Source organism: Mycolicibacterium wolinskyi (assembly GCF_002101965.1).
In the GTDB taxonomy this organism is placed as follows: domain Bacteria; phylum Actinomycetota; class Actinomycetes; order Mycobacteriales; family Mycobacteriaceae; genus Mycobacterium; species Mycobacterium wolinskyi.
Genome location: NZ_LQQA01000033.1, coordinates 575,385 through 632,283, shown reverse-complemented (window position 1 = coordinate 632,283; position 56,899 = coordinate 575,385). Strand labels below are relative to the sequence as shown.

Genomic DNA, 56,899 nt, shown 5'->3' with positions numbered 1-56,899 from the left:
GACGCCGCGCCGTCGCCCACCCTGAACGCTCTTGCGCGGTCGGCAATCTTGTCTACCAGCGCGTCTGCCGCCGAACCGACGGCGACCGCGACCGTCACGGCCATGCATCGCTGACCCGCGGCACCGTACGCCGCCGACACCAGCGCATCGGCGGCAGCGTCGAGGTCCGCGTCGGGCATCACCACAAGGTGGTTCTTGGCGCCCCCGAGGGCCTGCACCTTCTTGCCGGCCTCAGCCGAGCGCCGGTAGATCGCACGCGCTACCGGAGTGGACCCGACGAACGACACTGCCGCGACATCGGGGTGGTCGATGAGCGCCTCGGCTGCTTCGACACCGCCGTGCACCACGTTGAGCACGCCGTCCGGCAGTCCTGCCTCGCTCATGATCTGCGCCAACCGCACCGATGCCGAGGGCACCTGCTCACTTGGCTTGAGCACGAACGTATTCCCGCACGCGATCGCGGCCGCAAACATCGACACCGGCACCATGACCGGAAAGTTGAACGGCGTGATTCCAGCGCACACTCCGAGAGGTTGCCGGAAGGAGTATGTGTCAACCCCGTTGGCGACCTGCTCGGCGTACTCGCCCTTGAGTTGCTGGACAACCGAAAGCGACACGTCGACGGCTTCGATCGAACGCGCCAACTCTCCCCTGGCGTCCGCAAGGGTCTTGCCCTGTTCTGCGGTGATGATCGCCGCCAAGTCGTCGATCAGCTCATGCAGCAGCACCCGGAAGCGGTGCAGCACCGATGCACGGACGGGGCCGGGGGTATCGGCCCAAGCCGCCGCGGCATCTCGCGCACTGACGACGGCTTCGTCGACCGCATCGGCGCCGCCCAGCACGACAGTGCCGATCACGCGCCCCGTAGCGGGATCATGGATCTCGGCGCGTGGCCCCTCCGTCGAGGACACGGCCGCGCCGCCGATCCAATGCGGCACGGTGTCAAGAGATACATCGATGGTCACAGCAACTCCAATGCTCGGTAAGGCGAAATGTCCGAAGCGACAACCAGGCTCAGTCCTGCAGGTCGCGCGGATGCGGCAGGTCGGGGAACATCTCCAGGCCGTAGTTGACCTTCAGGTTCTCGACCTCCGCCTGCAGTTGCTCGGGCGTCCGAAGCTCACGGTTGCGGGCTTCGTAGAAGTACTTGTCAATGCCGCCGTTGGGTTCGAAACCCGCACTGTCGGGGCCTGGCACGAACACCACAAGAATCCGGGCTTCCTCACCGACCACCTCATAGGTGTGCCGCTGATCCTTACGCCCCCAAACGAACTGGCCCTTCTTCGCGTTGTACGAACCGGCCTCGGTGTGGATCTTGATCTCGCCATCCATCACGAAGAAACCCTCCTCTTCGCGGTGGTGGATGTGCCAGACCGGCTCAGTTCCGCGTACCCAGTTGGTCTCGATGACGATCAGCTGGCCGTTCGTGGACTCACCGGTCGCATGAATCCAGAAATCCACACCCGTCATGAAGTCACCGGTCATGTTGAAGTGGATGTCCTCACGGTGGGACACGTAGCTCTCGCCATCCCGTGAAGTTGTCGGTTGGATCTGGTCGACGTCAGATCTGGTGGCCATGTCAATCCCTCTTCTGTCGGTGTGACGCCATGCGCCGGTGTTCGGCATCACGGCCTACCGAGGTTGAGATTAGACTCACAGTTGATTGTAGTCAACACAGTGTCTACTTTGCGATAACCATGCCGCCTTGTCGCCGTCAATCCGAAAATCGACAATATGTTGACTATCACCGACGTATGGTGCACGCTCAGATCCGCTGCGGAGCCGAAGGCAGACGCACTCGAAAATGGAGGTAGATCAATGAAATTGGAGCCGGAGTTCAGCTACACCGCAGAGCTTGCCGAACCCCAGATCGTCGGCCCGGGACCCTACGGACTACGCCAAGTCCTCGCCGTCACTGGAGGCAAAGTCACCGGCAACCGATTCAGCGGAACCGCCGCCCCCGGCGGCGGAGACTGGCTACTGGCCGGCGAGGACGGCTACGGCCGACTCGACGTACGCGCCCAGTTCTACACCGACGACGGCGCCGTCATCTACATGAGCTACCAAGGCCTCGTCGAAGTCACCGAGGCCGCCGCAGACGCCCTCGGCGGCGCCACCACCGGCACCGACTTCGGAGACCACTACTTCGTCACCACCCCACGCCTGGAATCCGGCCACCCCAAATACAAATGGGTCAACCAAACCATCTTCGTCGGCCAAGGACGCATCCAACCCGGACCCATCGTCGAATTCCAAGTCTTCCGAGTCACCGCATGAGTGTGCTGCATCCGCAGGTCCAGCAGCTGTTGCAGACCCTGTCCGCACGCCCCGCCGCACAGCCGTGGGAGATGTCGATCGCGGCATACAGGGAGGCGGGCGAGAAATTGATCGCGCTGGCGGGTAGCGTCGATACTCGTTGCACCGTAAAAGATTTCACCATCCCCGTCTGCCAAGGGGTGGTCGCGGCGCGGTGCTACCGCCCACCCGTAGCCGGACCGGCGCTGCCGGGCGTCGTTTATCTGCATGGCGGGGCATTCGTCCGGGGAAGCCTGGACACCCACGATCGGCTCTGCCGAAAACTCTGCGTGCGGGGCGATCTCATCGTGATTTCCGTTGCATACCGCCTCGCGCCAGAAAACCGGTTTCCCTGTGCTCACCATGACGCCGCCGATGCCACCTCTTGGGTGAGTGAGCATGCCGACGAACTCGGCATCGACGTCGAAGCGCTCGCGATCGCCGGTGATTCGTCGGGAGGCGCACTGGCGGCAAGCGTTGCGCTCGCCTCGCGAGAACAAGGCCCTTCGATCCAGGCCCAGGGCCTGCTGTGTCCGGCGCTCGATGCCACCATGAGCAGTGACTCCGTCCAGCGCTACAAGGACGGCCCATTCCTCACCCGGGCCACGCTCGAATGGGCGTACGACATGTACGTGCCCGAGGCCGACGACCGTCGCTTGACCGTCGCTTCACCGTTGCTGACGCAGAACCTCACAAGCGCCCCACCTGCCGTGATCATCTCTGCTCAGGTGGATCCTGTCGCCGACGACGCCCACCGCTACGGTGAAAACCTCGGAGCGGCGGGGATCAACGTCAAAGCACATGAGTACGAAGGCATGCCACATAGCTTCCCGTTGTTGGCAGGTGTACTCGACGACGGCGATCACGCCATCACGGTATTCGCGAGAGAACTCTCCGAGCTGCTCAAATAGGCACTCTGGTGCGGCGAGCGGTGAGTTCTCGCCGGATTCTGGTTGCGCCTGAACCGCAGCCGACCGTGCACGGTGCGAAATCCGCGTACCGGCACCAACTTTGACCTTGCGTCCGGGGTCGCCGAGGCGACTCCTCGCGCCCACCAGGTCCCACAATCATCCATCGTCCAGACCGTCCAACCAAAGGAAACCAACGATGATTCCCTTTCCAGGTGACGAATATGCGCCCTTCCCGCGACGCCGCCGCGGCACCTCACGTCATAGCAGTCCCCGGTCGTCGGGGATCTGGGTCAGGGCGGTGGTCGTTGCCCTCTGCATCGTTGTGTCAGCGCCGTTTTCGGCGAACATGCCGGATGCCCGGGCCGACGAATCACGGTACCTGACATTCTATACGCCACCGAATCCACTGCCCGCGGGCGCGCCGGGCGACCTCATCCGCACGGAGCCATCCAGACTGGTTCTGGAGCCGTCCGGACAACTGGGTTCGTTCGTGGGGACCGGAACTCGAATCATGTATCGCAGCACCGATGCTCAGGGCCATCCCGTAGCGGTGACCGGCACCTACATCGAACCTCACGTCCCGTGGCCCGGCAACGGACCCCGCCCGCTGCTCGCCTACGCGACCGCCCCATACGGAATGGGAGAGCAGTGCGCTCCGTCTCGCCTGTTCAACCAAGGAATCCACGCCTCTTTGGACACGGGTTTCGACCTGATGTTCAATCTTGAGGAGGGATTCATCGCGACCCTGCTGGCGCGGGGCTTCGCGATAGTGGTCACTGACGGTGTCGGTTTAGGAGTTCACGGTCAGATGGCGCCACAGTTCCTGAACCGGGTGGCAGGCGGGACGGCACTCAACGACGCTGCGCGTGCGGCGATGAAACTGCCCGACACCTCGTTGCGTCCGGACGGGCCCGTCGCCTTCTGGGGCTGGCTGGCCGGCGGCGGACATTCAGCGTTGGCAGCGGCCGAGCTGGCCGGCGCGTACGCACCCGAACTCGATGTTGTCGGAACCTACGCCAACGGTGCGACAACCGACCTGCCCAGCATGCTGCCGCCCCTTGACGGGAACCAACTCGCCGGGTCACTCGGGTGGGTGCTGCGAGGCATTCAAGAGGCGTATCCTGATATGACACAACCGATTGCGGATTCCCTCACACCGCGCGGTGCGGAAATGCTGGCCAACACCAGTAGGCAGTGCATGATTCAAACCGGCATCGACTACGCGTTCCGGCATCTGCAGCCATGGTTCAAAAAGGATCTCTATCAATCGGTGCGGGAGGAGCCGCTCGCCTCGATCCTGGCGATGCAGCGGATCGGGAACGTGAAACCCACTGGTCCAGTGTATCTCTCACACAATCGGTGGGATTCCTTCGCGCCGTACGAGTCGGTGGTGGCCACCGCGCGAGATTGGTGCGCGCTGGGAGCCGACGTCACGTTATGGACCAACGAACAACCACCGTTCTTCAACAAGATGAACACCAATGCACTGTTGACCGCCTTCGTCGACGGCGAGCGGAGTATGGCTTGGATCTCCGATCGCTTCAACGGGGTGCCTACCACACCCACCTGCGCATGACGCGCCGCTAGAGCAGCAGAGAACCGGAATACCCTTGAGTACGCGGCAGGTTGGTGGAGAAATGACGCATCCGAACTTCGGCTCCTTCGGCGTTTTCGGCCTTTTCGAGCAGTGGAAACAACTGACCGGCGCGCAACTCAGGGACATCGAGGCGCTCGGCTATGGCGCCATCTGGGGAGGCGGCTCGCCGCCGGCTGACCTCGACTGGGTTGAGCCGCTCCTGGAACAGACCGAGAAGCTGCAGGTCGCAACGGGTATCGTCAACATCTGGTCGGCCGAAGCCGGGTTGGTTGCCGAGTCCTTTCACCGCATCGAGGCGACCCATCCGGGTCGGTTCCTGCTCGGCATCGGAGTCGGGCACCCCGAGCTGATCGCCGAGTACAAGAAGCCCTATGACGCGCTCACCGAATATCTGGACAAGCTCGACGAGTACGGAGTGCCCAAGGACCGGCGCGTCGTCGCCGCTCTCGGCCCACAGGTGCTCAAACTGTCCGCACGCCGCAGCGCCGGAGCCCACCCCTACCTGACCACCCCGGAGCACACTGCGAAGGCGCGTCAATTGGTCGGCGCTGATGCGTTCATCGCCCCTGTGCAGAAGGTGGCGCTGATCGCCGACGCTACACAGGCACGGGCCGTCGGGCGGAAGTCCCTCGACATCTACCTGAACGGGACCAACTACGTGAACAACTTGAAGCGGTTGGGGTTCACCGACACCGACGTCGCGACACCCGGCAGCGATGCGCTGATCGACGCCCTCGTCGCGTACGGCAGCGCCGATGCCGTCGCGGCCAGGCTCAAAGAGCATCTGGCCGTCGGCGCGAATCACGTGCCCGTGCAGGCCCTGACCGGGTTCGACACGCTGATTCCCACGCTCGCCGCACTGGCCGGACCGCTTGGCCTCCACTGAACCCACAATGGACGGTGATGCGCCGGCGTGCCGCCAAGGCAACTGTGAATGCCGTAACCGGAAGCCAGATCGACGGCTGTAGGTTCCCAGTTTCGGTGACACTTCGCCCCATATCTGCGTGTCACGCCTTCTTCCAGGCCGCGCTGCCGCCGCTGGGACGGGCCGGCCCGGCTGACGACACTGACGTTGAACGCAGCGCCACGCTGGTTGCCGTCAAAGCGACCGGCGTGGCCGTCGCATTCGCGCGCTATGTGGACATATCGCAGGCGTATCCAAAACCACATACGTGCTGACAACAGCGCACCGCATTGACTGACGGCATGACTGTGAACAGCTACCGCTCAGTGCAATTGGTCCTTCTTGCAGTATCTGTCCTGCTCTGCACCGCACTTCTCGGCGTCCTCGTGCACGAGTCTGTGGTGTCCCCGTCCTCCGCGGCAGGGGCAGCTATCCTCGTCAAACACCACGACCTGCTTGGCCCGCCCGGTGCGGCGCCTTCACGCTCCCGAGTCGGCGTCGCCGACGGTGTCATTGACGACGGAGTGACGGTCTTCGACGAAACTTCGCCGGCCGTCGTCAATCTCGACCCCGACCTGCTCGGCGCTCTGCGCATGGCGGCAACGCAGGCAGCAGACGAAGGTGTCGTATTCGTTGTCAACAGCGGTTGGCGTTCGGCCGCATACCAGGAACAGCTTCTGCGTGAGGCGATCGCGCAGTACGGCTCGGCCGACGAAGCCGCTCGATGGGTGGCCACCCCGACCACGTCTGCTCACGTGTCGGGCGACGCGGTAGACATCGGGCCCGCCGAGGCCGCGTCGTGGTTGTCCACGCACGGCGCCGAACACGGGTTGTGCCAGATCTACACCAACGAACAGTGGCATTTCGAACTGCGTCCGGACGCGAACAATCACGGCTGCCCGCCGCTGTATGCCGACCCGACGGAGGATCCAAGGATGCAGAAGTAAACGTCCGTCATCACGCTGCGCGAATGGGGCGCGCCATTGCCATTTCGCGCGGCGATCGGTCAACGAGGTCGTGGTCGCCATCAGCTGCTTCGACGAATCCGTGCCGTCGGTAGAAACCAATGGCGCGCGTGTTGTTCGCGATGACACGCAGACTCAATGCGATCGCACCTGCTGACGGGCCCACTCGACGATTGATTCCACCAGCAGGCCGGCCGCCCCGGACCCGCGCGCAATGGGGTTGACCCACAGCGATCTCAACTGACACTCATCTGCTGACACGATGAGTCCGCTCACCAAGCCGATCGGCTGGTTAGCCCTCTCTGCCACCAGGTTGTAAGCGGTTCTCGTCTCGAAGCGCTCACGCCATCGCGGCAGGCCGATGCTCGACCACTCGGAAAGTCGCGCCGTGAACGCGTCAGGTGCGTCCGTCAGCGCCGCGATGCGAAGCTGGCACCACAAATCCCACTCGTCGGCGCCGATCGGCCGAACCGTCACGTCCCGATCAGTCGACTCGGACAATCTGCCCCGGCCTATTGTTCACGAATCAATCTTCCCTCCGCTTCTCGATCGCCGCTCGAACGGGCGGTCCGCAGGGTGAGGTGACGACACAGCACGACGGCGAACTTGGCGGGTGGGCGCCGAGATCGACCTCGTACCTCGCGCCGCCCGGGGCCATAAATATTCTCTTGCATCTATATAGACAAGTTGCGATACTCAATACATGGACGTCTTCGAGGCCGTAGCCGAGCCGAACCGGCGGGCGTTGTTGGATGCGCTCATCGACGGTGAGCGCACCGCCGGTGAGTTGGTGGCGACGCTCCCCGAACTGACACAGCCGACCGTGTCGCGCCATCTCAAGGTGCTGCGGGAAGTCGGCCTGGTCGAGATGCGACCCGATGCCCAGCGGCGCATCTACGCGCTGCGTGCCGACGGCCTGGTGCAGATCGACGAATGGATCGAACGCTATCGCCGCTACTGGACCAACCATCTCGACGCCCTCGAACGCCACCTCACAAAGACACACAAGGAGACGAAATGATCGGCCGCGAAGGAAAACTCACGATCGAGGGAGATCTGGCGGTGCTCACATTCGAACGCCGGCTCCCCTTTCCGGTGGACGCGGTGTGGTCGGCGATCACCGATCCGGCAGAGCGCAAACAGTGGATGGGCGAGACGACAATCGATGCCCGCGAAGGCGGCACGATCGAGACCGTCGCCGACGGCCCGCCGGTACCACCCGAGGTCAAGAAGATGACCGGGCGGATCCGGGTCTGGGATCCGCCGAACGTGTTCGAGCACGAGTGGAGCCAGCCGATACTCACCGACACCGGTTGCGGTGTGGTGCGTTACGAGCTCACACCGGATGGCGACGGAACCCTGTTGAGGTTCAGCCATCGTGGCCTGACGGTCCGGGACGGACAGGGATTCTTCCCCGGAACGCACGCCTTCCTCGACCGGATGGAAGCCCACCTCGCCGGCGAACCGCTGCCGGAGTGGGGCCAGCGTTATCAAGAAGTCGCACAATCACTAGGAGAGAATTAGCCATGTACCACAACGGAATTGACGTCGCAGCACCCACCGTCGCAGTCGCGTACCACTCCGGCTTCGGCCACACCGCGACCCTCGCACAAGCGGTAGCCGCAGGCGCCCACGAAGGCGGCGCGGCCGTCAATGTCATCGCCGTCGACACCATGACCGAGGCCGACTGGGATGTCCTGGACAACGTGGACGCGATGATCTTCGGCAGCGCGACGTACATGGGCAACGTATCCGCCGGATTCCAGGCGTTCGCCGAGCAGACCGGGCGGCGTTGCCTCAACGGCACTTGGCGCGACAAGATCGCGGCTGGATTCACCAACTCCGGCGCCAAGGCCGGTGACAAGCTCAACACGCTGAGCTCGTTGGCGATATTCGCCGCGCAGCACCACATGCATTGGGTGAACCTCGGTTTGGGTGCGGGCTGGAACAGCTCTGCCGGCAGTGAGAACGATCTCAACCGGCTGGGCTTCTGGCTCGGCGCGGCCGCGTCGACCGATGTCGACGCCAACCCCGACCAGGTTCATCCCTCCGATGTGCAGACCTGCCGTCACCTCGGCCGGCGGATCGCCGAGGTGACGCGGCAACTCAACATCGGCCGCACCGTCAGTTCAGCGGCTTCAGGTCCTGCAGCATCGTCGGCACCAGTTCGCTGACCGTCGGGTGGATGTGCATGGTGCGTGAAATCGCGGTGTAGGGCTTTTTCGCGGTCATGATGTCGAGAATCGAGTGAATCACCTCGTCGCCACCGACGCCGAGGATGGCCGCACCGAGTATCTCCTCGGTCTCGGCATCCACCACGACTTTCATGAAGCCCTGCGTCTCGCCCTTCTCGACCGCACGGCCGACTCGTGTCATGGGACGCTTGCCCACCAAGGCTTTTCGGCCCGACGCGCGGACCTGGTCGACGGTCATCCCGGCCCGGCCCAACGGTGGGTCGATATACAGGGCATAGGTCGTGACGCGGTCGCTGACGCGGCGTGGATCATCGTCGAGCAGATTGGCCGCCACGATCTCGAAGTCGTTGTAGGACGTGTGGGTGAACGCACCCTTGCCGTTGCAGTCCCCCATGGCCCAGATGTGCTCGACGTTCGTGCGCAACTGATCGTCGACGACGACGTAGCCCCGCTTGTCGGTCTCCACACCGGCGTTCTCGAGCCCGAGATCGTCGGTATTGGGCACCCGGCCGACCGCCATCAGCAGATGAGTGCCGGCGATGGGTTCCGCCCCGTCTGCCGGCACGACCTCAAAGCCGTTGTCGCGCTTGGTGAACCGGATGCCGGTCGCGTCGAGCACCACCGCGATGCCCTCGGCCTCCAGGATCTCTTTGATCGTGGCCGAAACGTCCTCGTCCTCGCGCGAGGTCAGGCGCGGCCCTTTCTCGATCACGGTGACCTGAGCGCCGAAACGCCGGTACATCTGCGCGAACTCCAGGGCGATGTAGCTTCCGCCGATGATGACGAGATGCTCGGGCAGTGAATCAAGTTCCAGGATACCGACATTCGTCAGGTAGTCGATACCGTCGAGACCTGGGAAGTCGGGCGCGACCGCGCGGCCGCCGACATTGAGGAAAATCTTGTCCGCGGTGAGAAGCTGCCCGTCGACGTCGACCGTGTGCGGGTCGACGAACCTGGCATGACCGCGAATCAGCGTGGCGCCGTCCATACCTTCGAGCCACGATTCGACCCCGTGGCGATCGTCGAGCATGATTTTGTCTTTGCGCGCCTTGACTTTCGCCATGTCCACCGCGATGTCGCCGGTGCCGACACCGTATTCGGCGCCGCGACGGGCGAGGTGGGCGGCGTGGGCACTTGCCACGAGCGTCTTGGTGGGGATGCAACCGTAGTTGACGCAGGTACCGCCGACGAGTTTGCGTTCGATGACCGCCACCGTCTGGCCGTCAGCGGTCAAGCGCCCGGCCAGCGGCGGTCCGGCCTGGCCCGCGCCGATGACGATGGCGTCGTACTTCTGCGCCGGGGCCATCGGTTAGACGACCGCAGTCAACGCCGCGACGGCGAATCCACCGAGCACCGCGACGGCGTCTTCGACGAGGGCGATCGGCAGATCGCGGCCATCGTTGGCCGCCACCAACCGTTTACGCGCCTCATACCCGCCGAGCGTTCCCAGTACCGCGCCCACGATTCCCGCGCCCAGACCGCCGATGGTGTAACCCCACGCCGTGCCGATGACCGCACCCGCGAAGCCACCGGTGATCAGGCGGGCCCCGAACTGGATCGGGGTCTTGCGACTGGGCGTGCTCGGCAGCTGGTCGGTAACCAGTTCTCCCACAGCAAGAATCGTCAGAATCGTGACCGTCACGGGATGTGCCAACCACTCGACCCACGTGCCGTCGAGGTTGATCCAGCTCAGTGCCGCCGCCCATGCCACCGCCGCCGGGGCGGAGAATGCGCGTAGCCCTGCCACCACACCGATCAGCAGAGCCAGCAACAGAACCAGAAAGTGCGTCATGGCAACCTCCGAGGCGGGAATGTCACCCGGACGCTAGCACGCACGACGCCGCAGCGCCGGACTATCAGAAGCGGCAGAACCGGATGTCGGAGGCCAGTATCGCTTTCGCGCCGATCGCGGCGATCTCGTCCATGATGGAGTTCACGTCACGGCGCGGCACGAGCGCCCGCACCGCCACCCAGTCCGGATCGGCGAGCGGCGCGATTGTCGGCGACTCCAGGCCCGGCGTGACCGCGGTGGCCTGCTCCAAAACCGCACGCGGACAGTCGTAGTCCAGCATCAGGTACTGCTGGCCGAACACCACGCCCTGGACCCGTGCAGTCAGCTGATCGCGCGCCGCCGCGGCCGCGTCGCCGTCGGCCCCGTCACGTTCGATCAGCACGGCCTCCGATTCGCACAGCGGTGCGCCGAACGCCACGAGATTGTGCAAGCCGAGCGTGCGCCCGGAGCCCACCACGTCAGCGATCACGTCGGCGACGCCGAGCTGAATCGAGATCTCGACCGCACCGTCGAGCCGGATCACCGTGGCGTCGATCCCCTGTGCCGCCAGGTCTTTTCGGACCAGGTTGGGAAACGACGTCGCAATCCGCTTTCCGGCCAGATCCTGCGGGGTCCAGTCCCGCCCGGCAGGCGCTGCGTAGCGGAACGTCGAGGCGCCGAAGCCGAGCGAGAGCCGCTCACGCACCGGCGCGTCGGAGTCGGCGGCGAGGTCACGTCCGGTGATGCCCAGGTCGAGCTGACCGGAGCCGACGTAGATCGCGATGTCCTTGGGCCGCAGGAAGAAGAACTCGACGTTGTTGGCCGGATCGACGACCGTCAGGTCTTTGGGATCACGGCGGCGCCGGTAGCCGGCCTCGGCGAGAATCTCGGCGGCCGATTCACTGAGCGCGCCCTTGTTGGGGACCGCGACGCGCAACATCTGGTCAGCCACGCTCACAGCTTCCGGTAGACGTCGTCGAGGGTCAGACCGCGCGAGATCATCAGCACCTGGGTCCAGTACAGCAACTGGCTGACCTCCTCGGCCAGTGCCTCGTCACTCTCGTGCTCGGCGGCCAGCCACACTTCGCCGGCTTCCTCAAGGATCTTCTTGCCGAGCCCGTGTACACCGGCATCAAGCGCCGCGACCGTGCCGCTGCCGGCGGGCCTGGTCTGCGCTTTGTCGCTGAGCTCGGCGAACAGGGCGTCGAAGGTCTTCACAGGCATGAATTGTTTCATGCGTGCCGCCGGTCATTGTGCGGGGTGGGGACGCTGTCAGGTTCGCAGCGCCTCGGCGTGCATGTCCTCGAGATGCTTGCCCTTGGTTTCCTCGACCCACCGCCAGACGAAGATGAACGACAGCACCGCACACAGCGCGTAGAAGCCGTACGCCACGCCGAGCACGTTGCGAAGCTCCGGGAAGGACACGGTGATGAGCCAGTTCGCCACCCACTGGCCGGCGGCGGCCAGGCCGAGCGCCGCGGCGCGGATGCGGTTGGGGAACATCTCGCCGAGCAGCACCCACACGACCGGCCCCCAGGACATACCGAAGGCCACCACGAAGAGGTTGGCCGCGATCAGCGCGATGGGCCCGGCCGCGCCGCTCAACTGAGGCTGGCCGTCGACCTGCGGAGCGGTTCCGAAGATCACCGCCATGGTGCCGAGGGTGACCGCCATTCCGGTGGACCCGATCAGCAGCAGTGGCTTGCGGCCGATCTTGTCGATCAACGCGATCGCGATGAGCGTCGTGACGATGTTGGTCACCGAGGTGATCACCGTGATGGTGAAGGCCTGGCTCTCGTCGAATCCGACGGCCTCCCACAACACATTCGAGTAGTAGAAGATCACGTTGATGCCGACGAACTGCTGAAAGATCGACAGACCCAACCCGACCCAGACGATGCCGTAGAGCCCGCCGATCGCCGCGACCCCGACACCGAGTGCCCCGAACACCAGCGCCAGCAGCCACCATCCGAAGAAGACCGCCACCACGGCCAGCACGATGAAAAGCAGCATCAGCCACCACAGATACCGCCGCACCCAGGCGGTGAAAGAGCTCGCGGACATCCCCGGCAGCCGCGGCTTGAGCAGGTCCTGCCACGACGGCGGTTTCTCCGATTTCAGCGAGTCTTCGATCCGGTGGATCGTGATCTCCAGGTTCTTCTCGCCGAGAAGCATGGTCAGGACTCTGCGGGCCTCCGGGATCCGGAACTGGGCCACCAGATACCGCGGTGACTCCGGGATGGTGTAGGCCAACACGCCATAAACGATGGCAGGCACAGCCATCACCAAGAACATCCACCGCCAGGCCGCCATCCCCAGCCACAGTTCTTCGCGCGACCCGCCGGCCAGGTGCGCGAGCAGGTAGTCAATCGACAGGGACAGGAAAATGCCCGTCACGATCGCGAGCTGCTGCAGGGAGCCGAGCCGACCGCGGATACGCGGCGGTGCGGTTTCGGCAATATAGGTCGGTGCGATGACCGATGCCACGCCAACACCGAGACCGCCCACGATGCGAAAGACGACGACGAGCCAGATGTGTGTGGCAAACGCGGTGCCGATCGCGCTGACGAAGAACAACACCGCGGCGAGCTTCATGACGGAGCGCCTGCCGATCTTGTCGGCCAGCCGCCCCGCGGTCAGCGCCCCGACGGCAGCACCCAACAGTGCCGAGGCCACCGCGAAGCCCAGTGTCACGTCGTTGATGGCGAATTCGTCCTGCAAGGCGGCAACCGCCCCGTTGATCACCGCGCTGTCGTAGCCGAAGAGCAAACCACCGAGCGCCGCCACCGAGGCGATGCGGACCACTTTGCCGCTGTGCTCGGATTCCTCGTAATCGATGCCTGATTCAGAATCGCCGACCGGCCCATGAGTCATGTGACACCCCTCCGCGCGATGCGTGATCAGGATCACATTCAATCACAGCGCGGGATCAGGCGGTGCGTTCTCCGGCTTGCGAATTCAAGCTGTGATAGACGGCGCGAAGCTCTGCCACGTCGAGTTGGGTCAGCGATGAAACGTGCCGGCGGTGCGGACCGTAGGGCACCTCGACGTCGTTGGGCACGACGAGAACCGGGCACCCCGCGGCCTCGGCCGACGTCGTGCCCGTCACCGAGTCCTCAACCGCCAGGCAGTGCGCTGTCGACACACCGAGCAGTTCGGCGGCACGGAGGTACGGATCTGGTGCCGGCTTGCCGTTTTCGACCTCGTCGCCGCACACGGTGATCGAAAAGTAATGGCGGCCAATGCTATTGAGGGCCCGCTCGGCGAGTTCACGGCGCGTGTTCGTCACGAGGGCCATCGGTATGCCTGCCGCGGTCAGACTGTCGAGCATCTCTTGCGCACCGGGCCGCCAGGGCAGGCCCTGCTCGAAAAGCTCACCGGTGTAGTCATGCAACCAATCTGCGGATTCGGCCATCGCAACCGGATCAGGGTCGAGGCCGATGTCGTCGTAGACGATCCGCATGACGGTCTCGGCAGAACCGCCGACCGTGGATTCCCGTACCTCGGGCGTGAGCACCGCACCCATGCGCGCATACAGCGCATGCATCGAGATGTCCCAGAGCTTTTCGGAATCGACCAGGGTGCCGTCCATGTCCCAGAGCACCGCCAGCATGTACTCGATTGTGTCATGACGACGACAGCCGAGTCACATCAGCAAAGTTGTCGGACCGCTCACTTACCGTGGAACTCATGACAATTCTTGTGACCGGCGCCACGGGAAACATCGGCCGACGCATCGTGGACGAGTTGATCACCTTGGGGGCCACCGACATCCGGGCACTCACCAAAAACCCGGCCAAGGCGAACCTGCCTGCAGGTGTGAGCGTTCTCACCGGCTTCCTCGGCGACCTCGACTCCCTTGACGGGGTCTTCGACGGGGTCGAGCGCATGTATCTGGCTCCGTACCCGCCGACGCTGGACGCCACGCTCGAGCGCATCAAGCAGGCCGGGGTCGGCTACGTCGTCGCGCTGTCGGGCGGCGCGCACTGGACCGAACACGCCGACGCCGTGCGCGCGTCCGGTCTCCCCCACACCCAGCTCGGGCCGGGAGAATTCATCGACAACTTCACGATCTGGGCCGAGCAGATCAAGCAGACGGGAACCGTTCGCGAACCCTATCCGTCGGTGGTCGAGGCGCCGATCAGCATGGACGACATCGCCCGTGTCGCCGCGCGGCTGCTGGTCGAACCCGCGCACCACGGCGAGATGCTGGATCTCACCGGACCCGAGGCGCTGAGCCGCGCCGAGATCGCCCGCCAGATCGGCGTGGGCATCGGCCGGTCCGTCGCGTTCGAGCAGTGCGACCGCGCCGAAGCCGAAGCCGCGCTTCGGCCGATCATGGGTGACGCCGCGGCGTGGTATCTCGACGCGGTCAGCGCCGGCGAGGAGCCGCAGCGGGCCAACCAATTGGTGGCCGAACTGACCGGAACCCCGGCGATGTCCGTGGCGCAGTGGGCCGCGCGCAACGCCGAACAGTTCCGTTAGACGTCAGTCCTCGGGGTTGTAGCCGAGGTTGGGCGCGAGCCAGCGCTCGGCCTCGGCCAGCGTCCAGCCCTTGCGCTTGGCGTAGTCGGCGACCTGGTCTTGGGCGAGCCTGCCGACCACGAAGTACTGCGACTGCGGGTGGGAGAAGTACCAGCCGCTGACGGCGGCACCGGGCCACATCGCCATCGACTCGGTCAGCTCGATGCCGGTCCGCTTGGTGACGTCCAGCAACGAGAACAACGTCACCTTCTCGGTGTGCTCCGGGCAGGCCGGATAACCGGGCGCGGGGCGGATGCCCACGTACTTCTCGGCGATGAGTGCCTCGTTGTCCAGCTGCTCGTCGGGCTGATAGCCCCAGAACTCCTCGCGGACCCGTTGGTGCATCCGTTCGGCGAACGCCTCTGCCAGCCGGTCGGCGAGCGACTCCAGCAGGATCGCGCTGTAGTCGTCGTGATCGGCCTTGAACTCGGCGATCTTGTCCTGGCTGCCGAGCCCCGCGGTGACGGCGAACGCGCCGACGTAGTCGGCCAGACCGGTCGCCTTCGGCGCGACGAAATCACCCAGCGACCGGTTCGGGATACCGTCGCGGTGCTCGCCCTGCTGGCGCAGGTTGTGCAGCGTCGTCAGCACCTCGGAGCGGGTCTCGTCGGTGTACACCTCGATGTCGTCACCGACCGCGTTGGCCGGGAAGAACCCGATCACCCCGTTGGCGGTCAGCCACTTCTCCTTGATCAGGGTGTCGAGCATCTCCTGGGCGTCGTCGTACAGCTTGCGCGCCGCCTCACCCGATGCGGGGTTGTTGAGGATGTCGGGGAATCTGCCCTTCATCTCCCAGGCGTTGAAGAACGGCTGCCAGTCGATGTATTCGCGCAGCTCCGAGAGGTCGTAGTTGGTGAACTCTCGCACGCCGAGCCCCTGGGCCGGCACCGGCGGCCTGTAGCCGTCCCACTCGATCGGCGTCCGGTTGGCACGCGCCTTCTCCAGCGTCACCATCGGCCGCTCGTTCTTCTGGGCGTGCCGTTCTCGAAGCGACGCGTAGTCCTTCTCGGTGGCTTCCAGCAGCGCCGGCCGCTGCCTGTCGTCGAGCAGCGCGGCGGCGACCGGCACCGAGCGGGACGCGTCCTTGACCCAGACCACGGGACCGCTACGACGTGGCGCCACCTTGACGGCCGTGTGGGCCCGTGAGGTGGTCGCGCCACCGATCAGCAGGGGGATCTCAAGCCCTTCGCGTTCCATCTCGACGGCGAAGTTGACCATCTCATCCAGGGACGGGGTGATCAGGCCGGACAGCCCGATGATGTCGGCGTCGTGCTCCTTGGCCGCGTCCAGGATCTTCTGCGCGGGCACCATCACACCCAGATCGATCACTTCAAAGTTGTTGCACTGCAGGACGACTCCGACGATGTTCTTGCCGATGTCGTGGACGTCGCCCTTCACGGTGGCCATGATGATGGTGCCGTTGGTGTCCTTCGCTGCCGCGGTGCCGTTCTGCTCCTTCTCCGCTTCGATGAACGGCAGCAGGTAGGCGACGGCCTTCTTCATCACCCGGGCCGACTTCACGACCTGGGGCAGGAACATCTTGCCCGAGCCGAAGAGGTCACCGACGACGTTCATGCCGTCCATCAGCGGGCCCTCGATCACCTCGATCGGGCGACCACCTGCGGCGGCGATCTCGGCCCGCAACTCCTCGGTGTCGTCGTCGACGTGCGCGTCGATGCCCTTCACCAGGGCGTGCGTGATGCGCTCGCGGACGGGCAGGCTGCGCCACTCGGCCGCCTGCGTGTCGTCGGACTTATCCGTCTTGTTGAACCGCTCGGCGATCTCCAGGAGCCGCTCGGCCGCGTCGTCGCGCCGGTTGAGAACGACGTCCTCGATACGGTCGCGCAGTTCGGGGTCGATCGAGTCGTAGGGCACCAGCGCGCCCGCGTTGACGATGCCCATGTCGAGGCCCGCCTTGATGGCGTGGAACAGGAACACGGCGTGGATCGCCTCGCGCACCGGGTTGTTGCCCCGGAACGAGAACGAGACATTGGAGATACCGCCGGAGATGTGCACCCCGGGCAGGTTCTCCTTGATCCAGGCGCACGCGTTGATGAAGTCGATGCCGTAGGTCGCGTGCTCCTCGATACCGGTCGCCAGCGCGAAGCAGTTCGGGTCGAAGATGATGTCCTCGGCCGGGAAGCCGACCTCTTCGGTCAGGATCCGGTAGGCACGCCCGCAGATCTGCTCGCGGCGCTCCAGGTTGTCGGCCTGCCCCTGCTCGTCGAACGCCATCACGACGACGGCGGCGCCGAACTTCCGGCACAACCGCGCCTCACGGACGAACTTCTCCTCGCCCTCCTTCAGCGAGATCGAGTTGACGATCGGCTTGCCCTGCACGTTCTTCAGACCGGCCTCGATGACCTCCCACTTCGAGGAGTCGATCATCACCGGAACGCGGCTGATGTCCGGCTCGGCCGCGATCAGCTTGGTGAACCGGTCCATCGCGGCGACACCGTCGATCATGCCCTCGTCCATGTTGATGTCGATGACCTGCGCACCGACCTCGACCTGTTGCAGGGCGACCGACAGCGCGGTGTCGTAGTCCTCGGCCTTGATCAGGTTGCGGAACCGGGCGGAGCCGGTGATGTTGGTGCGCTCACCGATGTTGACGAACAGCGAGTCTTCGGTGATGTTGAGCGGCTCCAGGCCCGACAGCCGGGTGGCCACCTCGATCTCAGGCACCTGACGCGGCGGCTTGCCCTCGACGGCCTTGGCGATCTCGGCGATGTGCGCCGGTGTGGTTCCGCAGCATCCACCGACGAGGTTGACGAAACCGGCTTCGGCGAACTCGGCGACATAACCCGCCTGACGCTTCGGGGACTCGTCGTACTCGCCGAACGCGTTGGGCAGGCCGGCATTCGGGTAGCAGGAGACGAAAGTGTCGGCGATGCGCGACATCTCGGCGATGTAGGGCCTCATCTCGGGGGCACCCAGGGCACAGTTGAGTCCCACCGCGAGCGGCTTAGCGTGCCGGATCGAGTTCCAGAACGCTTCGGTGACCTGACCGGACAACGTCCGCCCGGACGCATCTGTGATGGTGCCCGAGATGATCACCGGCCAGCGGCGGCCACGCTCCTCGAACAGCGTCTCGATGGCGAACACCGCGGCCTTCGCGTTCAGCGTGTCGAAGATCGTCTCGACGATGATGAGGTCGGCGCCACCGTCGACCAGGCCGTTGGCGGCTTCGAGGTAGGCGGCGACCAGCTGGTCGTAGGAGACGTTGCGGGCACCGGGGTCGTTGACGTCGGGCGAGATCGACGCGGTCCGCGTCGTCGGCCCGAGCGCGCCGGCGACGTAGCGGGGCTTGTCGGCCGTGCTGAACTCGTCGCAGGCCTTGCGGGCCAGGGCGGCGCCTGCGTAGTTCAGCTCGTAGCTCAGCTCGGCCATGTCGTAATCGGAGAGCGAAACCGCGTTCGCGTTGAACGTATTGGTCTCCAGGATGTCGGCGCCCGCCTCGAGGTACTCGCGGTGGATTCCCTCGATGATGTGCGGCTGCGTCAGGTTGAGCAGATCGTTGTTGCCCTGAACCGGGCTCGGCCAGTCCTTGAACCGCTCGCCGCGGTAACCGGCCTCATCCGGGCGGTCGCGCTGGATCGCCGTGCCCATCGCACCGTCGATCACCACGATCCGTTCGCGCATGGCAGCCGTCAGTTCGTCGCTGCAGTCGGGGCGGATGTTGGGCGCGAAATCTGGCCGTGAGGCGGTTACGGGGGTGGTCACAGTGCACTCCTTCCGTAGCGGAAGGCGTCCTTGACTCTGTCGAGCGTGGCGGATACCGGCGTAACCGGAATCCGTTGCAACGCCTCTCGACCAGAAAAGTCTACGTCGTCACCTGATCGACGTCTGGACGCCCAACCCGTCGCTGCGATCGACCCGACCCGGTCAGTGCTACCAGATTGCGGCCGAACGTATTTCATCGCGACCGCGTCGGCGCACACCGTTGGGCACCCGCGACGCGATCGTCAGCAGCAGTCACATGAACAGGGTAGTCCGTCTATGCAAGTTGCTCTTCCCGCAAGCGGCTCATCGGGGCAAAGTTGCCTCGTCGCGCGACGGACTCATCGGGGCGAAGCCGACCCGCCCGCTCAAGCGGCTCATTGGCACCACCCAGGGCTTACGCTGGCAGTGTGACATCGTCGTATCCGAACGCCGGCCGGCCCGCCGACCTGCCCGAATTGGAAGACGCCATCGTGGTGGCAGCTTTCGAGGGCTGGAACGATGCCGGCGATGCGGCCAGTGACGCACTGGACCACCTGGATGCGATCTGGGAAGCCGAACCGATCGTCGAGATCGACGACGAGTCGTACTACGACTATCAGGTGAACCGGCCGGTCATCCGCCAGGTCGACGGCGTGACCAGGGAACTGGTGTGGCCGTCGATGCGGATATCGCACTGCCGCCCACCGGGCAGCAACCGCGATGTCGTGCTGATGCACGGTGTCGAGCCGAACATGCGCTGGCGCACCTTCTGCGCCGAGTTGCTCGCGATCGCCGACAAGCTGAACGTCCAGACCGTCGTGATTCTCGGCGCGCTGCTCGCCGACACGCCGCACACCCGCCCGGTTCCGGTGTCGGGCGCGGCGTACTCCTCGGATTCGGCGAAGTTCTTCGGTCTGGAGGAGACCCGGTACGAGGGGCCCACCGGCATCGCCGGCGTCTTCCAGGACGCGTGCGTGCAGGCCGGGATCCCCGCGGTGACGTTCTGGGCGGCGGTCCCCCACTACGTGTCCCAGCCGCCCAACCCGAAGGCGACCGTGGCCCTGCTGCGCCGGGTCGAGGACGTGCTCGACGTCGAGGTGCCACTCGCCGATCTGCCCGCGGCGGCCGAGGAATGGGAGGCGGCGGTCACCGAGATGACCGCCGACGACGAGGAGATCGCCGAGTACGTCGCCTCACTGGAGCAGCGCGGCGACGCCGAAGTCGACATGCACGAGGTGCTGGGCAAGATCGACGGCGACGCGCTGGCGGCGGAGTTCGAACGCTACCTGCGCCGGCGCGGCCGTTAGACCCGCTCGGGCTTGGGCGCCTTCCAGGTTCCGTTGAGCGCGTCCGGCTTGGGCCAGTAGAGCCGCAGGACGAGCATGAACGGACCCTTCGGGGCAGGCAGCCAGTTCGCCGCCTGCGCGGGGTTCCCGACGCCCGGTGACTCGTTCTGGATCGTGAGTGTGTAGCCCCCGTCCGGATCGGGCACGAGGGTGTCCAGCATCTCCGAGTTGATCAGGTAGCGGTCGATCGGGTTGGCCACGAGCTGGCTGGCCGGTAGTTCGTACATGGTCAACGACCAGAACGCGTTGACCGGCGGAAGCTGGTCCTTCGCGAACCGATAGGTGTACCTGTTCGCCCCGGTCAGCGGTTCACCCTTGGAATCCGCCGTCGCACCGGGATAGAGCGCCTCGGCCGCGGTGTTGCCGTAGATACCGAGCACCGCGCCGGCCATCCGGTACAGGTAATTGCCTTTGAGGTCGGCCGGGGTCCCGAAGAACTGTGCCGAACCGACCTGGTCGGTGTCGACCTTCTCCTTCTTGAACGTGTTGAACTCGGCCCAGGCATCGGCCATTCCGTCCTCGATGGCCTTGCGCGTCTCCGGCGTCAGTTTGTCGGCGTCGAAATCGCCGTCGGGACCGATACCGATGGTCGCGAACCGCGCCCGCATCTCCTGTTCCTCCGGCTTGACCGGGGCGAACCGCAGCGCGGTGTTGAGGATCTCGAAAAACTGCGGCGAGGTCTTCTGGGCCTCTGGCGTCAACGGCGGGGTGAAATCGATCGGCGGAGCCGCGGGCGGCGACGGCTGTTTGAGGTACACCGACAGCGGGGCCACCTGGTACCCGGCCTGAATCTTCTTGACGGCGTCGAGGTCGGATTCCCCGAAGAGCTGGGTGCGGTACAGGACGAACGCCAGGTCGGTGTCGGACCGGATGACCTCTTTGATGCCCTCGGGCTTGTTCCCCTGCCAACCGGGCCCGGCCAGCAGGTAGCTGCCGCCGCCGTTGCCGGTGGTGCGGCTGCCGACGTAGGCGAAGTTGTAGGTGTAGCCGTCGATGAACTGCAACGAGTAGTAGCGGTCCTGCTCGATCGGCGGAACCGTCAGCACGAGAGGTTCGGTGCGCAGGTCGGCGCCGACGAACGAGTACGGCGTGTCGGAGTTCGGCGTCTGGATCGCCTTGTCCTCGGGCGTGTACACCCGCGCGGTGTTGTGGATGTCGTTCCAGCCGCCCTTGTACTCGGGATCGTCCTTGTTGACGAAGTAGGCGTACTGGACCCGGTAGGAGTCGACCATCGGGAAGCCGTAGATGTAGGCCTCCTTGGCGATGGCGCGCACCTGGTCGAGCGGCATGGCCTGCTGCGACGGTGCCGGCTGGTCGGGCTGTTCGGGCTCGGTCGCGCACGCCACCAGGCTGGCTGCAAGGATCATGACCAGAGCCAGAATCCGCACGGTCAGCTCTCCAGGGCTTCGGTGCGGGCACTTGTCGAGCGCCCGAGCGCGGCGGCCTCGGCATCGAGCCTGGGCAGCAGCTCCGGGGTGAACTTGCGGATGTCGCGCTCGGCCAGCGGCGTCGCCACCACCGGCCGGATCCAGCGGAACAGGCCGACCCAGTCCGGGCAGTAGATGCGCTTCTTGCGGCCCTCGATGCCCTTGACGAAGGCCTCGCCGCACTTGGCGACGGTGGTGGTCTGCTTGAGCGGGCCCGGCATCTTGGCGAGCATCTCGCGGAACGTCGACAGGTCCGCTTTGGCGTCCTGTACGAGCGGGGTGTCGATCCAGCTCATGTGCGCCGAGCCGACATCCACGCCCAGGTGGGCGACCTCGAGTCGCAACGTGTTCGCGAAGTACTCGGCGCCGGCCTTCGACGCGTGATACGCGGCGAGCCCGGGGGCAGACGTGAAGGCCGCGAGCGACGACACCACCAGGACGTAGCCGCGCCGGTCGATCACCGCGGGCAGCGTCGCCCGGACGGTGTTGAACACGCCGACCACGTTGACGTCGATGACGCGCTTGAACGCCTCGGGATCCACCTGCATGACCGAGCCGAAGCTCGCGATGCCCGCGTTGGCCAGCACGATGTCGATGCCGCCGAACCGTTCGACGGCGGCGTCGGCGGCTTTCTGCATCGCGGGCAGATCGCGCACGTCGGCCAGTGCGGTCATCACGTGTTCGTCGCCGAGCTCGGCGGCCAGCGCCGTCAACGGTGCCTCGTCCAGATCGGTGAGAACGAGTTTGGCGCCCTTCTTCCGCAGCCGTCGGGCGACTTCCTCCCCGACGCCGCGGGCGCCACCGGTGATGAAGACGACCTTGCCGTTGACTGAGCTCATGGCGGACATAGTCGCCTAAGGTACCCGCCGGTCGAGTTAGAGGTCCACACCCAACAACGCGTCGACGGTGGCGGCGACCAGCCGGCCGGATTCGGTGTCGTGCCCGCCGTACGACAACGCGTCGGTACACCAACCATCAACTGCTGCAAGTGCTTTCGGCGTGTCCAGATCATCGGCGAGGTATTGCCGCACGCGCGCCACCACGTCGGTCGCGTCCGGCGCGGCGGGCAGGGCCGTCGCGCTGCGCCAGCGCGCCAGCCGGGTGTTGGCCTCGTCGAGCACCTGCCGGCTCCACGACCGGTCGGCGCGATAGTGCCCCGACAGCAGCCCGAGCCGGATCGCGCCGGGATCGACGCCGTCGGCGCGCAGCCGCGACACCAACACGAGGTTGCCCCGGCTCTTGCTCATCTTGTGGCCGTCCCAGCCGATCATGCCGGCGTGCACGTAGTGGCGGGCGAATCGTCGCTCCCCCGTTACCGATTCGGCGTGCGCGGCCGAGAACTCGTGGTGCGGGAAGATCAGGTCGCTACCGCCGCCCTGGATGTCGAGCCCGGTGCCGATGCGGGTGAGCGCGATCGCCGAACACTCGACGTGCCAGCCGGGGCGGCCCGGACCGAACGGTGACGGCCAGCTCGGCTCGCCCGGCCGGTGCGCGCGCCACAACAGCGCGTCGAGCTCGTCGCTCTTGCCGGCCCGGTCGGGATCGCCGCCGCGTTCGCCGAACAGCCGCAGCATCGTCTCGCGGTCGTAACCCGACTCGTAGCCGAACTGCGTGGTGGCGTCGGCCCGGTAGTAGACATCGGGATATCCGGGTTCGTTGGGATCGTCGACGACGTAGGCCGCGCCGGACGCCAACAGCTTTTCGACCACCTCGATGACCTCGGCGATCGCGTCGGTCGCGGCCACATAGTCGTGCGGCGGCAGCACCCGCAGCGCCGTCATGTCCTCGCGGAACAACTGCGTCTCGCGGTCGCCGAGTGCGCGCCAGTCGATGCCGTCGCGCTCGGCGCGCTCGAACAGCGGGTCGTCGACGTCGGTGACGTTCTGCACGTAATGCACGGTGTGCCCGGCGTCCAACCACAGCCGGTGCACGAGGTCGAACGTGAGATAGGTGGCGGCATGGCCGAGGTGGGTCGCGTCGTACGGCGTGATGCCGCACACGTACATGGTCGCCTTCGGGCCCGGCGACACCGGGCGCACCTGGCGGTCGGCGCTGTCGTAGAGCCGCAACTGCGGACCGCGCCCCGGCACCACGGGGATCTGGGGAGCCGACCACGATTGCATGGCATCGACTTTAAGGTGCTCGCTCAGAACGGCCTCCCGCCGGTCGGTTCCGCACAGTTCAGGTAGACAGACAACCGCGCGCGCCGATCCATTCCCGGCCCGGCCGTCACCGTGCCCTCACCGGGCCGAACCGATCGCGTCCAGCAGCACCGACGCGAGCTCGGGCCGGCACATGACGAAATCGGGCAGGTACGGGTCGGGACGGTTGTACCGCAGCTCCGAACCGTCCAGACGCGACGCGTGCAGGCCCGCGGCGAGCACCACGCCGGCGGGCGCCGCCGAATCCCACTCCCACTGGCCGCCCGCGTGGATGTAGGCGTCGACGTCGCCGCGCACCACGGCCATCGCCTTCGCCCCCGCCGAACCGATACGCACCATCCGGAAGTCGAGATGTTCGCGCATGCGCCACAGCACCGGCGGCGGCCGATTGGAGCTCGCGGTGATCAGGATCGGGCCGTCTTGGCGAGGCGGCGGCGGGGTGACGGTGTCGCTGCGGTACACCTCGCCGCGCGCCGGAAGCGCCACCACCGCGTCGGACAAGCCGCCGTGCGGCCCGAGCGAGCGCTGCCACAACGCGATGTGCACCGCCCAGTCTTCGCGTCCCGGCAGGGAGAACTCCCGGGTGCCGTCGACGGGGTCGACGATCCACACCCGATCGGCCTCGACACGGGCGAGATCGTCCACGGCTTCCTCGCTCAGCACCGAATCGCCCGGCCGGGCTTGCGCCAACCGGTCCAGGATCAGCGCGTTCGACCGGCGGTCGCCTTCGTCGCCGAGGTAGTACGGGTCGTAGAAACCGACCTCGTCGCGGACGGCCAGCAACAACTCCCCGGCCTCCTTGGCCACTGCTGCGGCCACGTCGGCATCGGAAAGTGTCACCGAGCCAGTATCGGTGCCGTGAACTTTCGGTGTCGGGCCGGGGCAGCCCAATCGATCCCGGCTAGAACGCCGGCCACGGGATCGGCCTGCGCCTGTCGGGCATCGGCATCACCGGATTGTCCAGCAGGGCAAGGATTCTCGCGTGCAACGCGGCGATCTCGCGTTCGGTGACCAGACCACACAACTGTTCTCCGAGACCAGCGCCGAACCCGTCGCGCAGGGCCGCGATGTCGGCCAGGGTGTCGTCGTCGACGGGTTTACCCGCCCAGCCCCACAGCACCGTGCGCAACTTGTCCTCGGTGTGCAGGCTCACCCCGTGGTCCACGCCGTACACCTGCCCGTCGACGCCGGACAGGATGTGCCCGCCCTTACGGTCGGCGTTGTTGATCAGCACGTCGAACACCGCGAGCCGGAACAGCCGCGGGTCGTCGGCGTGCACGAGCGTCACCTCGTCGCCGGCGTAGTCGTAGGCCTGCAGGATCGGCAGGAAGCCGGGCGGGATGCGCCCCGCGGGGAGCAGATCCACCAGGTCGGGTCCCGACTCCGGCTCGTCGCCCACCTCGTCGCCGGGCTGGTCGACCCACAGCTGCAGCATGCCCGGCCCGGCGGGCCCGTCGCGAATGATGGTGTAGGGCACGACATTCCAGCCGAGCGCGGCGGACACGAGGTAGGCGCCCAGCTCGCGGCCCGCCAAGGTGCCGTCCGGAAAGTCCCACAGCGGCGCCTCGCCGGCCACGGGCTTGTACACGCAGTGCACCTCGCGGTCCCGCAGATGCGCCTCGCACAGGAAGGTGGCGTTGCTGGCCGACCGGATCCGGCCGATCACCGTCAACTCACCGTTGTCCAGCACCTCGCCGTCGGATCTGGATGGGCCCGGCCCGCCGTCAGCCGTCGACGTCATCTTCAGGTTCGGCCGTGACGCCGCGCCGGTAGCCGTTGGTGCGCACGCAGATATGACCGTCCGGATCGAGCGGCTCGTCACACAGCGGGCACGGCGGGCGCCCGGCCGAGATGACCCGGTTGGACCGCGTCGCGAACTCCCGCGCCGATTCCGGCGTCAGGAACACCCGCACCGCGTCGGGGCCCTCCTCGGCGTCGTCGAGCACCACCGAGGCATCGAACTCGCCGTCGGACACCGCGAGCAGTTCGACGACGATCGTCTGCGCTTCCGAGTCCCAGCCCAGCCCCATGGTGCCGACCCGGAATTCGGCATCCACCGGGGTGATGAGCGGCCGCAGATCGGCGACCTCCCCGGTGTCCGGCGGGATGGGCGTGCCGAACCGGCGGTTGACCTCGAGCAGCAGTGCGGCGATGCGCTCCGCCAAGACGGCGACCTGCTGCTTTTCGAGCACGACGGAGATCACCCGCTTGTCGTGAACGGCCTGCAGGTAGAAGGTCCGATTACCGGGTTGGCCAACCGTCCCGGCCACGAAGCGGTCGGGCATGCGGAAGACGTGAATTGCGCGGGCCATGGCACCTTCCAAAATACCGTCATCGGTATCGCCGGTCAGTCGGTGGACCCGCCGACCACCGCATCGGTGGTCGGCTTGGCGGCCAACCCGGCGCTGAGTTGGGCGCCGGTGTGGTTGATGTGCATCACGAATGGGCGCAGATCGGTGTAACGGATCACGCTCATCGACGCCGGGTCGGCGGTGATCCGCTGAAAGCCGTCGAGATGTACACCCAGCGCGTCGGCCAGCACGGCCTTGATGACGTCACCGTGTGTGCACGCCACCCACAGCACGTCCGCGCCGTGTTCCTCGGCGAGTTCGCGGTCGCGCCGGCGCACCGCTGCGACGGCACGGGCCTGCACCTGGGCCAGCCCCTCGCCATCCGGGAACACCGCGGCGCTCGGCTGCGCCTGCACCACGCTCCACAGCGGCTCTTTGACCAAGTCGGCGATCTTGCGGCCGGTCCAGGCGCCGTAGTCGACCTCGGTGAGCCCCTCGTCGACGATGGGCTCCAGACCCAGCGCCGCGGCCAGCGGTTCGACCGTGCGCCGGCACCGCAACAACGGCGACCGCACGATCGCACGCACCGGTAGGTCGCCGATGCGCGACACCACGCCTGCCGCCTGCTCGACACCGCGGTCGTCGAGATCGACACCCTCCGACCGGCCCGCGAGCGTGTGCGCGGTGTTCGACGTCGAGCGCCCGTGCCGCAACAGGATCAAAGTCATTGTGCCGCCTTCACTGTGCCGCCACCACGCCGGTGCCGAGCAGGACGAGCACCACCGTACCGAGCAGGATCCGGTACCCGACGAACCAATACATGCTGTGCGACACGAGGAATCGCAGGAACCAGGCGATCGCGGCGAATCCGACGACGAAGGCGATCAGCGTCGCGATCAGCAGTTGCGGCCCGCTGGCGCTCATACCTTCCCCGACCGGATGGAACGCGTCGGGCAGCGAGAACAGGCCCGAGGCGAAGACCGCGGGAATGGCGAGCAGAAAACCGAAGCGCGCGGCCAACTCCCGGTCCAGGCCCAGGAAGAGCCCGGCGCTGATGGTGGCGCCGGACCGCGAGACACCCGGCACGAGCGCCAGACATTGCGCGAGGCCGACGATGACGCTGTCGCGCAACGTCAGCTGTTCGACGTGGCGGGTCTGCCTGCCGAAGTACTCGGCCGCCGCGATTACCGCCGAGAACACGATGAGCGCGGACGCCACGAGCCAGAGATTGCGTGCGCCCGTGCGGATTTCGTCCTTGAAGAGCAGTCCGAACACCGCGATCGGGATGGTGCCGACGATCACGAACCAGCCGAGGCGGTAGTCGGCGTTGCGGCGCGCGGCGTCGAACAGGCCTGTGCACCAGGCCTTCGCGATGCGGCCGATGTCCTTGGCGAAGTACACCAGCACCGCGGCCTCGGTGCCGAGCTGGGTGACCGCGGTGAACGAGGCGCCGGCATCGTCGTCGAAGAACACGCGCGACGTGATGGCGAGGTGGCCCGACGACGACACCGGCAGAAACTCGGTGAGCCCCTGCACAATCGACAACACGATCACTTGGAGCCACGACATCGCAGGCACGTCAGTCACGACGACGACCGTACCGCGGCACCCCGCGAAGGGTCGGCTCAGCGAGCGGTGCGCGCCACCGGCTGCGCCTCGGCAACGGCGTCGCGAACCGTCGCAGAAAGGCTGCGCTCGTCGGTGAGGTCGATGTCGGTGAGTTTGCGGGCAGCGACGGCCACCACATCTTCCTCGGCGGGAACCGGACCGGAAAGCCTCGGCCGATACACCTCGATCATCAGCTGCTGGCGCTCGATGTGGAAAGAAAATGTCCGCCCGTCACCAACTTGGCCAAATCCGCTGGCGTGGACACCAGTGGAAATGTCCTCGATAGCAAACTTCTGGTCTCCCAGGTGTCGGTCTGCGGCGAGGGTCATGTCCCGACCATACCTCCACTTATGGCGAGATGCTTGCATACGGGAACAAAGGCAGGCCGCAACCGTGCCTAAACTGGACTCTTGCCCGTTTACAGTTCGATCACCTCGACCGAGAGCCGTCCGTTGCGCCTAATCACTGCAGGTCAGCCGGTTTATGCTGGCGTGGCCGCGTTGGTACTGCTGTTCACGGCAGGCTGTTCGTCCAATCCGGCCGACACGCCGCCGCCCACCATCGAGCCGGCCCAGGCCGCAGTTTCACCGCCGGTGACCGCCACCCCGGACGGCCAGGTCCGACCCGTGACCGGCCACTCGCAGGCTGCCGTCTTCGACGCAGCAACCAGCACATTGGCGGTTCTCGGGCCCGGACCCGACGGTCAGTCGTCGCTGACGCTGCTGGCCGGCGTGGCCCCGCCGCGCACAGTTTTGCTGGAATCGAAAGCGACCGCATTGTCCGGCGACGGGCGCGGCGGGCTGCTGCTGCCCACGCGCGGCGGCTATTTCCGGGTGGACCTCGCGCGCGCCGCAGCCAAGCCCGAAAGGGTTGGCATCGACGGGCAACAGGATGTCGACTTCACCGCCATCGCGGTGCGCGCGGACGGCAACGTGGTCCTCGGCAGCGCCGACGGCGCGGTGTACACCCTCGACGGCCCGACCACCGTCGGGGCTCGGCTGAAGATCTTCGCCCGCGTGGATTCGCTGGTGACACAAGGCAATACCGCGGTGGTTCTCGACCGTGGGCAGACGTCGGTGACGACAGTGGACGCCGACGGGACCGAGGCCGACCACGCGCTGCGGGCCGGCGAGGGGGCCACCACGATGACCACCGATCCGCAGGGCCGGATTCTCGTGGCCGACACCCGCGGCGACGGGCTTCTGGTGTTCGGCACCGACCCGCTGATCCTGCGCCAGCGCTATCCGGTGCGCGGCGCGCCCTACGGACTGGCCGGCTCCCCTGGCCTGGCCTGGGTGTCGGAGACCGCGACCAACACGGTCATTGGTTACGATCTTGACACCGGCATACCCGTCGAAAAGGTGCGTTATCGAACCGTGCAGCAACCCAACTCCCTGGCATACGACGACAAAGCCGACACGCTCTATGTGGTGTCGGGCTCGGGAGCGGGCGTGCAGGTGATCGCGAACGCGGCGGTGAAACCATGACGGCCGTGCAGCGCGGCCGGATGCCACCGGGCTGGGACAAGGTGGTCGCCGAAGACCTCTCCGACGAATACGACTGGGTGCCGTTGCGGCTACCCCCCGATGTCACGCGCGTCAGCGCGTCCATCCGGCTGTCGATCGAGGCGGAATACCGCGGCTGGGAGCTGACCCGGGTGCGGGCCTACACAGACGGGAGCCGACGGGTGCTGCTGCGCCGCAAGAAGACGGCCGCCACCATGCCGGGAACACCGGACCAACCGGCGCTGTGATGTACGGCGCGCTGCGGCGGGCAATGTTCCTCATGCCCGCGGAACGGATACACACCTGGGTTTTCGCGCTGCTGCGCATCGCGACCGGCCCGGCCGCCCTGCGCCGCGCCCTGTCGCGACGGCTGGCCCCCACCGATCCGATCCTGGCCAGCACGGTGTTCGGCGTGCGGTTTCCCGGGCCGCTCGGTCTGGCGGCGGGGTTCGACAAGGACGGCCGCGGCCTGAACGCCTGGGGCGCATTGGGTTTCGGTTATGCCGAGGTGGGCACCGTCACCGCGCAGCCGCAGCCGGGCAATCCCGAGCCCAGGCTGTTCCGGCTGCCGGACGACCATGCGCTGCTCAACCGGATGGGCTTCAACAACGCGGGTGCCGCCGCGCTGGCCGCCCGCCTGGCCAGTCACACCCCGGACGTGCCGATCGGGGTGAACATCGGCAAGACCAAGGTCACCCCCGCCGAAGCCGCGGTGTCCGACTACGTGACGAGCACCCGGTTGCTGAGCGCACATGCGTCGTTCGTGGTGGTCAACGTGAGCTCGCCCAACACTCCCGGCCTGCGCGACCTGCAGGCGGTGGCGTCGCTGCGGCCGATCCTCGCCGCGGTCAAGGCTGAGACCGACAAACCCGTTCTGGTCAAGATCGCGCCGGATCTGTCGGACGCAGACATCGACGAGATCGCCGATCTGGCAGTCGAATTGGGCCTGGCGGGCATCGTCGCGACCAACACCACGGTGTCGCGCGACGGCCTGCGCACCCCCGGCGCCGCCGACCTCGGCCCCGGCGGGATATCGGGGCGCCCGGTCGCCCGGCGGTCCGCCGAGGTGCTGCGACAGCTGTACCGCCGTGTCGGCGACAAGTTGGTGTTGATCAGCGTGGGCGGTATCGAGACCGCCGACGACGCGTGGGACCGCATCATCTCGGGCGCCTCGCTGCTGCAGGGCTACACCGGGTTCATCTACGGTGGCGGCTTGTGGGCCAAGGACATTCACGACGGCATCGCCGAGCGGCTGCGCCGGGGCGGGTTCGCGTCACTGGCCGATGCGGTGGGCTCGGCCGCGCGCTGAGCGGACACTGACCCAGCGCGAGCGACCGCGAATTGCCGACACAGACCGGCGTGTCGGCGTACAAACACGGTCGCTCGCGGTGTGGGGTGAGGTTACTTCTGGTCAGTTCTGTTCATAGGTGCCGTGGATGACGGCGCGGGCGATCGCGTGGCCGAACAGGTTGAAGCCGAGGTAGGCCGGGGTGGCGCCGTCGGGCAGATCGAGCTTGTCCACGTCGAGCGCGTGCACGGCGATGTAGTAGCGGTGCGGGCCGTGCCCGGCCGGCGGCGCGGCGCCGATGAAGCGCTTCTGGCCCGCGTCATTGGCCAGGGTGACCGCACCGCCGGGCAGCGGGCTGCCGTCGCCCGCGCCTGCGGGGAGCTCGGTGACCGTGGCAGGCAGATCGGCGACCGCCCAGTGCCAGAAGCCCGACGCGGTCGGCGCGTCCGGGTCGTAGACCGTCACCGCGAAGCTCTTGGTCTCGGCCGGGAAACCCGACCAGCTGAGCTGCGGCGAGATGTCCGACCCGCCGGCGCCCATGATGCCGCTGACCTGGTCGTTGCCGAGCGGCTGCCCGTCGGTGACCGATTCGGATGTGAGGGTGAAGCTCGGGAGTTGCGGCAGATTCGCGTAGGGGTCAGGACGGCTCATGTGCTTCCCTTCGTGTCGTCAGTCGTGTCGTCAGCAGTTCTTGAGAAAGTGTTCCAGAACGTTCGCCCCGAATTGCAGGGCATCGACCGGCACGCGCTCGTCCACACCGTGGAACAGCGCGGCGAAGTCGAGGTCCGGCGGCAGGCGCAGCGGCGCGAACCCGAAGCATCGAATCCCCAACCGCTGGAACGACTTGGCGTCGGTCCCACCGGACAGCATGTACGGCACGATGCGGGCGTCGGGGTCGAGCGCCAGCACGGCCTCGTTCATCGCGTCGACGAGGTCGCCGTCGAATGTCGTCTCATACGACGGCAGGTCCCGCTCCCAACTGCGCGTGACGTCCGGCCCGATCAGCTCGTCGACCTCGCGCTCGAAGGCCTCCTTGCGACCGGGCAACACGCGGCAGTCCACGACCGCCTCGGCCGACGCCGGTATGACGTTGGCCTTGTACCCGGCTTTGAGCATGGTCGGGTTGGCGGTGTCGCGCAGTGTCGCCGACACGATCCGGGCCACCCCGCCGAGTTTGGCGATCGTGCCCTCCAGATCCGGGGAGTCCACGTCGAACGTATACCCGGTTTCCTCGGCCACCGCGGTCAGGAACTGCTCGACCGCCGGATTGAGCACGAGCGGGAACTGGTGGCGGCCGAGCCGGTCGACCGCACCCGCGATCGCCGTGACGGCGTTGTCGTCGTGCACCATCGACCCGTGGCCTGCGCGCCCGCGGGCCGACAGCCGCATCCAGGACAGGCCCTTCTCGGCCGTCTCGATGAGGTAGAGCCGCCGTTCGCCGCCGTCCTTGCGCGGCACCGTGAGCGAGAAGCCGCCGACCTCACCGATCGCCTCGGTGACACCCTCGAACAGATCGGGCCGGTTGTCGACCAGCCAGTTGGCCCCGTACGTGCCGCCGTGCTCCTCGTCGGCGATGAACGCGAACACCAGGTCACGCGGCGGCACGATGCCCGCCCGTTTGAAATGCCGGGCCACCGCGATCGACATGCCGACCATGTCCTTCATGTCGACCGCGCCGCGGCCCCACACGTAACCGTCCTTGACCGCGCCCGAGAACGGGTGCACGCTCCAGTCCGCCGGCTCGGCAGGCACGACGTCGAGATGCCCGTGCACCATGAGCGCACCGCGCGACGGGTCGGACCCGGGCAATCGGGCAAACACGTTACCGCGGCCCGGCGCGCCGGATTCGATGTATTCGGTCTGGTAGCCGACCTCCTGCAGCTTTTCGGCCACCCACTGGGCACACTCCGCCTCACCCTTGGTGGTCGCCGGATCACCGGTGTTGGACGTATCGAACCTGATGAGTGCGCTGACGAGATCGACGACCTCGTCCGCACTAGCCGCCGGGACAGTCACAGTCACCATTCGTACCACTGGCGTGCGCTTCGGGGCGGAGTCGACGGCGAGAGCTGGGCTGGTTTGGGTTCCGGGCCCTCCATCCGATAGCCTTAGGCGCCCAACCCGCAAGGTTGGTTCGCAGGTCCGAGTGGCGGAATGGCAGACGCGCTAGCTTGAGGTGCTAGTGCCCTATTAACGGGCGTGGGGGTTCAAGTCCCCCCTCGGACACATCCGGCGACACGACTCAGATCGGCCGTCGCCTTGACTTGTCGCAGATGCGGATCGTAATCAAGGCGGAGCCCCAGGCTCGCGTACACCTCGGCGCGTTCGGCCCCGGTAGCCTCGCCAAGCACAGCCGATAACCCACCCAGCTGTTCGACCAGCTCGCTGATCTGTGTTGCCGACATAACACTCGGCCGCTCTGCTCGCTCAAGACTGGCCCTCAACTCGTCACGTTCAGCGGTGCGCCGTTGCAACGCCGCACTCAAATCCTCAACCGCCACACCAGATTCCACCGCGCTGACCAAGGCGGCGATCTTGCGATTCACCTCGCCTAGTTGGCGCTGCAGAGCCGCGTAGCCGGCCCCTGCAGTCGGATGCATGTCCTGCCCCCGCGCCAGGTCATCGGGATTTGCAAGACTGGCAATCCAGCTGTCGAGCCGAGGCGTCAACGCGTCCTCACGAAGGTAGACAGTGCGCGGGTGATCGCTCAGATCGACAGGTACCGAACGCGACTTACCGAACTCGCAGCGATAGAGAATGCGCGTTGTTTGCTTCCCTGGACGGGCTGCGCCCTGCATACGCCTTCCGCACGCGGCGCAGTAGAGCAGCCCACGCAGCGCGTACGGCACAGTCGATTCCCTGCTGCATACAAGTCCCGGACCCCGCCGGCTCTGCATCCGAAGTCGAACCGCCTCCGCCAGTTCATCGGAAACCAAGGCCTCGTGCGTCCGCCGGTCCGGGGTGATCCAGTCCCCCTCGTTCCGCCATCGCATTCGCGTGTCATACCCCGCGGCGACGTCATCGGGGTCGACCAGGACCTCGTACTTCTCCTGCTTGCCCCACACGCGGACACCACGATAGGCAGGGTTGTCGAGAATCGCGCGGATCGCCGAATGGGACCATCCGCGCGGATCGCGGTGACTATTCCGGGCCGGGTCATACTGGCTCGGCGACGGTACGCAATCGTCGGTGAGCTGCTGCGCGATGTACCGCAGGCCAGCGCCATCGGCATATGTGCGGTAGATCCGCTCGACGATCGGAGCGGTCACCGGATCGGGTTCGAGGCGGTGAAGGCGCTGGCCAAGATTCGCTTTTGCAGGGTTCGGGTGCGGGCCAGCGTCGACGAGCCGGTAACCATACGGTGGTCGACCACCGAGATATCGGGACGTGTCCTGCGCGAGAGCGGACATCGCCGTACGGACGCGCACCTGGATTCGTGCACGCTCGCCCTTGCTCATCCCGCCGAAAAGCGTCATCACCAAGTCGTGCGCTTCGGAGCCGGGATCAACCGCGCCGCCGACCTCCGGCACCCATAGGCCCACGCCGTAGTGCGTGAGCACCGGGAAAGTGAGCGCGAACTGCGGCCCATAGAAGGCACGGGCCGGTTCCCCGATCACCACGGCATCGAAGCCACGGTCTCTGGTCGTGACATCAGCGAGGAGTCGCGAGGCCTCAGGCCTGCGCTTCCACGGGAGAGAACGGCTCTGGCCCACATCGAAGTAATCAGCAACGACAACTCCCCCGTGCGGAGCGATCAGATCGACTGCCCGTCGCTTTTGCCAACTACGGCTCGCCTCCGGATCTTGAGCGTCCTCGGTGCTTACTCGGCCATAAAAGGCGAACCTGATGGTCACGCGACTCCCCTGTCTCCTCCGAGCGTCCGGTCCCGTACGGCCAGTATTACGCGGATCAGGGCGCGGTTGGCTTCGCACGGGAGGGCATAGTCTTCGGGCACCACAATTTCAGCACCTCCCTCTGACAAAATCCGAGCACTGACTTGGTCGCCGCCTTCAGAATGAGGGTGCCCGGTGGTGGAGCTGTCAATCATCACGGCGCCTCCGTCGATCCGATTGCTGGTCGCGGACCTCCACCAATCCGGTGCGTCTGCTCTCGATATGTCGCAGGCTCGCTGAAACAGCCAGGACTCGGTCGCCCGTCGTAGCATGACCAGCACGATCGAATTCCCATCCAATCTGGTCTGCGATGTCCGTCTGATCATGTTGCGCTGCTGCGGGTTTGGCGTTTTGGGCGCGGGTCCATTCGGCACGGTGGATACGTAGTGCTGTCATGGTGGTCGAGTAGTGGCGGGATTTGGTGGTGATGTGGCCGCGGTAGCCCAGGGTGTGTAGCCAGCGGCCTATCCCGGTCCACGGCGACTCGCGCGTGGTATTGGTGGCGGCGTGGTGATCGAGAGCGGCGATCGCGAACAGTATGGACCGGATGTGCTCGGTAACATCAAGGGCGGCAATGGCTTCGGTAGACAGGCGGCGGGCGGCGATCCCGAAGTCCTGCAGGCTTTTGGTGACGTATTTGGCGAGGTAGCGGGCCACGCGGCGCGCAGACAACCCGCTGGCCGGGCCGGCATCTGAATCATCATGGATGACGGATGATTCGGCGGCCAGCGATTGAGTGTCGATCTGACTGCCGAACCGCACGGCGACCCCGGCGGTGTCCTCATCGCAGGAAGTGTGAATGATGTGACCAGCAACCGCGCGGTGCGGGTCTGGGACGGTGATCGCGATGCCGCCGGCGGCGCGATGAATGATGCCCGCCAATGCCGTGGCCGTGATCGGTGACTGCCATCGGGGTCCGGTCAGATGACGGGGCTCCGCACCACCGGAGGCGGCGCGGCCGTAACTCTTCGGCTCACCCGATGACGTCGTGTCGTCGTCGGAGGGGTCGAGGCGAATGAGGGCGTGGATGTGCGGGACAGCGCGGGCTTGCATTTCGACGACTTTGACGAAACTGACTCGCACCGAATCCGGATCAAGACCTCGGGCATTTAGTTCCTGCCGAACCGCGCGGCGCAGGGAGATGGTGAAGCGTCGCCACAGTTCGGGCAGGTGCCAGCTGAACAGCACGTGGGACAGGTAATCGTAGCAGGGTCCGCACAGGGGCTGCCCGACAAGTGAATCAGTGCGGTCGTGAATGTGATTGCACCACAACAGGTTCCCATGCGCGCACCGTTCGGATTGGCCGGCGTTGCGGTACTCGCGGCAGACGGTGCCGGTAGCGCCATGCACCGGCCCGAAGCTCGGCGCGGTCAAGGTCAGGAACACCTGCGGACGGGCACTGACACTGGCGGGGACGTGGTGGTGGCCACCGGCGGCGCCGGCATGCACCAGCTGCCAGGTGTCCCGGGCATAGAGGTCCGAACACGATGGGCAGATGTGGGCGCGGCGGTTGTTGCAGCGGGTCCACACCACCTGCGCACGCCCGAAGCGGTCAACGCCGGCCAGTTGGATGGGGTGGGCGCAGAACCCGACCGATTCGGCGCGCCGCCACCACTGATCGAACCCTGCCGTGGAAGCGCGCCGCACCATCTGACTGATCACCGCATCGACGTCGATGGCGATGCCGGGCGTTGTCGGGATACCCGGCAGCGTGATGGCCGGGTACCAATCCTGTCCATTCGATAGAGCATCTGGGGTGGCCATCGTTTACCCCTGGTCCTCGGTGCCGGTGCTGTCGTTGCCCGTCGCGTTGCGTCGACGCGGCCGGGGTGCATGAAAGGTGCGGACCAGAGCGGCGATGTCAGGATCAGTGACGTAGAAGGCCCGCACCCGTGTGGGTTGTGCGGTGCCGTCGATCATCACGTAGCCCACGCCGGGTGTGCGGTCGTCGATGTCCTCGCATACCGCCCCGCCGTCACGCGCGCCCTGGCCCAAGACCATGGTTGTTTGGGTGGCCTCGGTCAGCCGCAAGCCGACCCGGACAGTGAAGAGCTGGCGTACCGGCAGGGTGTCTTTGGCGGGGTCTTGGATCGCCGCGATCACCGAGATGCCGACGGCCCGGCCCTGTGACAGCAGCAGTCCGAGGAGGTGCTCGATCTCGATCCGGATTTTTCGGTCAGTGACGTAGGCGGTGAGAGCGGCCAGTTCGTCAATCACCACCGCGAACAACGGCTCCGCCACAGTCGGTGTGTGCAGGCGGGTGCGACCGCGGAGGCGGTGCGCTCGTTCGTTCATCACGTCGACCAGGGTGCGCAGCAGCTCCACGGTGGTGCCGGTGGCATCGTGGGTGAAGGCGGTGAACATGGGTGCCCCCGCACTTAGTTCCATGCCCCCTTTGGGGTCGATCACGCACAGCCGCACTTTGCCGGTCCGCACGTCGGGGGCCAGGCCGGCGATCAGCGACCACAGCACCGACCCTTTGCCGGCTCCGGAGGCTCCCGCGATCAGGACGTGATGACCGAGTACAGGCACCTGCCACAGGTCGCCGCTTTCGGTGGCACCTGCACCGATTGCCGCCAATTCCACGGGTGTGGTCGGTGTGGGCAGCGGCAGTGCGATCGGCTCGGCCAGCACATCGGCACGCATCACTGTGACCCGAATCTGACCGGGTGTGGTAGCGGTGATTGTTACCCGTTGTGCGCGCCAGGCTGCAGCGAGGGCTTCGGTTTGCTTGTGCCAGTGGGTGATTGACTGGCCGGTCACGATCGTGACATCGAGAACGTCGACGTCGTGGCCGATGCCGATGGTCCGCAGCGCCGGGACATGCTCGCGGTCACCATGTTTCGCGGTAAGTCCGTGCATGGCGCAGACCCGCGACCAGGACCGTTCGTAGCGAGACCAGCGCTGGAAATAGTGATACGGCGGGTTGATCACGTACTGCTCAAACGTCGTCTCATCCAGGACCGCCCAGACCATGTTGGCGGCGATGAATCCGGCCAAGGTGAACATCGCGATGTTCAGGCCCTGCCAGATGCCAACACCACACGTGATCACGACCGGTACGCCGAGCAATGGGAAACGCAGTCCCCAGCCCAGCAGATGCGCGATACCGGTGACGATGTCGACCAGCAGTTCGCCGATCCAGTCGTCTGATCCATCATTTTTGTTGCTGTTCTTACTATTTGAAGTGTTCGACATCGTGTCCTGACTCTCACGAAAAGTAATACGGGGAGCGGGAAACCCGACCGGCCATCTCATTCCGAGAGCGGTTCAACCAATCGGCACGGATGGCCGGGCGGGCACGGCGGAGATTTACTGGCGCGGTCCAGCGGACTTGCCCTCAGAGACGGTGATCGCATCAGCCCGATACGCGACACCCGCCCGACCGTTCTGATTCCACGGTGTCGCCACAAGGTTGACGACCGTGACCTGCTGTCCCACAGTGACTTTCGGTTCACCCGGGACGGTCACCGTCAACACCTCTGCACCGTCCGAATCCAGGGCCATCAACTGGACCTGCCAGAGCACCAACCCGGTAGTCTTATCGACCTTGGGTTGACCGGTCTCGAAATCTGTACGTGCTTCAGCGGTTTTCGTGCACATCCATGACACCGCCGCGGTGTCAATCTTGAGTTTCATTGATTCTCAGTCCTTTTCCTGTGGTTGAGTCGCGCCCAGGTGAGCGCTAGCACCACTACACGCGGACACGACGGACACCGACAGGGCCACCGCGAGACACCTCAGACATGTCGGACACGGCCTCGGACATCGACGGGCACGTTCGTGACCGGTCCATGTCTGCATCGGTTGCGCCGACCTCTGACATGGCCTTATGCAAAAATCGTGTCCATGCAGGCTCAACCGACCAGTTGACCAGCACAGGGAGGGGAATCGGGTGGTGCACGCAGATGACGGCGACGCCGCAGCCACCACGGTGCGGAATATCGCGTTGGAACGAGCGATACGTGTCAAAGGCATCAATGCACGCAAACTCGCCGGACTGATCGACGTCACCGAGAAGACGGTGGGACGCTGGCTGGCCGATGCTGACTGGAAAGTTCAACGCGTCAATGCACAGGCTGCCGCTGACGTGTTGGAATGCACGCCACACGAGCTGTGGCCAACGCAATTCCCGGCCGACCTGACTGGTGGTCGCTCTGCCTCGGCGACTGCGATCACCTTCAGGCCGACGTTCTACGCCACTCGCACGCAAGTACCAATTACCCTGTGGCAGAATCACTTTGCCAGCGCCAGGACGTCAATCGATATCCTCGTCTTCGCGGCCACATTCTTGTTCGACACCCTCGACGGATTCACGACCACCTTGGTCGACGCCGCGAAGCGCGGCGCACAGGTGCGCTTTCTGGTAGGTGACCCGAGAGGGGAAAACATGGTCCTCCGGGGTCAAGAGGAAGGAATCGGTAACTCCGTGATCGCTCGGAGCCGCAACTCTGTCGAGTTGCTCACACCGCACCTGCAGACGTCGGGTCTGCAGGTGCGAACGCATCAAACGACCCTCTATACGTCGATCTTCCGGGTCGATGACGACATGATCGTCAACTTCCACGTCTACGGCTCACCGGGGCGCAACAACCCGGTTATGGTCTTCTCCCGCTCCGACGAACCACGACTCTGGACAACATTTGAGGACGCATTCACCCGAGTCTGGGACCAGGCAGAGCCACTACCCACGTCGTAAGAAGAAAGGACTGCTGATGGCGCGCACCGACTACTACAACGATCCCGACGCACCGACCCCCAACAGCGTCGTTCCGTCAGCGTCCGCGATCGTCACCGACGAACAGGGCCGCATCCTGCTGGTTAAGCGACGTGACAACACGTTGTGGGCACTGCCCGGAGGTGGCCATGACATCGGTGAAACGATCGAGCAGACCGCAGTACGTGAAGTCAAAGAGGAGACCGGTCTGGACGTGGCCGTCGCCGGCTTGAGCGGTATCTACACCGACCCTGCGCACGTCGTTGCGTTCACCGATGGTGAAGTACGTCAACAGTTCTCGCTGTGCTTCACTACGACCGTACTAGGTGGCCAGCTCGCCATCGACCACGAAAGCATTGACATCGCCTGGACCGACCCCGTCGATATCGCGGCTTTGGACATGCACCCCTCGATGCGGCTACGCATCACCCATTATCTGGACCAGCGGCCCACGCCCTACCTCGGGTAGACAGGCCGGTTTCACTGCCACGATTGCACGCGACGCACCGCGGCCAGCAAGTCCTCACGCGACAAACTGACCGCACGGTGCACCGGATCATCGGGTCCGTAGCGATTGACCACCTCGTCTAGACGTACAGCAGCGGACACCGGCGAACCGTCGGGTCCGCTCGTCAAATCGCAGAACGTCAACGCATCCAGCACCTCGGCCGCTGGCTCAGTGAACTCAGCCAGCCCATCAATGCCTCGCATCACTGCTTCCACTGCAGCGCCGGAATGGAACGCCACCAACGACACCACCAGTTCCGGGAAGCCCTGCGAGCGCAGAAACCGTGCTCCGTCCAGCGGGTGAAATCCCGTTGCCCGCACATCCGGCCCGTAACCGATGTCATGTGTCCATGCCGCGGCCACGAGACAATCACCGGCCTCCGCGTCCAGATGCGGCCGTATCCTCTCCGCTGTCGCCGCGACAGCCTGCACATGCTCCCAGCGCCGCCCAAGGCCGGCAATCTGCTCCTCGGCCAACGACCGCGCACGTTCCACCATTGCGACGCTCATACCATCAGCCTACGAGTCGACTGACGAAGCGGTGGAGCGCGAGTCAAATCGACGGTCAAGCCGCCAAATGCGTTTCCGCGACATCAACCGGGGACGGCTACCGTCCGCTGGCGCTCCCGTCCGCCGCCCCCAAGAAGTCCAGGCCACACATACGATCGACCGTCGCGGCCGGCGCTGACTTGCTGGCCCACTCGTACACAATCGATGACCTCACCGTGGGCAAACGAGTCAGGTCTAGCCTCGACCATGCCGGCGCTCGCGCCTCCCCGGCCGGAACAGCAGACCGCTCACTGCCAGCGATGTGAGAACTTTCTTTACTGAGATCAAGTAACTAGAGTCCGATACGCTTGGCGATGATCTCGTTCATGATTTCGTTGGTGCCGCCGCCTATTCCGAGAATCCGGCAGTCTCGATAGTGTCTCTCGATCTCAGACTCACGCATGTAGCCCATCCCACCGAAGATCTGAACCGCCTCGTTGACCACGTAGTCGCACGCATACACAGCGGTGTTCTTGGCCATCGACACCTCGGCAACGACATCCTCCCCTGCTAGCCACCTCTGCATGACAGCACGGGTGTAGGTGCACGCCACGTCGACCTGTCGAGCCATCTCGGCAAGCTTATGGCGAATGACCTGGCGCCCCGTCAACGGTCTACCGAACGTTTCACGCTCCCGCGCCCAACTCTTGGCGAGATCGAGAGCCCTATCCGCCGTCGCGTACGCCTGGACAGCGATGCCGAGCCGTTCAGCCTGAAATTGCTGCATGATCTGCAAAAACCCGCTGTTCTCTGCCCCCACCAGGTTCTCAGCCGGTACGCGAACGTCGACGAAAGACAACTCGGCGGTGTCGCTACATCGCCACCCCATCTTGTCCAACCGGCGGGACACTTCAAATCCAGACGAATTCTTGTCGATCACGAGCAATGAAACTCCCCCGTAACCCGGTCCGCCGGTGCGTACCGCCGTAGTAACGAAGTCCGCCCGAACTCCGCTGGTGATGAACGTCTTTGCTCCGTTGACCACGTAGGTGTCGCCATCGCGCACTGCGCGTGTGCGCAAATTCGCGACATCTGAGCCTGCCCCAGGCTCGGTAACGCCCAGCGAGCCGATCATCTTTCCTGCGAGCGTCGGACGGACATATCGTTCAATCAGGACTTCGGAGCCATTGGCGGCAATGTGGGGAAGGGCAATGCCATGGGTGAACAAGGCGGCGCAGACGCCAGTGGACCCACCTGCGGCCAGGATGGCCTCAGTGACCAGTGCAGAGTCAATCGCGTTGCCGCCGCTGCCGCCGACTTCTTCCGGGAACCCGATTCCGAGAAGCCCGACCTCGGCAGCGTTGAGGTGCAGGTCGCGCGGGATCTCACCCACCCGCTCCCATTCCGCTAGCTTCGGCGCGATTTCACGTTCGACGAAAGACCGCGCCATTTGACTCAGCGCTCGTCGCTCCGGCGTAGTCCACACCTTCGGGGCGACAACGAAACGAGCTGCCCCATCCTCGCATGCCGTGGTCGTGCCTGCGTCCGTCATCTCAGCCTCCGCGAGAATTTGATGGATTGATTACAAGGTGGCTGATGCTTGCCGTCCTCAGGATGGGCAAGGAGGACGCGACGCGCAGCAGCCTAAGCGGTCCGGCGGCGTGTAATCTGCAGCGGCGCAAGGACGTGAACATGAGAAGTGAAGCATGGTTCTCTTCAGAACCGGACGAGCCCTCGGATGTTTTTTCCTGAACGCATATCCTGGTAGCCCTCATTGATTTGGTCGAGGGAGTATTCGCGGGTGACCAACTCGTCGAGCTTCAACCGCCCGGCCGAGTAAAGCTCGACCAGCCGCGGAATATCGTGTGGCGCATTAGATGAGCCATATAAGGCGCCACGAATCTGCTTTTCGTAAAGCGTCATCTCCAGCAGTGACCCTGAGATCGACGACTCGTCGGGATGCCCGATGGCCGTAACCACGACGCGTCCGCGCTTTCCGACCAAGGCCAGCGCTTCGGCGGTATAAGAGGCCTCAGCCACATCAGTGGTGAGGATGCAGACATCGGCCAGCTTGCCCAGCGTCATATCGCTGACTAGCGACCAAGCTTCATCCATCGAGGCGGCGGTATGCGTCGCGCCGAACCCGCTCGCTTGCTCTCGTTTGAACTCCACCGGATCGACCGCCACAATTGCCAGCGCCCCCGCGATTCGCGCGCCCTGAATCGCATTCATTCCGATTCCGCCTGCTCCCACTACCACGACGGTGTCCCCGGCGCGCACCTCCCCAGTCCGCACCGCAGATCCGTAGCCGGTCGTGACGCCGCAACCGATCAACGCTGCCCGATCGAGAGGGATTCCGCCGTCAATCTTGACCACGGATGCCTGCGGCACCACTGTGTACTCGGAAAACGTTCCGAGCAAACACATCTGCCCGACGTCCTCGCCTCGTGCGTGAAAGCGATAGGTGCCGTCGACCTGCGGTCCCATCATCAGCGCCGCTCCCAGATCACAGAGATTGCCCATGCCGCGCGCGCAGTAGGAGCAGCGCCCACACGAGGGGAGGAAGGTCAAGATGACAGGATCACCTTCGGACAGATCCTCAACCCCTTCGCCGCACTCCGCGACTGTGCCAGCACCCTCATGGCCCCCTACTACCGGCAATGGGATCGGGAGGTCGCCGGTGACCAGATGTTCGTCGGAATGACACAAGCCGGTGGCCGCCAGCCGCACGAGGACCTCCCCGGGACCTGGCGGATCCAACTCGACTTCTTCGACCTCCCACTTCTGCTCCAAGCCCCACAAAACAGCGGCACGTGTCTTCATGCTGAAGTCCCTTCTATCTAATGACGCTTCTGAAGTAGTTATCCCGACTGCGCACGGTCACAAGAACTCGTCCTGTATGTCTCCCGACATGTCGCCGTAGGCCGCGGCGACCACTCGCCCGCACCCGGGCTCGTACCGGACTGGCATCACACATCGAGCAGGTCGTGACGCTTGTCGGCTTCGAGGATTGCCCGATATTCTGGAAAAAGGTTTTTCGCCTGCGGAATTAGCTTGATCAGTTTCGTGACAGGACCTTTCGCTCGTACCGTTCCTTTGGCCATCGCCATGGTCAAGTTCACCTTCCCCAACCAGAACCTGTTACCGGTATCCGCGGACATGAACAATTCGACATTCGGTGTAACGCCGCTGTCCGCGCCGGTCTCTATCACCCTCTTCGGCATATCCACGGTTACTACCGCATCTGGATCGGTGTAATGAATCCGCAACACCACCCCGGACCCGGCAAGTCTGTTCGCAAGGTCTTCGTTCTCCAACCCTCGTCGAAAGATTCCGGCGAGGTAGCGGTAAACCTCTTCCGCATCAGCGAAGACAGCCATCGTGAATCTCCATTCTGGTTGACGCAGTCCAAGCACTCAAGAAAAATTCCGTTGGGTCGCACCCAGTTTGATTTCCACCGCAGGTAACCTGCATTCATAGGAGTAGATTTCCTGCCTCCCTCAGCGCCTGCGCGAGTCGACGTTCGGCTTGCGGCAACTGCGCAGCGAGACAGGCCGCGCCACTCGCTCGCCGGCGCGGATGTGCACCGCGTTCGTAAGCCGTTCGCGCGACAGCGGTCCACAGCTTAGATGCGGTCTTCGCAGCCTCCGCTGCTCGGAACGCAGGTTCGAAACCCAACTCTTCAGCGACGCGCCGACATCCGCGTGCCTGCAGATCTCGGAAAAGACCGCCTCCGGTTCCGGCCTTTTCGATGAAGGCGCTCAGCGCAAACAAGGCACCGTCGAGGGTGTCGTCGTCAAAGATCTCCGGCCACCCCTTGAGGTCCTCCACAAACGTCGACACACCTGATAATCCACGCGCCTGAGATTCACAATCGGAGCCCTCGGTAATCGGCGCGCTCACAAACGAACCCTGCATCGCGTCCGCAGACCTACGGAAGGCCGACCGGGCAGCATTGCCGAGATCTGGTGCCGCGCTGGGCCACTCGACCACGTAGGTGGTGTGCCGCGTGGGGACGGGAAATCCCGTCGATGCGCGTGCCTTTCGCAAATTCTCATAAGGCACGGCTTGAGGTACATCGCGATCGTTATCGACTACGAACGCGAGTTCCTCGTCGTCGTCGTACCCGACGATCACGACATCGTGTCGGCTCATACTCAGACGCGTTCTCAGATAGGGCAATTCGGCGATGTCAGTCCACACCATGACCGGGGTACCGGCATCGATCTGTTCGGTCACCCATTTCCAACCGAGATCGGGGTCGTCTGTCGAGCGGCACTCGAAGCGCGCACCCAACCGGGTCAAGTATTCGTCTTCGAGGTCCGCGCTGCGTCCAACGAGGTAGATCGGTGGATTTAGGTGCGCCGAGCGAACATACGAGAAGTCGAGGGCCCCGCCGAGCGCAAACACGGTACCTTCGTCCGGGGTGTGTCCACCCCAACGGACCCCCGCCCATTCGGTCAAATCCCGAAGAGCGCCCGATCCGCAATGGCCGCCCATGTCGTGGCGATACGGCACCACTATCGATGCCATCAATCCTCCTCCAAGTGACTAACGTGCAGACGGCAACTTATCTGAGTCATAGGGAACGCGAGATGATTTCCTTCATCACCTCGTTCGTGCCGGCATAAATTTTTTGCACGCGCTGATCCACCCACAATCTGGAGATGGGGTACTCGGTCATGTAGCCATATCCGCCGTGAAGCTGCATACAGTCATCGAGCACCTTCATCGCTCGCTCCGTGGTCCACCACTTCGCCATGGCGACGGTCTGCACGTCGAGTTGACCCGCAAGGTGCAGGTCGATGCAGTAGTCGAGGAATACTCGCGCGATGCGCGTTTCAGTCGCAGCTTCCGCCAAGGTGAATTTGGTGTTCTGGAAGCCGAAGACGGGCCGACCAAACGCCTCCCGCTCACGCGTGTATTTGAGCGTCTGCTCCAGGGCGAGTTCCATCGATGCGACAGCTCCCACCGCGACGATGAGTCGCTCTTGTGGCAGCTGCGTCATCAGCTGAATGAAGCCCTGTCCCTCAGCCTGGCCCAGTAGATGCGAGCGCGGAACTCTCACGTCGTCGAAGAACAACTCGGAGGTGTCCTGGCCGCGTTGGCCGATCTTGTCGAGAACCTTGCCCCGCCGGAATCCGGGCCGGTCAGCCTCGACGGCGATCAAAGAGATGCCCGCAGCGCCCTGGCTCGGATCTGTCTTGGCAACAACGATGATGAGGTCGGCCTGTTGGCCGTTGGTGATGAAAGTCTTGGAGCCGGTGACTACGTACTCGTCACCGTCCAGGATGGCTTTTGTCTTGACGCTCTGCAGATCGGACCCAGTCCCCGGTTCCGTCATGGCTATCGCCCCGATCATTTCACCGGACGCCATCTTGGGAAGCCACTGCGCGCGCAGCTCTTCAGTCGCGTAATGCAGGATATAGTGGGCGACGATTCCGCTGTGCAGTCCCGCACCCCATGAGCTGTCACCGATGCGGGCCTGCTCTTCGAGCACGACCGCTTCGTGCGCGAAAGTTCCGCCCCCTCCGCCGTATTCCTCGGGTACGGACATGCAGAGCAATCCCAGCTCGCCCGCTCGGTTCCACAGTTCTCGGTCGACGTGGTGCTGGTCGGCAAAGCGTTGCGCATGCGGCGCCAATTCGGCCGAGAAGAACTTCGAAGCGAGATCACGAAGCTCGAGTAATTCTGCATTCATCCAGGGAGAGATTGGGGACGACATGATTACCTTCCGACTGTTGAAATTCCAGGGATTCGACGTTATTGCGTTTCGATTTTGATGAGGTATTCGCCGGCAGCGTGGCGCGCACGGATGGCCTTTTTGTCGTACTTTCCGACGCTCGTCCGCGGAATATCGGACACGAAGCTCCATCGCTCAGGAACCCACCATTTGGCGACTTTGCCCGAAAGGAACGATCGGAGTTGGTCAATGTCAACGTCGGTTCCTGGGTGGATGACGACAAGCGCCAACGGCCGTTCCTGCCACCTATCGTCCGCGACGCCGACCACCGCCGCTTCGTACACGGCAGGGTGCCCGATCAGCGCGTTCTCCAGCTCGACCGAGGAGATCCATTCGCCACCTGACTTGATGACGTCTTTCGAGCGGTCGGTCAGGGTCAGATAGCCCTCGGCGTCGATCCTGCCCACATCACCGGTACGCAACCATCCGTCGTCGAACTTCTCCGTATCGTTGTCTCCGAAATAAGAACCGGTGATCCAAGGGCCGCGCGCCTGAATTTCCCCAACTGACCGACCGTCCCACGGCACGGGTTTCCCGTCGTCGTCCCGCAACCGGATTTCGACACCGCAGATCGGCCGGCCCTGGGATGCGCGCATCTCCCATCGTCGCGTGTCGGCTCCGCGAGCCGGACGTGCAACGGTCGCCAGCGGAGAGGTTTCGGTCATCCCCCATGCCTGCACAATGGGCACGTTGTACTTCTCTTCGAACGCCCGCATCAAGGAAAGCGGAACAGCAGATCCCCCGCACGCCACCAGCCGTAGCGAAGAAATGTCCCGCCCAGGGTGCGAATCCAGATATCGGTCGACATCGTTCCAGATCGTCGGCACTGCACCGGCTACGGTCGGCCTGGTGTCTTCGATGATCGACACCAACGGCTCGGCCTGGAGAAACCGGTCGGGAAGCACCAAATCCGCGCCGGACATCAACGCGGCGTAGATAAGCCCCCAGGCATTGGCGTGAAACATCGGGACGATGGCCAGCACACGGTCGGCCTCGCTGACTGACAACGCGTTAGCTGTGCAGGCGGCCAGGGAGTGAAGGTACGTCGAACGGTGGCTGTAGACGACGCCCTTGGGATCTCCGGTGGTGCCGCTCGTGTAACACATGGCCGCGGCCGACAGCTCGTCGAGCTCAGGCCAGTCAAATGACTCTTCCTGACTGGCAAGCACTTCCTCGTAACGCAGAACCGTCTTCCCGCATCCCTGTAGCGGGGCAAGGTCGCCCTCTCCGGTAACGATGACGGTGTGCACCGACGCCATCGCTGGGAGCGCGCGCGCCAACAACGGGGCAACCGAAGCGTCGACGAGGACGATCTGATCGCACGCGTGGTTGGCGATGTACGCGAGTTGCTCCGGGGCCAAACGAATGTTGAGCGTGTGCAGGACCGCTCCCATGGACGGAATCGCACAGTAGGCCTCCAGATGCTCTTGGTTGCTCCACTGGAAGGTGGCCACGCGTTGGTCTGCCGTGATGCCAAGGCTGCGCAGCGCATTGGCAAGGCGAGCCACTCGCGCCAGCAGACTACGGTAGGGCGTTCTGCGATACCCATCTCCGGTCGGAGTGATGACCTCGCTGTCACCGTGTATGGCTGCCGCATGCTGCACAATCGCCGACACCGTGAGAGGAACATTTTGCATGGTGCTTTGCATGGTGAAGGGCCCTTTCAGGCGAAGAGGTCGGGACGGCTGTTCGGCTGGTCGATGAATGTTCCGTAGTGCGTTCTCAAAGCCTGCACGATGTCCGCTAGGGGTAGATCGTCGTAGGCTCCACGGTCACGGAGATATTCCATGTGCTGGGTGCCGTCCCCGGTGAACCCGTGCAGCAGCGCGTCGCTACGCCCGTCGAAGTCGATGGGCGAGACACCGAACCGTGCGCACAACTCCCGATTGAACGCCGGGGTCGCCTTGACCCATGCACCGTTGAGAAGCATGAGACTGTAACCGTGATAGACGAAAACGTCGGTACCACCCATACGCTCGCGCAATGTCTTGGTCTGGAAGTGGTTTCGGACATCGGCGAACCCCAGCCGCGCCGGGATTCCCGCCGCTCGGCACGCTGCAGTCAGGAGCACGGCCTTCGGGATGCAGTAGGCTCGTTCTGCGGTTGCGACGGTGCTGGCGCGATAGGCGTGCGGGTTGTCGGTCACCGTGTACGGGTCGTACCAAATGGAGTCACGGACCGCGGTGAAGATGGCCATCGCCTTCTCGGTGTCGCCGCAGGCACCACGGATGGCCGATGATGTGAAGTCACGCACCGAATCGTGTTGCCAGTCAAGGAACTCCGTGGGATCGAGGTAGCGCCTGTGGCCAAAGGTCATCGGCGCTTCATCTCCAACGGAAGTCCGTCCACCGGAATGGGCAGCGAGGTGTTGTCCCACCGGATGTGGTAGTTCTGCGGAACCGTCCAGGTGAACGAACGCAGCATCCTGTGCAGGATTGCTTTGACCTCGAGGGTCCCGAACTGCATGCCAATGCACTTGTGCGCTCCACCACCGAACGGTACCCAGGCGAATCGGTGGTGTTGGTCCTCACGCCGAGGCTCGCCAAAACGTGAGGGATCGAACCGGTCCGGATCACTCCAGATCTTCCGATCGAAGTGATTCACGGCGGGCGTTATGGCGCACAACGTGTTCGCGGGGATGTGATATCCGTCGATGGCGACATCTCGAACCGTCTTGCGCATCACCAGCGGAACAGGTGCAAGCAGTCTGAGCGCTTCCTTGAGCACAAGGTCGATAACCGTCATCTTCTCCAGGGCTTCGATGTCTGGCAACCCGTCACCGACGGCCTCGGCTTCCGCAGCCGCTGCCTCCTGCCACTCCGGATACTTGGCAAGGAAATAGGCAACCGCAGTGGTGGTGATCGTCGATGTGTCGTGGGCCGCCATCATCAGGAAGATCATGTGATTCACCACGTCCTCGTCGGAAAACCGCTCCCCGTCCTCGGTGGTGGCTTGACATAGAGCAGCGAACAGATCGTTCGTCTCGCCGGCTCGCGCGGCCGGCAGATGCCGGAAGAAGTAGTCCTCCAAGACGCGCCGGCCTCGCACACCAGCGCGGAATCTGGTTCCCGGAAGGGGAACACGCACAAGGGAACTCGCCGCCCGGACCGTGGCGACGAACGCCTTGTTGACAGCATCGCTCTCGTCCTTACCGCGGCCGCCCATGAAGACGTCAGTGGCTATGTCGAGGGTGAGTTCCTTCAGCAGTGGGTAGATGCGAACCGACGGACCCACCGGCCACGCGGGCACTGCCGTGCGAACGCGTGGGGTCACCTGTTCGACATATCCGGTCAGGCGGGGACGCGTAAACGCCTCTTGCATGATGCGCCGGTGCATCAGGTGCTCGTCGAAGCTCATGAGCATCAAACCGCGATGGAAGAAGGCGTCGATCAGGAAGGACCAGCCGTCCTGAGAGAATGCCTTGGATTCGCTCGTGAATGCCTCGCGAGTAGCGTCCGGGCCGGCGATGACCACCATCTTGGTGCCGAACGCGCCCATCCACGACACCGAACCCAGACGGTCGTAACGCTCCCGACTGAAATCCGAGCCGAATCGGATGTAGTCGAGTGTGTGACCCACCAAGGGCAGTCCCGCGTCCCCCCGGATAGCTTTCAACCCACTTCCCGCGGGTACTGGTGACAGTTCACGAACCGGCCAACCACGGCTCCATCGACGCCATCTGTCGTCGACGGCGTCAGGCGCGGGAACCATGATCACAGAGGACAACCGCTCCTTCGTGTGGCGCGCAGGCGCGAGAAGATGATTCGTCATGGTTGCTCCTCCTGGACACTTGGCCGCTCTGACAGGCGTTGCCACTAGTCTTTACAAGTGTTCGATTAATGTCAAGATCTGGACAATCTCGATCTAAGTGGTCAAGTTTGCGCCTCGGGGCCCTGAGCGCTGCGGCGACGCAACAGCTTCCATTCGGAACTGCCTTTTACCGCTAGGGGCCCAACCTTTCTCAAGACGTAATCGCTGCTTCGCGGATTACGGGTGAGGAGTCGGTAGATGAAGGTAGGGCCCGGCCAGTTCGTCGGGATTTCCCCACTCGAGGTCCGATACCAGCTCGCACAGAGCGCCCACACCGACCTCCCTAGTCGCCGTTTCAAGCGCGTGTTGTAACGCTGCGCAATCTCTGACTTCACATCGATCGCATGACCTGGATGGGCAGCCACGACCTTGATGAGCGTTGCGATGTGACGAACTTGTGACTCGATCATGTAGAGGATCGACCCCGAGCCCACATTCGTGTTAGGACCATAAAGCAGGAACAGGTTCGGGAACATGGGGACAGCGATGCCCAGATATGCGTACGCCTGGGCCTTCCACACCTCGGCCAAGGAGACTCCGTGGGAGCCGCGCACGGACATCGGGGCGAGGAAATCGGTGGCGCGAAACCCGGTTCCGTAGATCACGACATCTGTAGGACGAAATTCGCCGTCCTCGGTCGTGACACCCTTGTCGCAGAGTTTTGCAATCGCGTTCGGCACCAACGACACGCGATCACTCGCGACTGCTGGATAGTAGTCATTCGAGAACAGCACTCGCTTGCACCCTGGCGCGTCGGAAGGCGTTAATTGCTCGCGCAGAGAGCGGCTGGCGACCTGCCGATGTAGGTGGTGGCGCGCGATCACACCGAGGACCCGTGAGAGGGGCTTCGCGTCGACTAGCGTCACAGCGAGCAACTCGAAAATGAGCCATACCGCGAAACGCTCGAGGCGCAGCGCCATCGGCAATAATTCGCTCACCCTGTGGTGACGGCCTCGATATGTGCTGTCCCATTTCGGGAGAATCCACGGAGCCGTACGCTGGTACAGAGTGACATGCTCCGCCTCCCGGGCGATGTGTGGCACGAATTGGATGGCACTTGCTCCTGTGCCGATGACGGCGACTCGCTTGCCGCGAAGCGACACCGATCGGTCCCAACGTGCCGAATGAAAGCGCGGCCCCTGGAAGGAGTCTGCGTCGGCAATATCGGGTATGTAGGGCAAGGAGAGCTGACCCACAGCCGACACGACGACATCGCAGGTTATTGTCTCGTTCGAGTTCGTAGCCAGGGTCCAACGCCCGAACTGCTCATCGAAGCTCAGGTCGACAACTTCGGTCTCTGTGCGTAGATGTGCGTCCAGTCCGCCACTACTCTTCACGAGTCGTTGGAGGTACTCGAGTATCTCGGGTTGCTCGGCATATCGCCGTGACCAGCGGGCATTGGGCTGGTAGGAGAGCGAGTACAACGCAGACGGCACGTCACAGGCCGCTCCCGGGTAGGTGTTGTCACGCCAAACACCCCCGATGTCTGCATCCTTCTCCAGTATGACGAAGTTCGTGAAACCGTCCTTCATCAGCCGGTGAGCCATCGCAACCCCAGCAAAGCCGGCCCCGATGATCACGATCGACGGATCGTACGCGCGACGGGCTGTCGCGAAGTCGCTGCTCATGAGACAGAGAAGGCTGACTTGACGCTGCGGGACTGCAGGGGCATCGCCTGTTCGAACACTTTCACCTGACTCCCGAGGCTTCAAGGAAGCGTCCCGCTCGATGAATCGCGTCGCGGGCTTCGGGAAGGATCCGGAACATAGCCTGGAATACATGGATCTGTCCCCGATATATCTGGATCTCGACGTGGCATCCAGCCGATTGAAGTCGCTCGGCGAGACGCCGCGAGTCATCGATCAACATTTCCCTCCCGCCCACCTGAATGAGGATCGACGGCATCGCGGTCAGGTCCGCGTCAAGGACACTGAGGCGCGGATCGTCGCGATCTGCACCCCCTACGTAGAGGTCAAGAGCGCGCGCCGCTGATTGAGCGGAGGCAAAAGGATCCCGGCGGCGAAGTTCACGCGCCCTGGCGAGTTCGCACCTGAGATCCAGGACGGGAGACATCAGCAGCATCGCATCAGGGAGCGGCAATCCAGCCGCACGTGCGCCCAAGGCCGTGGCCATCGTGAGCTGACCGCCCGCCGAATCTCCGGCAACCGCGACGGTGCGCTGGCAAGAACCCGGGGACCCTCCGCTGGTAAGCCAGCGATACGCGTTCAGTGCATCGTCCGCGGCCGCGGGATAGGGATATCGTGGCGCAAGTCGGTACTTGACGGCGAAGATTGGGCGTCCGCTTGCAGAGGCGAGTTCGCCGAGAAGACCGCGGTGCGTATCCGGAGAGCACATTGAATATGCGCCACCGTGTATATAGAGCAATGGGTTGGCATGCGGATTAATGACAGGTGTGGTGATCCAGTCCCCACGAACCGGGCCTCCGGCGAATACCGTGTCAACCTTGCGCACTGTGACGCCGCGCCGGGGCCGCGATGCGACGAGCGCTGTTCGTAGCGCGCGATCCATCACCGCAAGTCCGTAGGCGTTTGATGGCATCAGCTGCGCCAGTGGCCGCAGCGTAGTTCGCGAGGACATCGCGACGAGATGACTGGCAAGACTGGGCTGCCAGTCAGGGGCATCCATTCTGGTCATTGGGGACACACCTCCCCGGGCCGATTCTCGAATCGGTAGTCCGAGAGGCGAAAGGTGCGGCTCCGCCAATAGGTCTCCAGAGTCGTTGATGGACGGAGTGGAACGTCACCGTGCTTGTCGAAGTAGTAGCTGTTGGCATTGGAACAGCTCGGCTGCCAGAAAACCTGCCTGTGACGCCGCCGTAGCACTTCGGCGAAATAACGGTCGTTCGCCTCCTTCTTGACCTCCACGCAGTTAGCACCCAGCGCCCGCGCGCGGCGGAGACACCGGACGATGTGCCGACTCTGCGCCTCGATGAGCGTGAAGTACGAGGAACCGTTGTAGCCGTACGGGCCGAAGATGTTGAAATGATTCGGGAATCCCGGGACGCTCACCCCTTCGAAGGCCTGCAGTCGGTGCTCGTCCCACCATGTAGCCTGCTCCAGCCCGCCGCGTCCTTTCAGCACGTAAGTGGGCATGTTGCCCGACTCCATCACTTTGAAGCCGGTGGCCAGGATCAAGACGTCAATGGGATGAGCTTTGCCGTCTCGAGTATGGACGGATGCATGGTCGATATGGGTTATGCCGCTCGTCTCGAGCGATACGTTGGACCGGTTGTACGTTGTGAGATAGGAATTGTGGAAGCTGGGTCGTTTACAGCCCAACGAGTAGCGCGGAATGAGTTGTTCTCTCGTCGTCGGGTCATGGACCTCACGCCGCATGTACCGCTTTGCGGCGCTCTCCATGACATCGGCGAACGGCATCACCGTATGAAAGTGAGCGGCGATTGGGAAAGTGATTTCCACGAACGCCTGGCTCGCGGCCCGGGTCGCCAATTGCGCCCCCGGCAGGAAACGTAGAAGCCTTCCACCCCACGTCGGTATGGGGAAGTCTGGCTTCGGCAGACAATAAATTGGAGTTCGCTGAAAGACCGTCAGACTCTCTGCTTTCTTTGCGACTTCGGGTATCAGTTGCACCGCCGACGCACCGGTACCGATTACTGCGACCCTCTTCCCGCTGAGATCTTTGGTATCGTCCCATCTCGCCGTGTGGAGTGTAACGCCGGCGAAATCTCGCACCCCCTTGATTTCAGGCCACTTTGGCCGACTGAGAACGCCGGAGCAATTTATCACGAAGCGTGCCGTGAACTCCTCACCATTGGCGCTGGTCAAACGCCACCGTGTTGCGTTCTCGTCGAAACAAGCCTCGGTAATGGTTGTGTTGAAACGAATATGGTCCCGGAGCCCATACTTTTCAACACACCGCTCGGCATAGGCTTTGAGCTCATTGCCGTGGGCGTACGTGCGCGACCAAGAGGGCCGCATTTCGTATGAGAATTGATAACTGTACGACGGTATGTCGACAGCGATACCCGGGTAGGTGTTCCAGTGCCACGTACCACCTACGCCATCGGCGTCATCAATCATCGAGAAGTCGGTAAATCCCGCCTTCATCAAGCTGATGCCAGACCCGATGCCGGAAAATCCAGCTCCTATGATGATTATCTCGTAATTACGGTCGGACTTGCGATCCATTGCTTTGTATGTCACCGTTCTGACGGTCAGCCGTGCAAATTAGAATTCAGAGTGATTGCGTCAGCTGGTGTGTATCGTCGCGCCGAGTTATCACGTAATCATGAGGATTCAAGCGGGAAAGTTCTCTCGTAAACTGGGTCGCGAAACCTGGGTACATCGTGCCGTTGTAGCCGTCTTCGGTCAAATACCAACTGCTGCACCCCGAATTCCAGGTCGTTCGTCGAAGGCGTCGCTGAATACTGGAGTGATAGCGGTCCTGGCGATCCTCTCTCACATCCAAAGTGCTGATGTCATTTTGCTGAAGGAGCTTGATCGCCTTGACGATGTAGTCGATTGCGGCCTCCATATATACGAGCGCCGAGTTGTGGCCTGGCCCGGAATTCGGTCCGAAAGTGAAGAACAAGTTCGGATAGCCGGCCACGCTCACGCTCTTGAACGCGAATGTCCCCTGAGACCATTCATCGCCGAGCTTCCGACCGCCGAGGCCGCTGATCGGGAACGGGGTGCCGCGTTTGCACACATCGAAGCCGGTGGCAAACACGATGCAGTCCACCTCGTGCTCGACACCGTCGGCGGTTCGGATCCCGTTGGGTGACAATGTGGCGATCGGCCAGCTGATCAGCTTGCAGTTATCCGCCTGTAACGCCGGGTAATAATCGCTGGTCATGAGCATACGTTTGCAGCCGGGTCTGAAATGGGGCGTCAACTGACGTCTCAACCAGGGGTCTTTCACCTGCCGACGCAGATGAGCCTTCGCCGCCAGCTGTATCGCCGATGTCGCGGCGGTATTCCAGACCATACCCACGGCCATCACTTCGTGGGTCCAGAACCAGGCGTCGCGGAGCGCTTGTTCGCTCATCGGCAGTCGTTTGAAGGTCGAACGCGCCCAGGCCGGATGCTTGAAGTTCACCCGCGGTAGCACCCAGCCGGGCGTTCTTTGGAAAACTTTGACCGACGCAGCCGACTTCACGAGCTCAGGAATGATCTGCACCGCGCTCGCGCCGGTTCCGATGACCGCAACCCTCTTATCGCTGAGGTCATAGCCGTGATCCCATCGAGCACTGTGAATTTTCTTTCCCTCGTACGAATCAATTCCTCGAACATCGGGAAAGCTGGCGTTGGCAAGTGGTCCACCGGCCATTACAACTGACCGGGCTTGATACCGCTTTCCCTCTGCTGTGTCGGCCACCCAGATGCCGGCATCCTCGTCGAATTCCAAGCAAGTCACGTCGGTATCGAACCGGATGAACCGGGCAAGGTCGTACTTGGCGACCATATCGTCGATGTACCCGAGGATCTCAGCGCTTCCCGAGTAGGTTTGAGTCCAGCCCGGATTCGGCTCGAACGAGTAGGAGTAGAGAAGCGAGGGAATATCGCAGGCCGCTCCGGGATAGGTGTTGTCTCGCCAGGTGCCTCCGACGCGGTCTGACCGTTCCAGAATGACGAAGTCATCCGTGCCCTCCTGAAGCAGTCTGATCGCCGTACCGATACCTGCGAACCCGGCGCCGACAATCAACGTCGTCGTGGTGCCTGTCATTTGGCAACCGGTTCGTAGGTCAGTTCGTCCGTCCACGATGGCGGCCGGCCGAAGATCTGAACAGGGAAAACATCGATCGCACTGCCAAGGCGCTGAGACACGAAGTGCAGAGGCTGGGACCGCTTGATGGAAGACGACATGTGCGCCTTCAAGATGTGATAGCCGGGCACCCTACGCGTGTGCTCACTGCGATCGCCGACATTGGCGTACCGCGTCACTGCGTTGTATAACTTCTCCTCGGACAGACCCATAGCGTTGAGATTCATCAACATGCGCGTCAACAGCGGGATATACAGCAACGCGCCGGTGAGAATACGCGGGTCGACCAGAGCGCCCGCAGTTTGAATGGCGTGGATTCGCATCGGGCTGGCGCCCAGGTCGTTCAAAACCTGGAAGCCAACCGCGAGATGCCTTGATTCGTCGCTGTTGACCTTATTGAACACCTCCCCGCACACGGGGTCGTCAACCTCATCGAGGAGAAACTTCAGCAGCGCTCCATCGAGCGCAGTCTCCAGTGCCGGGATCGCGGCCCCGATGACGGTCAGGGGAAGGGCTTCAGCATAACGGTCCAGCCATTCGATGACCAGCCGGATATTCTTGTTCGGGACCGGTTTCTCGCCTTCCTCGAGCATGCCCCAGCGGCGCATCAGGGCAAGTTCGGCATTGGCGTGACGCTGCTCCTCGGCGTGAAAGTACCGGTAAATGTCTCCGAGCGCTTCGAATGGCGCCTTTGGAGCCATTGCGGCGAAGGCACGTGCTCCAACATGCTCAATCCACACCACGTCGGACATGAATTGCTTGAGTGTGGGACGCTGTTCATCGGTGATCAGTTCCGCGCCAGGGGCGTTCCAATCGATATCGGCGAGAGCCCATTGCTTATTTTTGATCGTCTCGAGCATGTCGCTGTATGCGAAAGCCATTTCCCTTGCTCCTCTACTCGGCTGAATCGTTCCACGAGGCCATGCGCTCCACGAGGCCCAGCGTGCGTGTAAAGGGACCGGGTAGGGCTCTCTTGAGTTGCCACAAGAGTTTGGCATCGAGTTGGGGTACTACATAAATTTGTCCGCGATCGTGCGCGTTCAACGTCGTGCGAGCAACGTGCTGTGGCGAAATGCCGGTCCATTTCATCAGGTTGGTCGCGAGCCTTGCAGCCGCCTCGTCGATTTGAGGATTGTTGGCGATGTTCGTCTTCACGAAGGTGGGGCAAAGCACTGTGACCTTGACGTCAGTACCGCTCAGTTCGGCCGCCAATGTCTCCGACAGAGCGAGCACTCCGGCCTTGCTCACGTTGTAAGCCGCCATCCGAGGGGCCGAGCCAAAGCTCGCTGCGGACGCCACATTGATGACTCCGCCATGCCCATTGCTGCGGAGCCGAGGCACGAAAGTCTCGCAGCCGTAGATAACGCCCCAGAGGTTGACAGCAATCGCCGCCTTCCAGTCCTCGATCGACGTCGCACCGATACGGTTGCCGCCCGCGCCGATTCCGGCGTTGTTGATGACGAGGCTCGCAGCCTTCCCGAACCAGTCTTCGCTCACATCAGCC

55 protein-coding genes and 1 tRNA gene (2 of these 56 only partly in view) are annotated in these 56,899 nt (G+C 64.1%); 16 read left to right on the top strand and 40 right to left on the bottom strand.

The genetic code is table 11. The features are described from left to right. Together AWC31_RS33210 and AWC31_RS33205 are read right to left on the bottom strand one after the other, a co-directional pair. Positions 1-965: the 5' portion of a CoA-acylating methylmalonate-semialdehyde dehydrogenase gene (locus AWC31_RS33210; RefSeq protein WP_085149591.1), read on the bottom strand. Its footprint begins 541 nt before the window's first position; the window shows 965 of its 1,506 coding nt (coding positions 1-965); the start codon lies at positions 963-965; its stop codon lies beyond the left edge, outside the window. A 49-nt stretch (positions 966-1,014) separates the two neighbouring features. Beyond that, on the bottom strand, positions 1,015-1,578 hold the full coding sequence (locus tag AWC31_RS33205; RefSeq protein WP_085149588.1) for a cupin domain-containing protein: 564 nt from the start codon (positions 1,576-1,578) through the stop codon (positions 1,015-1,017). Between the two features lie 240 nt (positions 1,579-1,818). Between AWC31_RS33205 and AWC31_RS33200 the strand changes: the two genes are divergently transcribed. From AWC31_RS33200 to AWC31_RS33180, 5 genes are all read left to right on the top strand, one after another. Then, positions 1,819-2,277 carry a DUF3237 domain-containing protein gene (locus AWC31_RS33200; RefSeq protein ID WP_085149585.1) on the top strand — a complete coding sequence of 153 codons (459 nt, stop codon included), beginning with the start codon at positions 1,819-1,821 and terminating at the stop codon, positions 2,275-2,277. Continuing rightward, entirely contained in the window at positions 2,274-3,206 is a 933-nt protein-coding gene (locus AWC31_RS33195) for an alpha/beta hydrolase (RefSeq protein WP_085149582.1), read from the top strand. The genes AWC31_RS33200 and AWC31_RS33195 overlap by 4 nt, the downstream gene beginning before the upstream one ends. 346 nt (positions 3,207-3,552) lie before the next feature. After that, positions 3,553-4,782, top strand: coding sequence for a lipase family protein (locus AWC31_RS33190; RefSeq protein ID WP_085149578.1), 1,230 nt, complete (start codon positions 3,553-3,555; stop codon positions 4,780-4,782). A 61-nt stretch (positions 4,783-4,843) separates the two neighbouring features. Then, a complete protein-coding gene (locus tag AWC31_RS33185) occupies positions 4,844-5,689 on the top strand; it encodes an LLM class F420-dependent oxidoreductase (RefSeq protein WP_085149575.1) in 846 nt (281 codons plus the stop codon). A 320-nt stretch (positions 5,690-6,009) separates the two neighbouring features. Then, positions 6,010-6,654 carry a M15 family metallopeptidase gene (locus tag AWC31_RS33180; RefSeq protein ID WP_085149571.1) on the top strand — a complete coding sequence of 215 codons (645 nt, stop codon included), beginning with the start codon at positions 6,010-6,012 and terminating at the stop codon, positions 6,652-6,654. A 153-nt stretch (positions 6,655-6,807) separates the two neighbouring features. Here the strand turns inward: AWC31_RS33180 and AWC31_RS33175 are convergent, their stop codons facing one another. Then, positions 6,808-7,149, bottom strand: a complete 342-nt coding sequence (locus AWC31_RS33175; protein ID WP_165766097.1) for a GNAT family N-acetyltransferase — start codon at positions 7,147-7,149, stop codon at positions 6,808-6,810. 226 nt (positions 7,150-7,375) lie between these two features. Between AWC31_RS33175 and AWC31_RS33170 the strand changes: the two genes are divergently transcribed. The 3 genes from AWC31_RS33170 to AWC31_RS33160 are packed head-to-tail and all read left to right on the top strand — an operon-like array spanning position 7,376 to position 8,846. Further along, a complete protein-coding gene (locus AWC31_RS33170; protein WP_085149565.1) occupies positions 7,376-7,693 on the top strand; it encodes an ArsR/SmtB family transcription factor in 318 nt (105 codons plus the stop codon). Beyond that, positions 7,690-8,196 carry an SRPBCC family protein gene (locus AWC31_RS33165; RefSeq protein ID WP_085149562.1) on the top strand — a complete coding sequence of 169 codons (507 nt, stop codon included), beginning with the start codon at positions 7,690-7,692 and terminating at the stop codon, positions 8,194-8,196. The genes AWC31_RS33170 and AWC31_RS33165 overlap by 4 nt, the downstream gene beginning before the upstream one ends. A 2-nt stretch (positions 8,197-8,198) precedes the next feature. Next, positions 8,199-8,846, top strand: coding sequence for a flavodoxin family protein (locus AWC31_RS33160; protein WP_085149558.1), 648 nt, complete (start codon positions 8,199-8,201; stop codon positions 8,844-8,846). Here AWC31_RS33160 and AWC31_RS33155 read toward each other — a convergent pair. The 6 genes from AWC31_RS33155 to AWC31_RS33130 all read right to left on the bottom strand — a co-directional run bounded on the left by AWC31_RS33155 (position 8,797) and on the right by AWC31_RS33130 (position 14,251). Beyond that, the gene (locus tag AWC31_RS33155) at positions 8,797-10,173 is read right to left on the bottom strand and encodes an FAD-containing oxidoreductase (protein ID WP_085149555.1); all 1,377 of its coding nucleotides are present in this window, start codon (positions 10,171-10,173) and stop codon (positions 8,797-8,799) included. The two genes, AWC31_RS33160 and AWC31_RS33155, sit on opposite strands and share 50 nt — an antisense overlap. A 3-nt stretch (positions 10,174-10,176) precedes the next feature. Then, the gene (locus AWC31_RS33150) at positions 10,177-10,659 is read right to left on the bottom strand and encodes a DUF4126 family protein (RefSeq protein WP_085149553.1); all 483 of its coding nucleotides are present in this window, start codon (positions 10,657-10,659) and stop codon (positions 10,177-10,179) included. A 64-nt stretch (positions 10,660-10,723) separates the two neighbouring features. Then, positions 10,724-11,578: an ATP phosphoribosyltransferase gene (hisG, locus tag AWC31_RS33145; RefSeq protein ID WP_067858941.1), complete on the bottom strand. Its 855-nt coding sequence runs from the start codon at positions 11,576-11,578 to the stop codon at positions 10,724-10,726. A gap of 14 nt (positions 11,579-11,592) precedes the next feature. After that, entirely contained in the window at positions 11,593-11,874 is a 282-nt protein-coding gene (locus tag AWC31_RS33140; protein ID WP_067858838.1) for a phosphoribosyl-ATP diphosphatase, read from the bottom strand. Positions 11,875-11,910: 36 nt separating this feature from the next. After that, positions 11,911-13,512: a sugar porter family MFS transporter gene (locus AWC31_RS33135; protein ID WP_085149958.1), complete on the bottom strand. Its 1,602-nt coding sequence runs from the start codon at positions 13,510-13,512 to the stop codon at positions 11,911-11,913. Between the two features lie 55 nt (positions 13,513-13,567). After that, positions 13,568-14,251, bottom strand: coding sequence for an HAD family hydrolase (locus tag AWC31_RS33130; RefSeq protein ID WP_085149550.1), 684 nt, complete (start codon positions 14,249-14,251; stop codon positions 13,568-13,570). Positions 14,252-14,328: 77 nt separating this feature from the next. Here AWC31_RS33130 and AWC31_RS33125 point away from each other — a divergent pair, with 77 nt between their 5' ends. After that, complete coding sequence (locus AWC31_RS33125) at positions 14,329-15,123, top strand: SDR family oxidoreductase (RefSeq protein WP_085149956.1); 795 nt, start codon at positions 14,329-14,331, stop codon at positions 15,121-15,123. A gap of 3 nt (positions 15,124-15,126) precedes the next feature. Here AWC31_RS33125 and metH read toward each other — a convergent pair whose 3' ends face one another. Beyond that, entirely contained in the window at positions 15,127-18,885 is a 3,759-nt protein-coding gene (metH, locus tag AWC31_RS33120) for a methionine synthase (RefSeq protein WP_085149547.1), read from the bottom strand. A gap of 407 nt (positions 18,886-19,292) precedes the next feature. On the opposite strand from metH, the gene AWC31_RS33115 reads away from it, so the two are divergent. After that, on the top strand, positions 19,293-20,171 hold the full coding sequence (locus tag AWC31_RS33115; protein ID WP_067858854.1) for a PAC2 family protein: 879 nt from the start codon (positions 19,293-19,295) through the stop codon (positions 20,169-20,171). Here AWC31_RS33115 and AWC31_RS33110 read toward each other — a convergent pair. From AWC31_RS33110 to AWC31_RS33070, 9 genes are all read right to left on the bottom strand, one after another. After that, the gene (locus AWC31_RS33110; RefSeq protein ID WP_085149954.1) at positions 20,168-21,577 is read right to left on the bottom strand and encodes a DUF1254 domain-containing protein; all 1,410 of its coding nucleotides are present in this window, start codon (positions 21,575-21,577) and stop codon (positions 20,168-20,170) included. The genes AWC31_RS33115 and AWC31_RS33110 overlap by 4 nt on opposite strands. Positions 21,578-21,600: 23 nt before the next feature. Then, positions 21,601-22,476: an SDR family oxidoreductase gene (locus AWC31_RS33105; protein ID WP_085149544.1), complete on the bottom strand. Its 876-nt coding sequence runs from the start codon at positions 22,474-22,476 to the stop codon at positions 21,601-21,603. Between the two features lie 36 nt (positions 22,477-22,512). After that, a complete protein-coding gene (mshC, locus tag AWC31_RS33100; RefSeq protein ID WP_085149541.1) occupies positions 22,513-23,760 on the bottom strand; it encodes a cysteine--1-D-myo-inosityl 2-amino-2-deoxy-alpha-D-glucopyranoside ligase in 1,248 nt (415 codons plus the stop codon). A gap of 117 nt (positions 23,761-23,877) precedes the next feature. Then, positions 23,878-24,639, bottom strand: coding sequence for a 3'(2'),5'-bisphosphate nucleotidase CysQ (locus tag AWC31_RS33095; RefSeq protein WP_067858859.1), 762 nt, complete (start codon positions 24,637-24,639; stop codon positions 23,878-23,880). Between the two features lie 61 nt (positions 24,640-24,700). After that, complete coding sequence (locus tag AWC31_RS33090) at positions 24,701-25,540, bottom strand: Rv2133c family protein (RefSeq protein ID WP_110775370.1); 840 nt, start codon at positions 25,538-25,540, stop codon at positions 24,701-24,703. Next, positions 25,524-26,111: an Rv2134c family protein gene (locus AWC31_RS33085; protein ID WP_067858865.1), complete on the bottom strand. Its 588-nt coding sequence runs from the start codon at positions 26,109-26,111 to the stop codon at positions 25,524-25,526. Before AWC31_RS33085 ends, AWC31_RS33090 begins: the two co-directional genes overlap by 17 nt. A gap of 35 nt (positions 26,112-26,146) precedes the next feature. Further along, the gene (locus AWC31_RS33080) at positions 26,147-26,818 is read right to left on the bottom strand and encodes a histidine phosphatase family protein (RefSeq protein WP_085149538.1); all 672 of its coding nucleotides are present in this window, start codon (positions 26,816-26,818) and stop codon (positions 26,147-26,149) included. Positions 26,819-26,828: 10 nt separating this feature from the next. Then, positions 26,829-27,659 carry an undecaprenyl-diphosphate phosphatase gene (locus AWC31_RS33075; protein WP_085149535.1) on the bottom strand — a complete coding sequence of 277 codons (831 nt, stop codon included), beginning with the start codon at positions 27,657-27,659 and terminating at the stop codon, positions 26,829-26,831. Between the two features lie 56 nt (positions 27,660-27,715). Further along, on the bottom strand, positions 27,716-28,027 hold the full coding sequence (locus tag AWC31_RS33070; RefSeq protein WP_067858873.1) for a hypothetical protein: 312 nt from the start codon (positions 28,025-28,027) through the stop codon (positions 27,716-27,718). Between the two features lie 123 nt (positions 28,028-28,150). On the opposite strand from AWC31_RS33070, the gene AWC31_RS33065 reads away from it, so the two are divergent. The 3 genes from AWC31_RS33065 to AWC31_RS33055 are packed head-to-tail and all read left to right on the top strand — an operon-like array spanning position 28,151 to position 30,512. Further along, the gene (locus AWC31_RS33065; protein WP_207626486.1) at positions 28,151-29,185 is read left to right on the top strand and encodes a YncE family protein; all 1,035 of its coding nucleotides are present in this window, start codon (positions 28,151-28,153) and stop codon (positions 29,183-29,185) included. After that, on the top strand, positions 29,182-29,451 hold the full coding sequence (locus AWC31_RS33060; RefSeq protein WP_067858879.1) for a DUF5703 family protein: 270 nt from the start codon (positions 29,182-29,184) through the stop codon (positions 29,449-29,451). The genes AWC31_RS33065 and AWC31_RS33060 overlap by 4 nt, the downstream gene beginning before the upstream one ends. Further along, on the top strand, positions 29,451-30,512 hold the full coding sequence (locus AWC31_RS33055) for a quinone-dependent dihydroorotate dehydrogenase (RefSeq protein ID WP_085149529.1): 1,062 nt from the start codon (positions 29,451-29,453) through the stop codon (positions 30,510-30,512). Before AWC31_RS33060 ends, AWC31_RS33055 begins: the two co-directional genes overlap by 1 nt. Before the next feature lie 102 nt (positions 30,513-30,614). On the opposite strand, the gene AWC31_RS33050 is transcribed toward AWC31_RS33055, so the two are convergent. Together AWC31_RS33050 and AWC31_RS33045 are read right to left on the bottom strand one after the other, a co-directional pair. Continuing rightward, on the bottom strand, positions 30,615-31,142 hold the full coding sequence (locus AWC31_RS33050; protein ID WP_067858885.1) for a YbhB/YbcL family Raf kinase inhibitor-like protein: 528 nt from the start codon (positions 31,140-31,142) through the stop codon (positions 30,615-30,617). 30 nt (positions 31,143-31,172) lie between these two features. Further along, positions 31,173-32,516: a M20/M25/M40 family metallo-hydrolase gene (locus AWC31_RS33045; RefSeq protein ID WP_085149526.1), complete on the bottom strand. Its 1,344-nt coding sequence runs from the start codon at positions 32,514-32,516 to the stop codon at positions 31,173-31,175. Between the two features lie 115 nt (positions 32,517-32,631). On the opposite strand from AWC31_RS33045, the gene AWC31_RS33040 reads away from it, so the two are divergent. Next, a tRNA-Leu gene (locus AWC31_RS33040) sits at positions 32,632-32,717 on the top strand. Here AWC31_RS33040 and AWC31_RS33035 read toward each other — a convergent pair. The 4 genes from AWC31_RS33035 to AWC31_RS33020 form a co-directional block, all read right to left on the bottom strand. Then, positions 32,699-34,345, bottom strand: a complete 1,647-nt coding sequence (locus tag AWC31_RS33035; protein ID WP_085149523.1) for a recombinase family protein — start codon at positions 34,343-34,345, stop codon at positions 32,699-32,701. The two genes, AWC31_RS33040 and AWC31_RS33035, sit on opposite strands and share 19 nt — an antisense overlap. Positions 34,346-34,531: 186 nt before the next feature. Beyond that, positions 34,532-36,148, bottom strand: coding sequence for a replication initiator (locus AWC31_RS33030; protein WP_085149520.1), 1,617 nt, complete (start codon positions 36,146-36,148; stop codon positions 34,532-34,534). Between the two features lie 3 nt (positions 36,149-36,151). Further along, positions 36,152-37,582 carry an FtsK/SpoIIIE domain-containing protein gene (locus AWC31_RS33025; RefSeq protein WP_085149517.1) on the bottom strand — a complete coding sequence of 477 codons (1,431 nt, stop codon included), beginning with the start codon at positions 37,580-37,582 and terminating at the stop codon, positions 36,152-36,154. Positions 37,583-37,696: 114 nt separating this feature from the next. Then, complete coding sequence (locus AWC31_RS33020; protein WP_085149514.1) at positions 37,697-38,023, bottom strand: SCO3933 family regulatory protein; 327 nt, start codon at positions 38,021-38,023, stop codon at positions 37,697-37,699. Between the two features lie 259 nt (positions 38,024-38,282). Here AWC31_RS33020 and AWC31_RS33015 point away from each other — a divergent pair, with 259 nt between their 5' ends. Next, positions 38,283-39,083: a phospholipase D-like domain-containing protein gene (locus AWC31_RS33015; protein WP_085149950.1), complete on the top strand. Its 801-nt coding sequence runs from the start codon at positions 38,283-38,285 to the stop codon at positions 39,081-39,083. Between the two features lie 16 nt (positions 39,084-39,099). Further along, positions 39,100-39,570, top strand: a complete 471-nt coding sequence (locus tag AWC31_RS33010; protein ID WP_085149512.1) for an NUDIX hydrolase — start codon at positions 39,100-39,102, stop codon at positions 39,568-39,570. 11 nt (positions 39,571-39,581) lie between these two features. Here the strand turns inward: AWC31_RS33010 and AWC31_RS33005 are convergent, their stop codons facing one another. From AWC31_RS33005 to AWC31_RS32935, 15 genes are all read right to left on the bottom strand, one after another. Further along, on the bottom strand, positions 39,582-40,118 hold the full coding sequence (locus AWC31_RS33005) for an HD domain-containing protein (protein WP_085149509.1): 537 nt from the start codon (positions 40,116-40,118) through the stop codon (positions 39,582-39,584). A 331-nt stretch (positions 40,119-40,449) separates the two neighbouring features. Continuing rightward, positions 40,450-41,649: an acyl-CoA dehydrogenase family protein gene (locus AWC31_RS33000; protein ID WP_083080113.1), complete on the bottom strand. Its 1,200-nt coding sequence runs from the start codon at positions 41,647-41,649 to the stop codon at positions 40,450-40,452. A 164-nt stretch (positions 41,650-41,813) separates the two neighbouring features. After that, complete coding sequence (locus AWC31_RS32995; RefSeq protein WP_083080112.1) at positions 41,814-42,920, bottom strand: NDMA-dependent alcohol dehydrogenase; 1,107 nt, start codon at positions 42,918-42,920, stop codon at positions 41,814-41,816. A 146-nt stretch (positions 42,921-43,066) separates the two neighbouring features. Then, on the bottom strand, positions 43,067-43,477 hold the full coding sequence (locus AWC31_RS32990; protein WP_083080110.1) for an SCP2 sterol-binding domain-containing protein: 411 nt from the start codon (positions 43,475-43,477) through the stop codon (positions 43,067-43,069). Between the two features lie 94 nt (positions 43,478-43,571). Further along, positions 43,572-44,630 (bottom strand): BtrH N-terminal domain-containing protein, encoded by a 1,059-nt coding sequence (locus tag AWC31_RS32985; protein ID WP_085149506.1) that lies wholly within the window; start codon positions 44,628-44,630, stop codon positions 43,572-43,574. A 46-nt stretch (positions 44,631-44,676) separates the two neighbouring features. Next, positions 44,677-45,822 (bottom strand): acyl-CoA dehydrogenase family protein, encoded by a 1,146-nt coding sequence (locus AWC31_RS32980; protein WP_085149503.1) that lies wholly within the window; start codon positions 45,820-45,822, stop codon positions 44,677-44,679. Between the two features lie 38 nt (positions 45,823-45,860). Continuing rightward, positions 45,861-47,477: a fatty acid--CoA ligase gene (locus AWC31_RS32975; protein WP_110775401.1), complete on the bottom strand. Its 1,617-nt coding sequence runs from the start codon at positions 47,475-47,477 to the stop codon at positions 45,861-45,863. A gap of 26 nt (positions 47,478-47,503) precedes the next feature. Then, the gene (locus AWC31_RS32970; RefSeq protein WP_085149497.1) at positions 47,504-48,157 is read right to left on the bottom strand and encodes a transglutaminase-like domain-containing protein; all 654 of its coding nucleotides are present in this window, start codon (positions 48,155-48,157) and stop codon (positions 47,504-47,506) included. Further along, on the bottom strand, positions 48,154-49,611 hold the full coding sequence (locus tag AWC31_RS32965) for a cytochrome P450 (RefSeq protein ID WP_085149494.1): 1,458 nt from the start codon (positions 49,609-49,611) through the stop codon (positions 48,154-48,156). Before AWC31_RS32965 ends, AWC31_RS32970 begins: the two co-directional genes overlap by 4 nt. Positions 49,612-49,712: 101 nt before the next feature. Then, a complete protein-coding gene (locus AWC31_RS32960; RefSeq protein ID WP_085149491.1) occupies positions 49,713-51,278 on the bottom strand; it encodes a flavin-containing monooxygenase in 1,566 nt (521 codons plus the stop codon). Between the two features lie 61 nt (positions 51,279-51,339). Then, a complete protein-coding gene (locus AWC31_RS32955; RefSeq protein WP_085149488.1) occupies positions 51,340-52,305 on the bottom strand; it encodes an alpha/beta hydrolase in 966 nt (321 codons plus the stop codon). Further along, the gene (locus tag AWC31_RS32950) at positions 52,302-53,819 is read right to left on the bottom strand and encodes a flavin-containing monooxygenase (RefSeq protein WP_085149484.1); all 1,518 of its coding nucleotides are present in this window, start codon (positions 53,817-53,819) and stop codon (positions 52,302-52,304) included. Before AWC31_RS32950 ends, AWC31_RS32955 begins: the two co-directional genes overlap by 4 nt. A 46-nt stretch (positions 53,820-53,865) precedes the next feature. Further along, positions 53,866-55,356, bottom strand: a complete 1,491-nt coding sequence (locus tag AWC31_RS32945) for a flavin-containing monooxygenase (protein ID WP_085149481.1) — start codon at positions 55,354-55,356, stop codon at positions 53,866-53,868. Next, positions 55,353-56,276, bottom strand: a complete 924-nt coding sequence (locus AWC31_RS32940) for a reductase (protein ID WP_085149478.1) — start codon at positions 56,274-56,276, stop codon at positions 55,353-55,355. Before AWC31_RS32940 ends, AWC31_RS32945 begins: the two co-directional genes overlap by 4 nt. A 13-nt stretch (positions 56,277-56,289) precedes the next feature. Beyond that, positions 56,290-56,899 carry the 3' portion of an SDR family NAD(P)-dependent oxidoreductase gene (locus tag AWC31_RS32935; RefSeq protein ID WP_085149475.1) on the bottom strand. Its footprint extends 245 nt past the window's final position, so 610 of the gene's 855 nt are visible here — the last part of the coding sequence; its start codon lies off the right edge, out of view; the stop codon is at positions 56,290-56,292.

Coding starts and splice junctions, on each gene's coding strand:
- AWC31_RS33205 (WP_085149588.1), bottom strand. CDS start 1,578: ATGGCCACCAGATCTGACGTCGACCAGATCCAACCGACAACTTCACGG.
- AWC31_RS33200 (WP_085149585.1), top strand. CDS start 1,819: ATGAAATTGGAGCCGGAGTTCAGCTACACCGCAGAGCTTGCCGAACCC.
- AWC31_RS33195 (WP_085149582.1), top strand. CDS start 2,274: ATGAGTGTGCTGCATCCGCAGGTCCAGCAGCTGTTGCAGACCCTGTCC.
- AWC31_RS33190 (WP_085149578.1), top strand. CDS start 3,553: ATGCCGGATGCCCGGGCCGACGAATCACGGTACCTGACATTCTATACG.
- AWC31_RS33185 (WP_085149575.1), top strand. CDS start 4,844: ATGACGCATCCGAACTTCGGCTCCTTCGGCGTTTTCGGCCTTTTCGAG.
- AWC31_RS33180 (WP_085149571.1), top strand. CDS start 6,010: ATGACTGTGAACAGCTACCGCTCAGTGCAATTGGTCCTTCTTGCAGTA.
- AWC31_RS33170 (WP_085149565.1), top strand. CDS start 7,376: ATGGACGTCTTCGAGGCCGTAGCCGAGCCGAACCGGCGGGCGTTGTTG.
- AWC31_RS33165 (WP_085149562.1), top strand. CDS start 7,690: ATGATCGGCCGCGAAGGAAAACTCACGATCGAGGGAGATCTGGCGGTG.
- AWC31_RS33160 (WP_085149558.1), top strand. CDS start 8,199: ATGTACCACAACGGAATTGACGTCGCAGCACCCACCGTCGCAGTCGCG.
- AWC31_RS33155 (WP_085149555.1), bottom strand. CDS start 10,173: ATGGCCCCGGCGCAGAAGTACGACGCCATCGTCATCGGCGCGGGCCAG.
- AWC31_RS33150 (WP_085149553.1), bottom strand. CDS start 10,659: ATGACGCACTTTCTGGTTCTGTTGCTGGCTCTGCTGATCGGTGTGGTG.
- hisG (WP_067858941.1), bottom strand. CDS start 11,578: ATGTTGCGCGTCGCGGTCCCCAACAAGGGCGCGCTCAGTGAATCGGCC.
- AWC31_RS33140 (WP_067858838.1), bottom strand. CDS start 11,874: ATGAAACAATTCATGCCTGTGAAGACCTTCGACGCCCTGTTCGCCGAG.
- AWC31_RS33135 (WP_085149958.1), bottom strand. CDS start 13,512: ATGACTCATGGGCCGGTCGGCGATTCTGAATCAGGCATCGATTACGAG.
- AWC31_RS33130 (WP_085149550.1), bottom strand. CDS start 14,251: ATGCTGGCGGTGCTCTGGGACATGGACGGCACCCTGGTCGATTCCGAA.
- AWC31_RS33125 (WP_085149956.1), top strand. CDS start 14,329: ATGACAATTCTTGTGACCGGCGCCACGGGAAACATCGGCCGACGCATC.
- AWC31_RS33110 (WP_085149954.1), bottom strand. CDS start 21,577: ATGATCCTTGCAGCCAGCCTGGTGGCGTGCGCGACCGAGCCCGAACAG.
- AWC31_RS33105 (WP_085149544.1), bottom strand. CDS start 22,476: ATGAGCTCAGTCAACGGCAAGGTCGTCTTCATCACCGGTGGCGCCCGC.
- mshC (WP_085149541.1), bottom strand. CDS start 23,760: ATGCAATCGTGGTCGGCTCCCCAGATCCCCGTGGTGCCGGGGCGCGGT.
- AWC31_RS33090 (WP_110775370.1), bottom strand. CDS start 25,540: ATGACGTCGACGGCTGACGGCGGGCCGGGCCCATCCAGATCCGACGGC.
- AWC31_RS33085 (WP_067858865.1), bottom strand. CDS start 26,111: ATGGCCCGCGCAATTCACGTCTTCCGCATGCCCGACCGCTTCGTGGCC.
- AWC31_RS33080 (WP_085149538.1), bottom strand. CDS start 26,818: ATGACTTTGATCCTGTTGCGGCACGGGCGCTCGACGTCGAACACCGCG.
- AWC31_RS33075 (WP_085149535.1), bottom strand. CDS start 27,659: ATGTCGTGGCTCCAAGTGATCGTGTTGTCGATTGTGCAGGGGCTCACC.
- AWC31_RS33070 (WP_067858873.1), bottom strand. CDS start 28,027: ATGACCCTCGCCGCAGACCGACACCTGGGAGACCAGAAGTTTGCTATC.
- AWC31_RS33060 (WP_067858879.1), top strand. CDS start 29,182: ATGACGGCCGTGCAGCGCGGCCGGATGCCACCGGGCTGGGACAAGGTG.
- AWC31_RS33055 (WP_085149529.1), top strand. CDS start 29,451: ATGTACGGCGCGCTGCGGCGGGCAATGTTCCTCATGCCCGCGGAACGG.
- AWC31_RS33050 (WP_067858885.1), bottom strand. CDS start 31,142: ATGAGCCGTCCTGACCCCTACGCGAATCTGCCGCAACTCCCGAGCTTC.
- AWC31_RS33045 (WP_085149526.1), bottom strand. CDS start 32,516: ATGGTGACTGTGACTGTCCCGGCGGCTAGTGCGGACGAGGTCGTCGAT.
- AWC31_RS33030 (WP_085149520.1), bottom strand. CDS start 36,148: ATGGCCACCCCAGATGCTCTATCGAATGGACAGGATTGGTACCCGGCC.
- AWC31_RS33025 (WP_085149517.1), bottom strand. CDS start 37,582: ATGTCGAACACTTCAAATAGTAAGAACAGCAACAAAAATGATGGATCA.
- AWC31_RS33020 (WP_085149514.1), bottom strand. CDS start 38,023: ATGAAACTCAAGATTGACACCGCGGCGGTGTCATGGATGTGCACGAAA.
- AWC31_RS33010 (WP_085149512.1), top strand. CDS start 39,100: ATGGCGCGCACCGACTACTACAACGATCCCGACGCACCGACCCCCAAC.
- AWC31_RS33005 (WP_085149509.1), bottom strand. CDS start 40,118: ATGAGCGTCGCAATGGTGGAACGTGCGCGGTCGTTGGCCGAGGAGCAG.
- AWC31_RS33000 (WP_083080113.1), bottom strand. CDS start 41,649: ATGACGGACGCAGGCACGACCACGGCATGCGAGGATGGGGCAGCTCGT.
- AWC31_RS32995 (WP_083080112.1), bottom strand. CDS start 42,920: ATGAAGACACGTGCCGCTGTTTTGTGGGGCTTGGAGCAGAAGTGGGAG.
- AWC31_RS32990 (WP_083080110.1), bottom strand. CDS start 43,477: ATGGCTGTCTTCGCTGATGCGGAAGAGGTTTACCGCTACCTCGCCGGA.
- AWC31_RS32985 (WP_085149506.1), bottom strand. CDS start 44,630: ATGGCATCGATAGTGGTGCCGTATCGCCACGACATGGGCGGCCATTGC.
- AWC31_RS32980 (WP_085149503.1), bottom strand. CDS start 45,822: ATGTCGTCCCCAATCTCTCCCTGGATGAATGCAGAATTACTCGAGCTT.
- AWC31_RS32975 (WP_110775401.1), bottom strand. CDS start 47,477: ATGCAAAATGTTCCTCTCACGGTGTCGGCGATTGTGCAGCATGCGGCA.
- AWC31_RS32970 (WP_085149497.1), bottom strand. CDS start 48,157: ATGACCTTTGGCCACAGGCGCTACCTCGATCCCACGGAGTTCCTTGAC.
- AWC31_RS32965 (WP_085149494.1), bottom strand. CDS start 49,611: ATGACGAATCATCTTCTCGCGCCTGCGCGCCACACGAAGGAGCGGTTG.
- AWC31_RS32960 (WP_085149491.1), bottom strand. CDS start 51,278: ATGAGCAGCGACTTCGCGACAGCCCGTCGCGCGTACGATCCGTCGATC.
- AWC31_RS32955 (WP_085149488.1), bottom strand. CDS start 52,305: ATGACCAGAATGGATGCCCCTGACTGGCAGCCCAGTCTTGCCAGTCAT.
- AWC31_RS32950 (WP_085149484.1), bottom strand. CDS start 53,819: ATGGATCGCAAGTCCGACCGTAATTACGAGATAATCATCATAGGAGCT.
- AWC31_RS32945 (WP_085149481.1), bottom strand. CDS start 55,356: ATGACAGGCACCACGACGACGTTGATTGTCGGCGCCGGGTTCGCAGGT.
- AWC31_RS32940 (WP_085149478.1), bottom strand. CDS start 56,276: ATGGCTTTCGCATACAGCGACATGCTCGAGACGATCAAAAATAAGCAA.